Source organism: Acinetobacter sp. YH12236, assembly GCF_013417645.1.
In the GTDB taxonomy this organism is placed as follows: Bacteria; Pseudomonadota; Gammaproteobacteria; order Pseudomonadales; family Moraxellaceae; genus Acinetobacter.
In genome coordinates this window covers 57672-115342 of record NZ_VPDM01000006.1, presented here as the reverse complement: position 1 = coordinate 115342, position 57671 = coordinate 57672, and the positions used below count along the sequence as shown (strand labels likewise).

The 57671-nt window shown below is 41.0% G+C and carries 43 protein-coding genes and 6 pseudogenes (2 of these 49 cut by a window edge); 24 read left to right on the top strand and 25 right to left on the bottom strand.

Going from position 1 to position 57671, the window contains the following annotated elements; translation table 11 throughout:
- Positions 1–272 carry the 3' portion of a MipA/OmpV family protein gene (locus FTV14_RS05025; protein ID WP_180053485.1) on the top strand. The gene continues 130 nt to the left of window position 1, outside the view, so the window shows 272 of its 402 coding nt (coding positions 131–402); its start codon lies beyond the left edge, outside the window; the stop codon is at positions 270–272.
- A gap of 173 nt (positions 273–445) precedes the next feature.
- Here FTV14_RS05025 and FTV14_RS05020 read toward each other — a convergent pair whose 3' ends face one another.
- From FTV14_RS05020 to FTV14_RS16135, 4 genes are all read right to left on the bottom strand, one after another.
- A complete protein-coding gene (locus FTV14_RS05020; RefSeq protein WP_180053484.1) occupies positions 446–1627 on the bottom strand; it encodes an HlyD family type I secretion periplasmic adaptor subunit in 1182 nt (393 codons plus the stop codon).
- On the bottom strand, positions 1624–3753 hold the full coding sequence (locus FTV14_RS05015; RefSeq protein WP_180053483.1) for a type I secretion system permease/ATPase: 2130 nt from the start codon (positions 3751–3753) through the stop codon (positions 1624–1626). The genes FTV14_RS05020 and FTV14_RS05015 overlap by 4 nt, the downstream gene beginning before the upstream one ends.
- Positions 3750–5264, bottom strand: a complete 1515-nt coding sequence (locus tag FTV14_RS05010) for a TolC family protein (RefSeq protein WP_180053482.1) — start codon at positions 5262–5264, stop codon at positions 3750–3752. Before FTV14_RS05010 ends, FTV14_RS05015 begins: the two co-directional genes overlap by 4 nt.
- A 266-nt stretch (positions 5265–5530) precedes the next feature.
- Positions 5531–8176 carry a cadherin-like domain-containing protein gene (locus FTV14_RS16135; protein WP_180053481.1) on the bottom strand — a complete coding sequence of 882 codons (2646 nt, stop codon included), beginning with the start codon at positions 8174–8176 and terminating at the stop codon, positions 5531–5533.
- Between the two features lie 621 nt (positions 8177–8797).
- Here FTV14_RS16135 and FTV14_RS05000 point away from each other — a divergent pair.
- Positions 8798–9115, top strand: a complete 318-nt coding sequence (locus tag FTV14_RS05000) for a helix-turn-helix domain-containing protein (RefSeq protein WP_180002657.1) — start codon at positions 8798–8800, stop codon at positions 9113–9115.
- On the top strand, positions 9112–10401 hold the full coding sequence (locus FTV14_RS04995; protein ID WP_180025405.1) for a type II toxin-antitoxin system HipA family toxin: 1290 nt from the start codon (positions 9112–9114) through the stop codon (positions 10399–10401). The genes FTV14_RS05000 and FTV14_RS04995 overlap by 4 nt, the downstream gene beginning before the upstream one ends.
- A gap of 18 nt (positions 10402–10419) precedes the next feature.
- Here the strand turns inward: FTV14_RS04995 and FTV14_RS04990 are convergent, their stop codons facing one another.
- Positions 10420–13767, bottom strand: a complete 3348-nt coding sequence (locus tag FTV14_RS04990; RefSeq protein WP_180053480.1) for a DEAD/DEAH box helicase — start codon at positions 13765–13767, stop codon at positions 10420–10422.
- Positions 13768–14014: 247 nt separating this feature from the next.
- On the opposite strand from FTV14_RS04990, the pseudogene FTV14_RS04985 reads away from it, so the two are divergent.
- A pseudogene (locus tag FTV14_RS04985) lies at positions 14015–14251 on the top strand (hypothetical protein); the annotation flags it as partial.
- 29 nt (positions 14252–14280) lie between these two features.
- Here the strand turns inward: FTV14_RS04985 and FTV14_RS04980 are convergent.
- Positions 14281–15630, bottom strand: a pseudogene (locus FTV14_RS04980) (fructose-specific PTS transporter subunit EIIC); the annotation flags it as partial.
- 12 nt (positions 15631–15642) lie between these two features.
- On the opposite strand from FTV14_RS04980, the pseudogene FTV14_RS04975 reads away from it, so the two are divergent.
- Positions 15643–15786: pseudogene (locus FTV14_RS04975) on the top strand (IS4 family transposase); the annotation flags it as partial.
- A 420-nt stretch (positions 15787–16206) separates the two neighbouring features.
- Here FTV14_RS04975 and FTV14_RS04970 read toward each other — a convergent pair.
- Positions 16207–17826 carry an oleate hydratase gene (locus FTV14_RS04970; protein ID WP_004883953.1) on the bottom strand — a complete coding sequence of 540 codons (1620 nt, stop codon included), beginning with the start codon at positions 17824–17826 and terminating at the stop codon, positions 16207–16209.
- A gap of 383 nt (positions 17827–18209) precedes the next feature.
- Between FTV14_RS04970 and FTV14_RS04965 the strand changes: the two are divergent.
- The 3 pseudogenes from FTV14_RS04965 to FTV14_RS04955 form a co-directional block, all read left to right on the top strand.
- Positions 18210–19190, top strand: a pseudogene (locus FTV14_RS04965) (IS4 family transposase).
- A 120-nt stretch (positions 19191–19310) separates the two neighbouring features.
- Positions 19311–19445: pseudogene (locus FTV14_RS04960) on the top strand (IS3 family transposase); the annotation flags it as partial.
- A 113-nt stretch (positions 19446–19558) separates the two neighbouring features.
- A pseudogene (locus FTV14_RS04955) lies at positions 19559–19681 on the top strand (VF530 family DNA-binding protein); the annotation flags it as partial.
- Positions 19682–20305: 624 nt separating this feature from the next.
- Here FTV14_RS04955 and FTV14_RS04950 read toward each other — a convergent pair.
- Entirely contained in the window at positions 20306–20707 is a 402-nt protein-coding gene (locus FTV14_RS04950) for an NUDIX domain-containing protein (protein WP_034170792.1), read from the bottom strand.
- Positions 20704–21294: a TIGR00730 family Rossman fold protein gene (locus tag FTV14_RS04945; protein ID WP_166135108.1), complete on the bottom strand. Its 591-nt coding sequence runs from the start codon at positions 21292–21294 to the stop codon at positions 20704–20706. Before FTV14_RS04945 ends, FTV14_RS04950 begins: the two co-directional genes overlap by 4 nt.
- Before the next feature lie 519 nt (positions 21295–21813).
- On the opposite strand from FTV14_RS04945, the gene FTV14_RS04940 reads away from it, so the two are divergent.
- From FTV14_RS04940 to glmS, 9 genes are all read left to right on the top strand, one after another.
- On the top strand, positions 21814–22782 hold the full coding sequence (locus FTV14_RS04940; protein WP_180053479.1) for an alpha/beta hydrolase: 969 nt from the start codon (positions 21814–21816) through the stop codon (positions 22780–22782).
- 336 nt (positions 22783–23118) lie between these two features.
- Positions 23119–24630, top strand: a complete 1512-nt coding sequence (locus FTV14_RS04935) for an aldehyde dehydrogenase family protein (RefSeq protein WP_166135102.1) — start codon at positions 23119–23121, stop codon at positions 24628–24630.
- Between the two features lie 411 nt (positions 24631–25041).
- On the top strand, positions 25042–26163 hold the full coding sequence (gene ribBA, locus FTV14_RS04930) for a bifunctional 3,4-dihydroxy-2-butanone-4-phosphate synthase/GTP cyclohydrolase II (protein ID WP_180053478.1): 1122 nt from the start codon (positions 25042–25044) through the stop codon (positions 26161–26163).
- Positions 26164–26174: 11 nt separating this feature from the next.
- On the top strand, positions 26175–26645 hold the full coding sequence (ribE, locus tag FTV14_RS04925) for a 6,7-dimethyl-8-ribityllumazine synthase (protein WP_004280926.1): 471 nt from the start codon (positions 26175–26177) through the stop codon (positions 26643–26645).
- Between the two features lie 4 nt (positions 26646–26649).
- Positions 26650–27099 (top strand): transcription antitermination factor NusB, encoded by a 450-nt coding sequence (gene nusB, locus FTV14_RS04920; RefSeq protein WP_005233270.1) that lies wholly within the window; start codon positions 26650–26652, stop codon positions 27097–27099.
- Positions 27100–27116: 17 nt separating this feature from the next.
- Entirely contained in the window at positions 27117–28034 is a 918-nt protein-coding gene (thiL, locus tag FTV14_RS04915) for a thiamine-phosphate kinase (protein WP_180053477.1), read from the top strand.
- A gap of 22 nt (positions 28035–28056) precedes the next feature.
- A complete protein-coding gene (locus FTV14_RS04910; protein ID WP_180032255.1) occupies positions 28057–28533 on the top strand; it encodes a phosphatidylglycerophosphatase A in 477 nt (158 codons plus the stop codon).
- A 20-nt stretch (positions 28534–28553) separates the two neighbouring features.
- The gene (gene glmU / locus FTV14_RS04905; RefSeq protein WP_180053476.1) at positions 28554–29918 is read left to right on the top strand and encodes a bifunctional UDP-N-acetylglucosamine diphosphorylase/glucosamine-1-phosphate N-acetyltransferase GlmU; all 1365 of its coding nucleotides are present in this window, start codon (positions 28554–28556) and stop codon (positions 29916–29918) included.
- A 12-nt stretch (positions 29919–29930) separates the two neighbouring features.
- On the top strand, positions 29931–31769 hold the full coding sequence (gene glmS / locus FTV14_RS04900) for a glutamine--fructose-6-phosphate transaminase (isomerizing) (protein WP_180053475.1): 1839 nt from the start codon (positions 29931–29933) through the stop codon (positions 31767–31769).
- A 602-nt stretch (positions 31770–32371) separates the two neighbouring features.
- Here the strand turns inward: glmS and FTV14_RS04895 are convergent.
- Positions 32372–33123, bottom strand: a protein-coding gene (locus FTV14_RS04895; protein WP_373688476.1) for an IS5 family transposase whose coding sequence is annotated in 2 segments (ribosomal slippage) — positions 32372–32889 and positions 32889–33123 — 753 coding nt in all. Because the reading frame shifts where the segments join, the coding sequence is not laid out codon by codon here.
- Between FTV14_RS04895 and FTV14_RS04890 the strand changes: the two genes are divergently transcribed.
- Positions 33117–33344 (top strand): hypothetical protein, encoded by a 228-nt coding sequence (locus tag FTV14_RS04890; protein WP_180053474.1) that lies wholly within the window; start codon positions 33117–33119, stop codon positions 33342–33344. The two genes, FTV14_RS04895 and FTV14_RS04890, sit on opposite strands and share 7 nt — an antisense overlap.
- On the opposite strand, the gene FTV14_RS04885 is transcribed toward FTV14_RS04890, so the two are convergent.
- Positions 33332–33820 carry a GNAT family N-acetyltransferase gene (locus tag FTV14_RS04885; protein ID WP_104426883.1) on the bottom strand — a complete coding sequence of 163 codons (489 nt, stop codon included), beginning with the start codon at positions 33818–33820 and terminating at the stop codon, positions 33332–33334. The two genes, FTV14_RS04890 and FTV14_RS04885, sit on opposite strands and share 13 nt — an antisense overlap.
- Positions 33810–34076: a DUF1778 domain-containing protein gene (locus FTV14_RS04880; protein ID WP_039890759.1), complete on the bottom strand. Its 267-nt coding sequence runs from the start codon at positions 34074–34076 to the stop codon at positions 33810–33812. Before FTV14_RS04880 ends, FTV14_RS04885 begins: the two co-directional genes overlap by 11 nt.
- Before the next feature lie 428 nt (positions 34077–34504).
- Here FTV14_RS04880 and FTV14_RS04875 point away from each other — a divergent pair, with 428 nt between their 5' ends.
- The 6 genes from FTV14_RS04875 (at position 34505) to FTV14_RS04850 (ending at position 43723) form a co-directional block, all read left to right on the top strand.
- On the top strand, positions 34505–35308 hold the full coding sequence (locus FTV14_RS04875; protein WP_044112950.1) for a heteromeric transposase endonuclease subunit TnsA: 804 nt from the start codon (positions 34505–34507) through the stop codon (positions 35306–35308).
- On the top strand, positions 35295–37415 hold the full coding sequence (locus FTV14_RS04870) for a Mu transposase C-terminal domain-containing protein (protein WP_180053473.1): 2121 nt from the start codon (positions 35295–35297) through the stop codon (positions 37413–37415). Before FTV14_RS04875 ends, FTV14_RS04870 begins: the two co-directional genes overlap by 14 nt.
- Complete coding sequence (locus tag FTV14_RS04865) at positions 37412–39094, top strand: AAA family ATPase (protein ID WP_180053472.1); 1683 nt, start codon at positions 37412–37414, stop codon at positions 39092–39094. The genes FTV14_RS04870 and FTV14_RS04865 overlap by 4 nt, the downstream gene beginning before the upstream one ends.
- A 73-nt stretch (positions 39095–39167) precedes the next feature.
- Positions 39168–40673 carry a TnsD family Tn7-like transposition protein gene (locus FTV14_RS04860; RefSeq protein WP_253167499.1) on the top strand — a complete coding sequence of 502 codons (1506 nt, stop codon included), beginning with the start codon at positions 39168–39170 and terminating at the stop codon, positions 40671–40673.
- A complete protein-coding gene (locus FTV14_RS04855) occupies positions 40670–42268 on the top strand; it encodes a Tn7-like element transposition protein TnsE (RefSeq protein ID WP_180053471.1) in 1599 nt (532 codons plus the stop codon). The genes FTV14_RS04860 and FTV14_RS04855 overlap by 4 nt, the downstream gene beginning before the upstream one ends.
- 84 nt (positions 42269–42352) lie before the next feature.
- Positions 42353–43723 carry a phosphomannomutase CpsG gene (locus FTV14_RS04850; protein ID WP_180053470.1) on the top strand — a complete coding sequence of 457 codons (1371 nt, stop codon included), beginning with the start codon at positions 42353–42355 and terminating at the stop codon, positions 43721–43723.
- A 162-nt stretch (positions 43724–43885) separates the two neighbouring features.
- On the opposite strand, the gene FTV14_RS04845 is transcribed toward FTV14_RS04850, so the two are convergent.
- The 13 genes from FTV14_RS04845 to FTV14_RS04785 all read right to left on the bottom strand — a co-directional run.
- Positions 43886–44776, bottom strand: coding sequence for a beta-1,6-N-acetylglucosaminyltransferase (locus FTV14_RS04845; RefSeq protein WP_180053469.1), 891 nt, complete (start codon positions 44774–44776; stop codon positions 43886–43888).
- A gap of 1 nt (position 44777) precedes the next feature.
- Positions 44778–45794 (bottom strand): UDP-glucose 4-epimerase GalE, encoded by a 1017-nt coding sequence (galE, locus tag FTV14_RS04840; RefSeq protein ID WP_180053468.1) that lies wholly within the window; start codon positions 45792–45794, stop codon positions 44778–44780.
- On the bottom strand, positions 45787–47451 hold the full coding sequence (gene pgi, locus FTV14_RS04835) for a glucose-6-phosphate isomerase (protein WP_180053467.1): 1665 nt from the start codon (positions 47449–47451) through the stop codon (positions 45787–45789). The genes galE and pgi overlap by 8 nt, the downstream gene beginning before the upstream one ends.
- Complete coding sequence (locus tag FTV14_RS04830; RefSeq protein ID WP_180053466.1) at positions 47451–48707, bottom strand: nucleotide sugar dehydrogenase; 1257 nt, start codon at positions 48705–48707, stop codon at positions 47451–47453. The genes pgi and FTV14_RS04830 overlap by 1 nt, the downstream gene beginning before the upstream one ends.
- 18 nt (positions 48708–48725) lie before the next feature.
- The gene (gene galU / locus FTV14_RS04825; protein WP_104489058.1) at positions 48726–49601 is read right to left on the bottom strand and encodes a UTP--glucose-1-phosphate uridylyltransferase GalU; all 876 of its coding nucleotides are present in this window, start codon (positions 49599–49601) and stop codon (positions 48726–48728) included.
- Between the two features lie 24 nt (positions 49602–49625).
- The gene (locus FTV14_RS04820) at positions 49626–51500 is read right to left on the bottom strand and encodes a nucleoside-diphosphate sugar epimerase/dehydratase (RefSeq protein WP_180053465.1); all 1875 of its coding nucleotides are present in this window, start codon (positions 51498–51500) and stop codon (positions 49626–49628) included.
- A 140-nt stretch (positions 51501–51640) separates the two neighbouring features.
- On the bottom strand, positions 51641–52810 hold the full coding sequence (locus tag FTV14_RS04815; protein WP_180053464.1) for a DegT/DnrJ/EryC1/StrS aminotransferase family protein: 1170 nt from the start codon (positions 52808–52810) through the stop codon (positions 51641–51643).
- 12 nt (positions 52811–52822) lie between these two features.
- The gene (locus FTV14_RS04810) at positions 52823–53488 is read right to left on the bottom strand and encodes an HAD family hydrolase (protein ID WP_180053463.1); all 666 of its coding nucleotides are present in this window, start codon (positions 53486–53488) and stop codon (positions 52823–52825) included.
- The gene (locus FTV14_RS04805; RefSeq protein ID WP_180053462.1) at positions 53472–54437 is read right to left on the bottom strand and encodes an ATP-grasp domain-containing protein; all 966 of its coding nucleotides are present in this window, start codon (positions 54435–54437) and stop codon (positions 53472–53474) included. Before FTV14_RS04805 ends, FTV14_RS04810 begins: the two co-directional genes overlap by 17 nt.
- Positions 54438–55037 (bottom strand): sugar transferase, encoded by a 600-nt coding sequence (locus tag FTV14_RS04800; protein WP_180053461.1) that lies wholly within the window; start codon positions 55035–55037, stop codon positions 54438–54440. It abuts the gene before it with no gap.
- Positions 55038–56171, bottom strand: a complete 1134-nt coding sequence (locus FTV14_RS04795; protein WP_180053460.1) for a glycosyltransferase family 4 protein — start codon at positions 56169–56171, stop codon at positions 55038–55040.
- Positions 56172–56181: 10 nt separating this feature from the next.
- Complete coding sequence (locus FTV14_RS04790; RefSeq protein ID WP_180053459.1) at positions 56182–57060, bottom strand: glycosyltransferase family 2 protein; 879 nt, start codon at positions 57058–57060, stop codon at positions 56182–56184.
- On the bottom strand, positions 57053–57671 hold the 3' portion of the coding sequence (locus FTV14_RS04785) for an EpsG family protein (RefSeq protein ID WP_180053458.1). Its footprint extends 482 nt past the window's final position; 619 of the gene's 1101 nt are visible here — the last part of the coding sequence; the start codon falls outside the window, past its right edge — the gene reads right to left on this strand; the stop codon is at positions 57053–57055. The genes FTV14_RS04790 and FTV14_RS04785 overlap by 8 nt, the downstream gene beginning before the upstream one ends.

Below are 57671 nucleotides of genomic sequence, written 5' to 3'. Positions count from 1 at the left end.
CGAATATTGGCGCAACGTGGTTATCGGATGATCGAGCGAATTATTATTATGGTACCTTAGATACTGAAGTGGCCAAAGGTGTCACTCAATATCGTCCAGAGAGCGTGGTGATTCCTCACGTTTCGCTTGGCGCGAGTTATAACATCAATGCCAACTGGCGTAGCAGTGCGGTGGTGACCCATAAGATTTTGCCATCCAAAGTTTCAAACAGCCCTTTAATTGATCAAGCGCATCAGACCTCATTGTTCTTCGGTCTCTCCCGCAGCCTTTAAAGGCAGAAACAGCCATAAAAATGAGCGCCTGTGGCGCTCATTGTTTATTTCTATTACAGACTGTGCTTGCACTTTAATGCAATTCCGAACACTCGGGTAAAAAACCAAGCAACCCGCAAAGTTTAAATAAATATTACTAAAAACCTGATTTAAACCAAAATCTTAACGCTATATTATCGCTCTCTTAACGCCTCTTGCGCTTTATTAAACGGTTTAATCAGATAATCTAACACGCTTTTCTGACCCGTTTTAATATCCACTGTGGCCACCATACCTGGGGTGATACTAAACTGCTGCCCTGCTTTATTCTTCAGTTTATCGCTATTGGTTTGAATATAGACCCGATAATAAAACTGATCTTGCTTAACCTCATCCCGAATGGTGTCGGGTGAAATCACCGCGACTTTGCCTTTGAGTCCGCCATAAATGGAATAGTCATAGGCGGTGACTTTAACCAAAGCTTCCTGACCTGGGTGAATAAAGGCAATATCTCGTGGTGAAATCCGCGCTTCAATCAGCAGTTTTTCATCCAGCGGTACCAAGGTCATCAGCTTGCCATTTTGTGCCACCACCCCACCTAAAGTCATGACATTAATTTCTTTGACAATCCCGCGTACAGGTGACTTAAAGACGGTACGGCTCAGGCTGTCCGACTTACCCTTTACAATTTGTCCTTGCGTTTCAATATCAGTATTGGCTTTGGCCAATTCTTCACGGGCTTTGACCAAATATTGGTTACGGACATCATTCATTTGATTCCGCAGTTCGTTGGCTTGACGTTTTAAGCGTAACACCTCCACTTCACTCGCCGCGCCTTTAGCCACCAAAGGTTCGGTCATGCTCAGCTCTTGCTGTACCAATAGCAAAGCCTGCTGCAAACCCGCCAAAGACTCCTCTAAATTAAAACGACGAGATTGATACAATGCAGTTTCTTCACGCACCAAGGCGGGGTCTTTTAAGACTTCGGCAGGGAAATGCAGTGTTGTACCATTCACTTCGGCACGCAACCGTGCAGCCGTGGCTTGCGAGGCCAATAATAACGATGCCGACTCACCCACATTGGAAGCCAAACGGGTCGGATCAAGCTGTGCCAACACCTGCCCCTGTTGCACGATTTGTCCTTCTTGTACATTGAGCTTGGTTAAAATCCCACCTTCAAGTGATTGAATGGTTTGTTCTTTAGAGGAAGGCACCACTTTTCCCGTGCCTGTGGACACTTCTTCGAGCTGGAATAACCACGCCCATGCCAACAACACCAACAAACCTATACCAATAATCCAAATAAATAAGCTGGCACTTGGCAAAGGTGGTTCAATGTGTGTCACTTTGTTCGGTTGCGAGGATTGCTGGCTCATGCTGTTGCCTCCGCCTGATTGGAAACTGACTGCTGCAAGATCTGTTGTTTACTGCCATCCATCACAATTTTTCCGTCTTGTAACACAATAATACGATCCACCAATTCCAGCACTGCACGACGGTGGGTGGCAATCACCAAGGTTTTTTGCCCCAGCCACGTGTGTAAATGATCAATCAATTGTTTTTCAGTGACATCATCCAAGGCTGCGGTCGGTTCATCGAGGAGCACAATATTCGGCTGACGTAATAACAGCCGTGACAAGAGTAAAGCCTGACGTTGTCCGCCCGAAAAACCTGCTCCACCTTCCAAGACCTGATGATCTAAACCTTCTTTTTTCGCCAACACAAAATCCAAAGCCCCTGTCATTTTCAAGACCGTTAAAATGTCTTGATCTGTGGCCAAAGGTGCGCCCAATTTAAGGTTTTCCCGCACCGTTCCAAAAAATAAATGGGCATTTTGATTGAGCAAGCCCATATCACGACGCACATCGGCAGGGTCAATTAAACCCAAATCCACCCCATCCAGTTTAATTTTGCCTTGTACAGGTTCTTGCATGCCTGCCAACAGTTGTAACAGGGTCGATTTCCCTGCGCCATTGCGACCTAAGATTGCAATTTTTTCCCCTGCACGAATCTCGAGTTTTTGAATTGCCAAAGTCGCTTGCGCATCATCTTCGGCATATTTAAATAGGGTTTGGCTGAGCTCATACTGACCGTGCAAAGCTGTACGATGAATCAGATGGGCATGTTCCGCCTGATCGACAGGTTTTTTCATCAATTCATCCAAACTGGTTTTGGCCACTTTGGCTTGTTGCAAACGTCCCAGCACCCCCGAAATTTGGGCAATCGGCCCCAGCATCCGAGAGGATAAAATCGAACAGGCCACCAAGGCTCCCGTGGTCATATCGCCTTTCATGACTGCAAAACAGCCCACCAAAACCACAATGGCAAAGGTTAGGCCTTGGACTTTTTGCGTCCATGCGCCAACCACGCCCACCAATTTGCGCTGACGCATCGAAATCTCTGCCGAGACTTCATTCATATGGTTCCATTGGTTTTGAAAGCGTGCTTCGGCACGTAATAATTTAATATCTTCAATGCCCTGTACCGCTTCGACCAAGGTGGCATTACGAATTGCCCCTTCGCGCATACCTTCAGCAGCCAATTTGGCCAACGGTTTTTGAATCAAAATCCCTGGTAAAATCATCAACGGCACCACAGCCAACATCACCCAAAATAAATCGCCGCCAATTAACCAAAAAATGCCCAAGAACAATAAGAAAAACGGTAAATCGGCCACCGCTGAAATGGTGGTCGAAGTCACCAATTCCCGTACGCCTTCCAGTTCTCGAATTTGGGAAATAAAGGTGCCTGTGGACTTGGGACGTTCTTTATTTTTAATGCGTAGCGCATGACCAAAGACCCGATCTGAAATTTTCAAATCGGCCCGTTTGCCAATAATATCCGACAAATAAATACGGGCGACACGGATGCTAAATTCAAAGATCGCCGCCAACAATACCCCACCTGCCAACACCCACAAGGTCGGAATCGATTGGGCTGGAATCACCCGATCATAGACGTTCATGGAAAATAAAACCGTCGCCAAAGCCAAAATATTGGCCATTAAAGAGGCAAACATGACATCGATATAGCGTTTCCAATCCCGCAGGACAATTGACCAAAACCAGCTCGACTCGTAGGGTTTGACATATTCATCAATCCGCACATCGGGGATCGATTTTTCAGGGCGTAAAATATAGACCTGTTGTATGCTGTGTTGCAGTTGTTGCAGCGTGAGCACTTGTGCCAAGCCTTGGTCACCGCTAAATTGTACGCTGGCATTGCCTGCGGCATCGAGTTTATCTAACACCCCGACCTGCCCATCGTGCATGGCAATGAGCACAGGTAAACGCCAAGGGTTTAAGATTTCGGGACTAAAGGCACTGGCTCTGACCTGTAGGCCAATTTGCCGCCCCATCAGAGTCACCAACTCATCGCTAGATGGGTTCGGGTTCCAGTCCAGTTGTAAACGTAAACGCTCTTCCGAAGCTTCAATGCGATAATGTTTGGCAATTGTTAAAACGGCTTGTAGCCAAGGCTGGTAGTGTATAGCGGTACTCATGGCTGAATCTCCACCCCTTGAATTTTAGTGTTATTGAGTTGGTAAAGATCACGGGAGCGCCCTGTGACATGAATATATTGAATTAAGCCTGCATAAATATCGTAACGGGCGGTTTCAATTTCTTGCGCTGCACTGTGAATTGCCTGCTCGGAATTTAACAAGTCCACCACGGTACGGGTGCCCAGTTTATATTGTTCTTGATACAGTTCTTTGGTACGGGCAGTGGTGTTTTTTCGCAATGCTAAAACCTCCATTTGCTTTTGTTTATTATCAATTTGCTCTCGAATCAAGCGAATTTGATCTAAAACATCTAAGTACACGCTTTGCACCTCGGCTTTGGCTGCCTGCTCGGCATACGCCGCTGAGCGTTGTTTGGCACGTAAAGCACCGCCTTGGAAAAAATTGCTGTTGGCTTCTAGCATGACTGAACTATACATGCCATCATCTTCATTATTATTGGGATTTTTCCCGTTGAGTGCCTGATTTAAACTGCCTTTGACATAAATACTAGGGTAAACACTGCGTTTGGTTTCTTGGCTTTGGTATTGTGCCACTTGTACCGCAGCCTGTGCCGCCATCATTTTCGGAATTTGGCTAAAGCTGGGTTCTTCATATAACTCTGCATGACGAATCACAGTATCAGGCAAGCTCAGTTGTATATTGGACACGTCATAGCCCAAAAGGGTTCTTAGCGTTTGTTGATATTGCTTGAGTTGACTTTCTTGAATCAGTAAATTGGACTGCGCGGCTTCTAAATTGGACTGCGCCTGAATAGGGTCGGCCTGACTGCTAATGCCTGCTTGGGCCCGTAAATTGGCAATTTCGGCAATCCGAGCAACCCCTTGAATTTGCTGCTGGGCAATTTTAACAATTTCCCGATAACGGTTGATATTGACGATAGCATTGGCGGTTTGATAGGCAATATCATCAATACTCACGAGCACATTGGCCTGTTCTTCTAATAATTTGGCTTGTTCAATATTGACCGCACTTTTAATTTTGCCAAAGTCATACAGGACTTGGGTTGCCGATAAGCTGTAAAGTTGTCTGCCCCGTTCACCTGTGGTTAAGTCAGCGGTGCTGATACCACCTGAAATTTGTGGATAATACTGCGCCTTAGCTGCATCGATATTTGCGGCTTGCCCTGCCAAAGTGGCAATACTGCGGGTAATTTCAGGGCGGCGTTGTAGCGCTTGTTGAATGGCATCTTGTAAGCCTAGTTCGGCTACATATCCGACCGTTGCGGCATTTGTTGTGGAATGTCCAGTATTTTGAGCCGTGCTAGTCACTACAGGCAACCGTTCTTGTAGCGACTGAATATCTAATGGAAATTGCTTAAACTGCTGCAAGTTGACTTGGTTTGCAGTTGCAGATTGCGGTGCGAATAGCTGCTGAATTCTATTTTTACTGGCATCAAAATAAGATGAGGAAGGCGCTGCATAAGCAGTGCTAAACGTGCTAGATATGGGTAAAAACAAGCATAACCATATCTTGGATTGGGTTAATTTCATGGTCTAAGTGTCGAATTTCTATTATGTTTACAAATCAAAAAAGGTATTGTACTGCTGTTGTTTATAGCAGCATTCCTGTCTATTTTAAAGCCATGTGTGCCACATCGATCATGATAAATTTACAATAAAAATCAACGATACAATTGATTCGCTAATGCCACATTTCAAGCTGCATTTAAAAACAAAGAAAAGCAGCATGCACCGCACACTGCTTTTCTTTAGCTTAGGACTAAATCAAGCCGTAGCTCAATCCAACCCTATGGATATTAACCAATAATAATCTGTTGATTATCTAATAAAGTTTGTAAATTTACATCGGCAGCTTTATGCCCTTCAAGTACCAATAGGTTTGCCCAATCATGCGTACCTGCAGCACCATCACGATCCACTTTCACTGTCGCTGTGCCATTTACATCTTCGACTTTAATGTACTGCCCGATATCGTCTTGATTGACATCCAGTAATCCTTGGAAGAATCCTTGGCTAAACTCAAGCTTGTCTGCCTCTGGATTACTAATCGTAGAGCCAAGAGTGAAGTCTTTCCATGTATCAGTCCCATTACCCGCAGTCGCGTCGGCAGCAACTAAAACATCATAAAGTGCTGTATCACTACCTAGCCCACCAATCAAGATATCATTGCCCTCACCGCCTACTAGCAAGTCATTACCTAAGCCACCAAGTAGCGTGTCATCACCCTGTCCGCCGTGCAATTGGTCATCACCAGCACCACCAAGCAGATAGTCCTTGCCGTCGCCACCTTCGATGTAGTCATCGCCTGCGCCGCCGACCAGATAGTCGTCACCACCTGAGCCGTAAATGGTATCGTCACCATCGCCGCCGTTGAGGTAAGCACCTGCTGCCCAGTTAGCTTCATGCTCGGCACCTGCTTTGCTTGAAGCACCACTGCCACTTAATTGCTCGTAGGTCATGGTTTGACTGCTACCATCGCTGAAATAAACCGTGATGGTAGAGCCAGCCATCTGATCGGCATAGCTATTGTTAGGAGAGCGTGTCGTATCCGTATCAGCGACAAAACTAAACTCTTTACCCGAAGTAAATTGCCCCGAATTAAAGTTGATAGTTAAGGTTTGTGGTTTACGGTTACCCGTGATACCACTATGCCCACCAATGCTGTAACTGTTCACCATACCACCGGTGAGGCTTGCGTGACTTGGTGAGTCACTACCCCCTATAAGCGGTTTCTTTTCAAAGTAGTCTTGATTTTTTGTTTTGAAATCTCCGCTACCACCTGATGCATTAAAATGTACATCTGAATTAACAGAAGTATTCAAATCAATCACTACCTGGGTAATGCTCAAGCCGGGTTTGCTTCCCTCAAACTGTATCGTCCATGGATTATCTGGATGTTTTGATCCCGTTTCACCATTGACACCCACAGTGACTTTTCTTACATCCTCAGCGACTGTTGGAGCAGTGAGCGTATCGTTACTATCAGTGCCATGGGTAAACAGGTTATCGGTGTTTTTAATCGCTGGGTCTAAATCTGCGGTACTGGCGTCAAAGTCTAACACCGTCACAAGCAAATCTTTCACCACGGTTTTCTCATCGCCGTTACTTGCTTCCTTGGTGGTGGCTTCAATTTTCAAGTCAATGCTGAGTTGACCACCGGGCAAATCTTCTGCCGTTAGATTTGGATTAGAGATAAATACTAATTGGTCTAAATCCCAAATAATATTATCCATCAGATTTAACTCAGCACCGTCTGCATCAGCAACAAAGGTATTGGCGCCATCGGTAATGGTGCTACCCTCTGGAATGTTGGTGATCTTCAACACAGTCAGTGTTTCTGAACCATCATTATCAATCAGCGTAACATCAATACCTGAAAGCTTAATCGGGTTACCGATAATCCCTTCATCAACCACACCAGCAGCAAAGTAACCGCCAAACTTCCCTTGGTGATCGCCGCTGCCACTTTCAACAAAAGTACCAACTTCAGCGCCAAGTGTAATCAGCTCTTCGGCACTGCCATAAAGATGATAGTTATCGGAAGTTAGCTCTTTAGAAGTGGCGGTGGTCCAATCTGCGCCGACATCTTTCTCAAGCACACTGATATCAAACTTACCTGTGCGATTTAAGTTAGCGAAATAGGCTTCTATAGTGTAGTAACCCGTAGCAGGTGGTATGAAACTGTTCACATAAATTGAGCCATCACCAACACCTCCTACAAATGTTGGACCATAATCCCCGTAAGCATTCCCCGTTGTTTCAGAAAGAACTGTGCCACCAATTTCAATAAACATTGAATCGTCTGCATAGCCCTCAAAACTGTATTCACGTCCTGCTTCTAGGTAGATCAAACCGGTATAAGACACTGCATCGAATTTTCCACGGGCCACCTCACTTCCTGTAAAGTTACCAGTGAATACGTTGGCGCGTCCCGTTGAGTTAGCAGTGTTACCTTCCAATATTTGCTCAAGACGGCTTGAATCAAAAGTCGCCTTTTGGCTTTGAGTAATGGATATACCGTTATACGTCTTGAAGATTAAACCCGTTGATGGCGGCGCAGCAGGTAGATCAACTGGCGCTGACGTACCACCTGTGCCGCCTTCACCACCTGTGCCACCGTCATTAAAGATATTGGCTTTCAAGTCAATATTCACGCCATCAGCGACTGCTTCAACATGAACCTCTGCCGAGGCTGGAATATTCCACTCGCCATCGGTCACGTCAAAGGTGATTTCAACCGATTCCTCTGCCGAGGCGTTGGCAAAGTTTTCCTTTGGTTTAAAGGTCCAAGTGCCATTGCCATTATCGGTAATAGTACCCAACGCAGGATCCACCTGAACATTAGTCACCGATAAGGTATCGCCGTCCACGTCAGCCGCATTTACGCCAGCCAAAAGCTCGGCTTCGGTAAAGGTGATTTCACCATCCTCTTGCATCCTCATGAGAATTAAGAATCATTATATTAAATTATATATTGTTATTGTTTCTCATGAAATTTAGTATCAAAATATAGGTGACTTTTATAAACTAAAACGTCTAAAATAAAGTGACCAAAACAACATTAAATGATCTAAATTGATCTAAATTTTAGCCCACCAAAAACCATATCTTACTAATTAAATCATATACTTACAAATAATGTCATTTAATGGGATAAATCTCGGTGACCTTGCCAAGGTTGGGGTCGCGAGTTCGAGTCTCGTTTCCCGCTCCAGATTCTAAAAGCCTCAGTTGAATGACTGGGGCTTTTTTATTGTTGTTTTATTCAATATTTTACTTCATAAGAAATTTTTATACTTAAAAAAGTAAGTTTACAAAAGTGCTCTTTCAAAACTGTGAACAAAAAACCGTGTAGATGATGCTCCAGAGTATCAATCATACAAGATAAAAAAAACTCCAAAACAAAAGATAGTATTAGCTACTACTAAGTGGCTTATGTTAAACAAGATCAGCTTGCCTAGATCCTAAATATTGATGCCGCGGAGCCTGTTAATAATTTCTGTCATTGCTTCTTAATAAAAAAGCAACTAATATGCTTCTTATACCACCAAAAAGCAATAAATATGTCTACATTAAATAAGTCTTTACTACAGCAAATCAAAAAAAGACGAACCCAATTGGGCTTAAAGCAAGTTGATATGCAATCCCGTACAGGCATTTCAAGACAGCAGTACCAAAAACTGGAAAGTCAGGGCAACCCTCGATTAGAGACCTTAGAAATTATAGCGGCAGGATTAAATGCTCAACTGATGCTCATCCCTGATGATAAGGTTCATTTGATTAGACAATTATTGAATGATGAAATTAAAGTCACTATTGAAGATCAGGATGACTTAATGACTAACCCATGGAAGGGTCTTCTCGGAGGAGAGGAACCATGAATACTGTTGCCGTCCTGAAATTAACATTACATCACGGTATCGTTGGATACTTGGCAGGATTTCAGAGCGGAAAAAATATTCTGGTTTTTACAGATTCTTTCCGCTCTGATCAGCAACGCCCGACCTTGAGCCTGCTGACTTCCCCCTTGTATCCTCAAGTGGATAAGATTTTAGAAAAGACCTATGTTACACATCAGCGTTTACATCCCTTGCTATCAAACTTGCTACCAGAAGGTGCATTACGCGAACTGATTGCACAAAGCCTCAAAGTACATATAGACAATGAATTTCAGTTATTGGCAGCTTTAGGTCATGATTTACCTGGGGCACTAATTGCAACCCCAGTAGATCCAGAAGAAATCCCAGATGGAATAAAATTTAAGCTTCAGATCTCGAATCCAGATCAGATATTAAAACAAGAGATTCGGACAAATAATAAGTTTTCCTTGGCCGGCGTCCAAATGAAGTTTTCCATGAAAGCCAAAGATGGGCGTTTTACATTAGCACAGGCAACGGAAACGACTCTACTCGGGGACTGGATTATCAAAACTCCTTCTTCCAGACATGCCTTTGTTCCGCTGAATGAATACTCTATGATGATCCTTGCCAAAATGGTCGGAATAGATATCCCAGAGATTCGTTTGGTAGATATGGCACTCTTACAAGACCTTCCACCATTAAATCTACCCCAAGAGCAATATGCTTTTGCAATTAAGAGATTCGATAGGCAGAGTACTGCTAATACTACAGAGCTTATTCATATTGAAGATTTTGCTCAGATCTTTGGTTCATATCCACAGCAGAAATACAGCACCACAAATTATGAGCAGATCGGTAAGATCATTTATCACTATTCAGATAACAAAATTTTTGATATTCAGCAATTTGCCAGCCGTTTACTCGTCAATATTTTACTCGCCAATGGAGATGCACACTTAAAGAACTGGAGTATGATTTATCACGATAAAACAACGCCAAGATTATCCCCTGCATACGATATATTGATGACAAGTGTATATATTGAAAATGAGCGTCATTTCGCCTTAAATCTTGCCAAAAATAAAGATTGGTATTTAGCTGAGATGAAACACTTTGAACAATGGGCTGAAAAAGTCGGTGTTCCATGGCGTGTTATTGAAAAACAACTTCACGCCATTATGGACAAAGCACGGTCAGTATGGCCAGCGCTATTACTAGACTTACCTATGATTTCTGTTCATAAAGAAAAATTAAGAGAACATTGGAAAAAATTGCATCCAGACTTTCAGATACTTACAGATGATTAGAGGAAACCTGTAACCAAGCTAAAATTTCTCAAACAATTTCATCACATCATTTTCCGTCAGTTTCGCTTCTCCCTCATGATCTGTGCTTAGAATAGACTGTGCCAGTTCTGCTTTATTCTGCTGCAAGGCAATAATTTTTTCTTCTATGCTTTTATTGGTAATCAGCTTATACACAAATACCGGCTTGTCCTGTCCAATCCGCCATGCACGATCTGAAGCTTGATCTTCAGCAGCAGGGTTCCACCATGGATCATAGTGAATGACCGTATCTGCGGCAGTTAGATTCAGACCAACCCCTCCTGCTTTCAGACTGATTAAAAATACCGGCACTTGTCCAGACTGAAATGCTGTAATGACTTCATCTCGCTTTTTGGTCTTTCCAGTCAGCTTCACATAGCCAATTTCTGCGTGATAGAGCTGTTGTTCAATCAGTTCCAACATTGAGGTAAACTGAGAGAAAATAAGAATTTTTCGTCCCTCTTCCACCATTGGAACAACCATATCCATCAACTGTTCAAGTTTGGCAGAATACGCCTGCCCGGTTTTAACTGAATCCAGTTTCAGCAAGCTAGGATGACAACAGACCTGACGCAGCTTCAGCAAGGCATCTAAAATTTGGATTTGACTACGCTTAAAGCCTTTTTCTGCCACAATTTTCTGAATATTTGCCTGCATCGTGGCGCGAACAGCCTCGTATAGCTTGGATTGCTGCTCATTCATGTCAATATTGACTTCAATCGTGGTTTTTTCAGGCAATTCCTTGGCAACGTCAGTTTTCAAACGACGTAAAATAAAGGGTTTAATGCGGTTTACCAACTTTTGCCTTAACTGCTGATCACCGCGTTTTTCAATCGGATGACGGTACTTTTTATTAAAAATTTCTTGTGAATATAAAAATCCTGGCATCAGGAAATAAAATAGTGCCCACAGCTCACCCAAATGATTTTCCATAGGTGTACCAGTTAGACATAGACGATGTCGCGCTGTTAATTGCCGTACTACCTGTGCAGCTTTGGCACGCGGATTTTTGATATTCTGCGCCTCATCCAAAATGAGTTGATGATATTCATATTGCTTTAGTTGCTCTTCATCTCTCGCCAGAAGCGGATATGTGGTTAACACAATATCATAGTGCGGAATCTGCTCAAAATACTGATGGCGATCGGGCCCCTGTAGCAGCAGTACCTTCAGCTGAGGGGTAAATTTCTCCGCTTCTTTGAACCAGTTATGCATCAGCGATGTAGGTGCAACAATTAAGGCGGGTCTGTCCTGCAAATGACCAGCCTGCTTTTCCATGAGTAAATGGGCTAAAGTTTGTGCTGTTTTCCCCAAGCCCATATCATCTGCCAGAATCCCGCCATGCTGGGTTTCCCTTAAAAACTGTAACCAGCCTAAGCCCTGCTGCTGGTATGGACGCAACTCTCCCTGAAAACCTTGTGGTGTCGGCAGTTGTTGCTGATAGCCTTGTTTGAATTTCTGCGCAAATTGCTGCAGGCGATTACTGACCTGCCACACCATCCCCAGATGATGCTGCAATTCTAATAATTGACTCGCATCATAGCGATCTATGCTACGCTCTTCTTGCTGTAAAATGCTCTGCAGATGCAACAATACCGGCTTAATGTCCTTTGCGGATAAAGCCAAATCTGGTTGATCCGCTGCAGTTTTCAGGGTGAAAATGTGACTGGCATTCAGATGACCAAAAATCCGTGGATCAAGTAAATCAGGCTGTTCTTTCACCAAAGCCACAAGTGCATCGAGTAAATCATAGCTATTGCCTGCACTGTCCTGAACGGTCGCCCCGATATTGAACCAGTCTTGTTGGCTTTCAGATTCAGTGATGGAAATATTTAAATTTTCAACATATTGCAGCTTAAATGGGCTGTGTTCCAGATGCTCTATCTGCCATCCAATCAATTCAATTTGATTGATGGGCATCAGCTGTTTGATCCAGTCTCCATAGAACGCAAAAACCATAGAATCAAGACGTTGTTTATCCAGTTTTAATTGCTGGTAATAATTAAGATCTTTTACCCACTTCAGTGATTCGACCAATAGCTGTAAACGCTGGATTGACTGTTGTTCCTGAACTAAGTCCCGAAGCTGTCGCACCATTTTGCCATGCTGCTCACCAATAAAACTGTCACCTGATGTACCTGCTTTTATTCGCCCGCCTGCATAGGAGAATTCAATTTCGGCACAAACAGACTCTTCCCATTTCCAATCAAATTTATCTAAAACACCGAAGCGTAAAATTGGCTGGGGACTACCCTCAAGGACATCAATATGCTGAATAGACTCGGGCCGAGGCAGATTTTTCACGTCTGAATATTGATGAGTCAGTTGCTCAAACTCTGGCAAGAGCATAGATGGAAGATCAGGCATCTGTAAAAAATGGTACAGAAGATTTGCCGTATATTCACCATATAACTGGCCCACCGTGTTGTGTTGAATATCCACATAACACGGTGGCTGGCTCGCGAGAATCTGAATATGAGGATTTGATTTTAAATCGAGTCGAATATCACCATTGACCAATTCAATATTTAAATGCTCAGTCTGTTGTTTAGCCCCTTGTTCCCATCTAAATTCGATGTTGTAGCCTTGTTCTGACCATTGAAGTGCAGCATGGCTCTTTTTTTTCCAATAAACATCGCCACTTTGAATAAAAAATTTGAAATGCTCCAATAAAATTCTGGAGATATCAAGATTGCTTTGATAAAAGCGTTCGTCACTGTTTATTTTGGCATAATAATAAATCTGGTTAAATAATTGTCGTTTTTGTTCAGGTAAAGTCAGATGCTTTCTGGTGATATTTTCATATTGGGTATAATAACTTTCCCCCGCAATTGAGCCGTTTTTATTGCGTCTGGCCTTCTGAACATCAACTGTCAATTTCTTTAAGCTGACAGACTGATCTAGCAGGTAAATTAAATAATTGTTTGTTTTGACAGATTGCTCTGGTTCAGTCTGTTGTAAATACCGTTTAAAATCATTCAACCAGCGCTGCGCCTGATCATCCCCCCGTTGGCGTTTTGCGATTCCCTGCGGGGATTGAGAGTCAGCATAACGCTGCTGAAATTCCTGGCGATATTCCTGAAAGAATAACCGCGCTAAAGCAGCAGCATGTTTACAGTTATATCCAACCGGACAAGTGCAGTCGTCATCGATTAAACGGTCTTTTTGGGGATTATAGGTAATTGCGGTATCGTAATAATCTGTTCCTTCAATTTGGGCATACATCGTAACCCCGTCTTTTTCCTCAAAGAACTCAATCGTTTCCCTATCAATGTGTTTAGCATAGCTCAGACTGCGCTGAAGAGTTGCAGTACTAAAGCGAGATAGAAAATTGATCAATGAGGACATAATTACCAGAAACCAAAAATGTTTATACAATTATAACGGACAAAGCTGTCATTTCAGAACAGTACTGCTCGCCAACGTATCAAAAGGAAATAAATCCATGCTCAAAAACTTAATGTTTACTACAATGGATGGGGTGAATATTGGCTTTGGGGTACATTGGTTTCCTCAACCGCAATCACAGGTCGGCCATTAATCGCCTTTGAATACAGTGCAGAAGCGATCAGTAAAGGTTTAGAACTTTCCTCCACATCAAATGGATATCATGGGTGAGGCACTGAATATTCCTCGACAAGCTCTTGTGAAACTTGGTACTCAGGAAGCAGAACTTTGTGTCCAAGAAGTTGATGAAATTATTGGCTCGATTTGTAAGGTTACAATCTGATTCAGCAATATCGCTCATGACCTATTACCTGGACAAATTCAAGCAGAGACTCTCCAACTGATCCAAAATAGGATTGAGCATAATATTCATTTATTGCACTAAATAGCTTTCACAAAGCTTCTATGAAGGGCTTATTCTAACCGTTGTTTTATTACGGCATAAGCTACACCAGTCACCACACTTCCAATCGCAATCGCCAATAAATATTTTAATGGATAATTCATCGCATTCGGAATGATCAGTACCATTACACCGCCATGAGGAGTGACTAGTTCACATTTAAATAATGCAACCAAAGCCCCAGTTACAGCACCACCTGCGATCGCACATGGAAGCACTCGAATCGGGTCTTTGGCAGCAAACGGAATAGCCCCTTCCGAAATGAAACATAGGCCCAGAACTACAGCAGCCTTCCCTGCATCTTGCTCAGGTTTGGCAAATTTATGCTTTGCTAGAAAAGTTGCAATTGCCATACCCAATGGCGGTACCATACCCGCAGCCATGGTAATCGCCATCGGTCCGTATGTTTGTGACGTAAGTAAGCCCACCGTAAAGGCATAAGCCGCTTTGTTTATTGGGCCCCCAACATCAATACACATCATACTCCCAAGGATAACCCCCATGATCATGGCATTGGTCGTCCCCATATTGGCAAGGAAGTGTGTGAGTAATTCAAACAATTGTGCAACAGGCTGTCCAACCACATAAATCATGATTAAACCAACAGCTAAACTGGCCAATAGTGGAATAATCAATATTGGTTTTAATGCTTCTAGGCTACTCGGGAGTTTAAGCTGTTTCGATAAAAATAACGCAATATAACCTGCAATAAAACCTGCAACTAATCCACCGAGAAAGCCTGCCTCTAATTGTGTGGCAAGTAAACCGCCAATCAAACCTGGAGTTAAACCCGGACGATCCGCAATAGAATAAGCAATGTAACCTGCCAGCATAGGTACCATAAGAGTAAATGCTGCAGCACCTATTTGCTTTAAGGATGCGGCAAAGCTTCCTTCAACAGGATTGAGGCCAAACATAAACGAGATGGCAATGATCAAACCGCCCGCCACCACCATCGGCAGCATGAAAGACACCCCTGTTAAAAGGTGTTTATAAATTCCTGTTTTTTCTTTGTTTTCATTTCCTGTCTTAGTGGCTATTTGCTTACCCGTTTCAAGCACTTTGGCCTCAGCAATTGCATTTGCAAAAGTCTTATCCGTTTGCTTAAGGGCAAATCCTGTACTGCAGCGATATACACATTTGCCTACAAAGCGATCTGTATTGACCTCAATATCCGTTGCTAAGATCACCACATCTGCTTTGGCAATACTTTCTGCCGATAAAATATTTTTAGCCCCAACCGATCCTTGGGTTTCAACATCAATCTGATAACCGTGCTTTACTGCACCTTGTTGTAAGGCTTCGGCCGCCATAAACGTATGCGCAACACCAGTTGGACATGCTGTAATGGCGACAAACCGTGTAACCCCTACATTTCAGTAAGTTTATTTCGCTACGGTTTGGACTATGTTCAAATGGCTATTCTACGTTTGATTGGTTTTGGAAAAAAAGAAGAATTTAAGAAAGTGCTAGCAATTTTAAGAAAGAAAAAGCCTGATAGGGCAAGGATCCTATGAAATTTGTCGTGTACAGAGGTAATTTTTATGAAATCTAAAATCATGAGAAAAAGATAGAAAAGCACTTAGTCAGTTTCGGAGTATTATTTAAAACGTGGAGATGTTTTTCCTATGTTGATTAGTCAATTTATTTACGAATGAGGTATAAAGTTTTATCTAATTTTTCTTTTTATCCAATTTAAAATTAAGTGCGTACACGGCCTCAACTTTCAATAAAGTATAAAAGGTGTTTGTGTAGGCAATACCCTTACTTTTGATAAGCCAAAAGAAAGCAAAAGCCTTTGTTACCCATACATAACATCCCTATTATGATGGATAACGTGTGGCATCCCTGCCACACTCGTGTATCCAAACGTTGCTTAAATTAAACTATGTAATAGTGGCGACATAAAGGTGCTCTTATCGCTATATATTAAAAACTTAGTGGAACACTGTTTCTAAAGCTTTTAAACCCACTTTGGGATCAAGTAGACCGTTGTAAATTTCAGGGATTTCACGTTCCACCCCAAAAAATTCATAAATGGCAAGCATCGCCCCACGAACTGAATATTCCACAGTAAAGACCACGTCATCTTCAATTTCCACAAACTGTCCAAGGAAAGCAAAGTTTTGTGAGCCTTGTGGAATTACCTGTGGACGGTCCCCCGGTTTACGGCAGGCGAATAGGGCAGAGGCGTATGGCATCATGGCGGTAGTAACATCAGTCGTTGCCAAAACATGATCTAAAATGTCGTCAAAACCGAGCTGTTTAATCAGTTCTGTTAGGATTTCTTGCCCCGTGGCTTCGGACATTGGTTTTTTGATGTAATCGCCTATATGGTCAATTTGGAAACCGTAGCCCCATAAGGTATATAAACCTTCAGGTAAGTCGGCAAAGTGTGGCTGTGCAGGAACCACGATGGATAAATGCCAACCCGACTCATACCAAGTCATGAGTGCGCCTGTGCCTGGTTCGTTGCCTGTATAGTCAATAATACGTTTAAGTAGCACGTCATCTTTCATGGTCAGAGTGAAAGACTCCCACTTATGTTCATCGACATTGCCATAAAAAGTCATTGGACGGCCAAAGTCTGGGGCTTTTTGTGCCAGCGTTTCCCAAAGCGTCCAGCCATGATCTTCTCGATGACGAATAAGGGCAGGCACGTCATGATTACCGCCATAACGTGAGTCTGCTGTAATAGAGCCTAAAGTGAAAATAGCTAAATCATTGGCTTTCAGATTAATTTGCTCTGAGCCTTCAGGCAATTGTACATATAGACGTGAAGCGTAGCGTTCTTGAGTTTCAGCATTGGTAATGAAGTCTGCATCTGTGACATAGTGTCCAAAACGCACATCGACGCCTTGTGCGACTAACCAACGCTGTAGGGGCAGAATCATCGAGTCATATTGGTTGTACTTGGTACGTTTCACACCCGCTAAGGTATGAATGCGTGGCAATTCTTGAATAAAACGCAAGAAATAGCGTCTTAACTCTGCTGCACTGTGCCATTTTTGAAAAGCGAAAGTCGTGCGCCACATGCGCCAGAAATTGGTTTCAAAAAAGGTTTCATCAAAAAACTCATCAATGCGGCGACTGCCAATTTTTTCTTCTTTTGAAGCTAATAGGCGCAGCATCTGTGCACGATGTAGCGTATTCAGACCAAGCTTTGCTGCATCCGCAATGACATGTTCGGCATCAATCAACCGTGCATTGGCGTGGGTTTTCACTTTTTCATTAAACTCACGACATTCTTCACGCACCGAAATGTCTGGATTTTCCAAAGATGGAATACTGGAAAATAAGTCCCATAGGCACAAATAAGTTTCATCGGTCAGCATTCGCCCACCACGTGTTACCCAAGCTTGCGCGGCATGCGGTGTATGTCCACCATCCATCGAACCACCTGAAATATCGAGTTCTTCTAAAATATGGATATTTTTAGCAGGGACTTTGGCATCACGGATTGCAAATGCAGCAGCAGCCATACCTGCGATACCACCACCAATAATCCAAAGATGGGACTGTTGCGCGTCTAATGGGGTGCGCTTCTTATTTTGCATGGTTCACCTTTAATTATGATGTTAAAAATTATGAAGTAAAAAAATTGGTTTAGAAAAACCTTAAAAATAGTATGTCTTTTTATATATGAAAAATGTATGAAATGGGAAGCAATCCCCTCATTATATTTTGTAATCAAAAATAGACGTATGATGGCTATTTTTAATACACATTTGTCTTTTTATTAAAATTGAATATGATCTAAATAATTGATGTTAATGTTTATTGTTGAGTAATTGCTCTATTGTTGTTTTCACTATGCCGTATGCTAAATTTCTTTAAAAATAGGCTTTTTATTTATCATTAAAAAATATCTTTGTACACGACAAAAAAAGATAACTCATTGAAATAATGGCATAATACTTGTTTTCTGACGACGAATATGATGACACATTTCAATGAGTTACATCTCATCTTAAACAAATATCTAAAGTGGAACAAGTCACATGCAAAATGTTTTACACTGATTATGCTTGCATTAATTGTAAAACAGACATGTAATCTTTCTTCTGCATCTAAAGCCTTACCCATCAAGTGCTTACCACAATCATTTTATCGACGTATACAACAACGCTTCTTTGCAGATCAGTATTTCGATTATCGTCAAATTTCTCAGTTAATTTTCAATATATTTTCATTCGATAAAGTCCAATTAACTTTGGATAGAACTAATTGGAAATGGGGAAAACGAGATATTAATATCTTGATGTTAGCCATCGTCTATCGTGGAATAGCGATACCTATTGTTTGGACATTGCTCAATAAACGTGGAAATTCAGATACAAAAGAGCGTATTGCTTTGATTCAACGCTTTATCTCCATTTTTGGTAAAGATCGTATTGTGAATGTGTTTGCAGACAGAGAATTTATCGGTGAGAAATGGTTTACATGGTTAATTGAAAATGACATTAACTTCTGTATACGTGTTAAAAAAACTTTATTGTGACCAATCACTTAGCCAAGAATCATAAAATTAGTGATTTATTTCGTCATCTTCAAGTTGGTCAAACTGAATGTCGTAAACGACGTATTTGGGTTGGTCGAGTGAAACTGTATATTAGTGCGCTACGATTAGAAGATGGAGAACTTTTACTTGTTGTTTCTCCTATGTTTAATGCTTCTGCTATTCGTGATTATGCATTACGCTGGGAAATCGAAACGTTATTTAGTTGTCTCAAAGGACGTGGATTCAATCTTGAAAATACTCGTTTAACAGACCCTAGACGAGTCAAGAAATTGATAGCACGGTTTGGACTATGTTCAAATGGCTATTCTACGTTTGATTGGTTTTGGAAAAAAAGAAGAATTTAAGAAAGTGCTAGCAATTTTAAGAAAGAAAAAGCCTGATAGGACAAGGATCCTATGAAATTTGTCGTGTACAGAGATCTGTGTTATAGCGTTTTAAAACATCAGACTGCCTATCAAAGAGATTATTTATTAGCCGAATAATCTCAAAACCTGATTGACTACCAAGACGGTATCTCAGGTCGCTGACTTCACATATATTAAAACTCATTCAGATTGGGTCTAAACCACATTTATTATTGATGTTTTTTCATGTGCAATTGTTGGCTGGAAAGTATCAACACGTAAGAATACAGATATGGTGCTTGATGCGCTGAGTTATGTATCGTCTTTTGAGCTTGAAGCAATGTACGATTATAAGATTAACCCGTTAGGTCAGGTGGCCTAACTTAAATAAAAAAGTCTCCGACAAACCCGGTACGGTTCAGTTTTTGCATAGACCCAAGTGTTAAATCATCATTACGATTCTTGCGTACCACACCATGGACACGTGAAAAAGTAGAAAGCTTATATTTGTACGTCTTACGCCAAAAGGCCAAACAGAAACCGTAGCCTCAGGCAACACCCCTCTCATCATAAAATTATACCAGTCAGTAAAACACTCTTAGATTAAGCATATGAATGTTGGTTATTATTGTTGATTATCACAATAAATTAGTGACCAAAAATCAAAGTACCCTACCCCACCTTAAATTACGTCACACAAAATTAAAACTCTATATAACTGTTATATATAGAGTTTATTAACATACCAATTATGTAATTTAGTGTATTTTATGTCGGTGACTCTTGCCAAGGTTGGGGTCGCGAGTTCGAGTCTCGTTTCCCGCTCCAGATTCAAAAAGCCCTGATCGAAAGATTGGGGCTTTTTTTATTGTCGTTCTCAATGACTAAATATTCTGCCTAACCCTGCTTTTTTCTCAAATTAAGAAAATTTTCTTTAAATCTTGAATCTCTAGAACTCTGGTTCGATTTATCTTTTTAGGGAACTCCTGCTAAAAGGATTGCACTTCATACAGGTTTAAGCATCTAATTCATCCAAGCAATTAATGATAAAAAACCATAAAAAAAGCCCATTTGAGGGGAAATGGGCTTTTGTAAACATCAATGTTAACGCTCTAATATGACAATCTGGTTAAATTTCATATCTATAGATTAAAATTTTTTGAGATCCCATTAGATTCCCAATAGTTGCTTACACCATGGAATTGAAATATCCCGAGTTAAAGGGGCTAAAGGCAGGTCTGGATGATTAAGATCAACCCATTGCATTTCCGCAAGTTCAGCCTGAACCTGAGGCTGACTTTTTAACTTAACCTGATACAAATAACTGACCAGCGAATGATTCAATTCGTTCGCAGCCACGGTTTCATATTTGCCAATATAAGACAGTATTTCCATCTCACAGCCTGTCTCTTCCAGAACTTCCCTAGAAAGTGCAGCTTCAGGCAATTCATTGGGTTCCAGCTTTCCGCCCACATGCATAAAGAAATCGGTATCTTTTTTACGAACCAACAAAATCTGATTCTGTTCATTCAGAATGATAGCCGCAGCAATCGTAATCACTTTATTACTCATACCGATTCTACTGCCTTTACACTTTTATTCCATTTCGGTTCAGGCGCATGATAATGCTCCAAAGCATCCAAAACTTCCTCAATTGAACTTGAGGAAATCAAGGCATCGGTAAAACGTGACTGGGTAAATCCAGCCTCAGTCGTTTTCATCAAGAAATTCAGCAATTCATCATAAAATCCATGGATATTTAAAAATGCACAAGGCTTCTGATGAAGGCCCAACTGCCCCCAGGTCAACTGCTCAAAAATTTCTTCTAAAGTCCCCACCCCGCCCGGCAAAGCAATAAATGCATCCGCCAGATCAGACATTTTTGTTTTACGTTCATGCATATTTTTCACCACATGCAGCTCTGTTAACAGCGGATGGGCCAATTCTGCATCGACTAGATTTTGTGGAATTACTCCAATGACTGTTCCACCAGCATGTAATGCACTATCAGCCACAACACCCATCAGTCCAGCTCGGCCGCCACCATAAACCAGCGTGATTCCCCGTTTCGCAATAGACTCACCCAAAGCTTGGGCCTGCTCTTTAAAATTTTCGCTATTCCCCATAGCTGAACCACAAAAGACTGCAATAGATTTCATTTTTTATCCCCTCATCGATCAACATATTCTAACTGCATTAAAATAAAAAAATTGTCTTAAAAACAAGCAAAATAACCATAATCGGCTAATTTATCGAAGCGCATGATTCAGAATAAATCCTCACTTCTACAGAAAAATACGGATAATTTTCAGTCAGACTTGTACGCATTGACTTACATCGATTCCGGTTCTTTACGGCTATCCCGAATAGTGGAATTTTCCTATGATACTTACATCAGGAACAGGAAGTTCCATATAACAATGACAATAGATAAGCACAAGGATTGTAAGGTACGACAGGAGTTATACCGAGCTAACCAATACGAAAAACCCCGGCAGGATGCCGGGGTTTTTTATTAATTTTTATTTAGTCAATCAGGCTGCCAATGACCTGAGATTTTATATTTGGCTATTTTTTGAATAGGACTACTGATCTCAAATGGATCAGACAGCAGGATTTGACAAATGCAAGCCAATCCACAAGGATAAGTGAATAAAAATAATCATGAGTAGAACAATATGTCCCATCCGCTTTCCAGCCTTGAATATCAACCTGATATTCTGGGTGAAGGTTATGAACAGGCCACTTTAGAATTCCCGCCAGATACTGAAGGTACAGTAGTTGCCACACTGATCCGCAAAAAGGCAGACCAGCCCACCCCTAAAGCTGTCCTTTATATTCACGGCTTTATTGATTATTTTTTCCAGACTGAAATGGCAGAGCGTTTTAATCAGCAAGGTTTTGATTTTTATGCACTGGATTTACGTAAATACGGCCGATCCTATCTGTCCCATCAGAAACTTTATAATGTCTATCATCTATCAGAATACGATGCAGAAATCAGCCAGGCTCTTGAAATTATTGGACAGGAAGGCCATGACACGGTTTTACTCAGTGGCCATTCTACTGGCGGGCTAATTACTACCCTGTATGCGGCACATCATCCGGATCATCCCTTAATTAAAGGCTTATGGCTCAATAGCCCTTTTTATGACTTTAATATGACGCCTTTTGAGAAAAAGTTTCTGGTGCCTAAATTAAGCCGTCTGGGAAAACGTTTTCCGGAAATGCTATTTCCCAGCCGCTTAAATCGTCATTATGTGCCTAGTCTGCATATCAGCTATCAGGGTGAATGGCATTTTGATCTGGAATGGAAAAAACCTAGCTATCACTGGGTGCGTCTGAGTTTTGTACATGCCATTCACGAAGCACAAAAAGAAATTCATCAGGGTGTGCGTTTAAATATTCCAACTTTGCTGATGCATGCCCACAAAACCACTTATCCCCTACGTTTTAACCGTAATGCTCAAACCAGTGATGTGATTCTTCAGGTACGCGATATGATTGAACATGCGCAGAAAATCCAGGGCGATGTGCAACTCTGTTCGATTCAAAATGGGATACATGATCTGGTTCTTTCAGAAAAACCGGTTCGTGAGCAGGTCTATCAGCAGCTATTTCAATGGCTGGAAAATAAAGCCCTATAAGCCAGATGAATAAGATAGGTAGCAAGCTCTGCCTGTCTTATTTTTCAATAATTTTATTTATCTATTTCGCTTGGATATGAAATAAAAATATCAAGCTGATCAGTAATGCTTTTTACATATTAAAATCATGTCATTATAAAAATAAAATATTGAAATTTATAAAAATAATAAATTCCATTTTTATCCAAATGTTGCCTTTTGTAGCAAGCTTGTAAGTATTTATCCTGCGATTTTTTTCCCTCTCTATAGTAGAGCTGAGATGTTGAATCTGAGGGCTTTTGCAGAGCAGAAGTGGTTCGGCATTCATCAATAATAATCATATCAAGGAATAGAATTATGCGTTATGCAGATCCCAATACTGACGGTTCAAAAGTGCAATTTAAATCCCAATACGAAAACTTTATTGGCGGCAAATGGGTTCCACCCGTCAAAGGTGAATATTTTGATAATGTCTCGCCCGTAGATGGTAAAGCCTTTACCAAAGTTCCGCGCTCATCAGTGGAAGATATTGAACTGGCGCTGGATGCGGCTCATGCCGCCAAACAGCAATGGAATAACAGCTCCCCTACTACCCGTTCCAATATTTTATTAAAAATTGCCGACCGACTTGAAGAAAATCTTGAGTTACTAGCAGTTGCAGAGACTTGGGATAATGGCAAGCCGATCCGAGAAACCCTGGCAGCCGATATTCCTTTAGCCATTGACCATTTCCGCTATTTTGCCGGCTGTATTCGCGCCCAAGAAGGCGGAATTTCTGAAATTGATGAAGATACCATTGCCTACCATTTTCATGAGCCATTGGGCGTGGTCGGGCAGATTATCCCGTGGAACTTCCCGATTCTGATGGCTGCCTGGAAACTGGCGCCTGCCCTTGCAGCCGGAAACTGTATTGTGCTGAAACCCGCTGAACAGACACCGGTGAGTATTTTGGTGCTGGTCGAACTGATTCAGGACCTGTTACCTGAAGGGGTGTTAAATATCGTAAATGGCTACGGCGTTGAAGTCGGCCGTCCACTGGCGACTAATCCACGCATTGCCAAGATTGCCTTTACCGGTTCGACCGCTGTGGGTCAGCTGATCATGCAATATGCGACTGAGAATATTATTCCCGTCACGTTAGAACTTGGAGGGAAATCTCCGAACCTGTTCTTTGCTGACATCATGGATCAGAAAGATGACTTCCTGGAAAAAGCCCTGGAAGGCTTTACCATGTTTGCTTTAAACCAGGGTGAAATCTGTACCTGTCCTTCACGTGCGCTGATTCAGGAAAGTATTGCCGACCAATTCCTGGAACTCGCAGTAGAGCGAGTGAAAAAGATCAAGACCGGCCATCCGCTGGATACCGAGACCATGATCGGGGCTCAGGCTTCACAGGAACAGCAGGACAAGATTCTCGGCTGTATTGCAACAGGTCGTGAAGAAGGTGCGGAAATCTTGTTAGGCGGCAATGAGCGTCAGGAAGTAGGACAAGGTTTTTATATCGAGCCAACAATTTTTAAAGGTTCCAATGACATGCGAACCTTTCAGGAGGAAATTTTTGGACCGGTATTGGCAGTGACCACGTTCAAAGACTTTGATGAAGCCATCAAGATTGCCAATGATACCATTTATGGACTCGGTGCCGGTGTCTGGTCACGTTCAGCACATACCTCTTACCGCGCTGGTCGTGCGATTCAGGCCGGTCGGGTCTGGACCAACTGCTATCACATCTACCCGGCTCATGCAGCCTTTGGGGGATATAAAAAATCCGGGATTGGCCGCGAAAACCATCGCATGATGCTGGATCATTATCAGCAAACTAAAAACCTGTTAGTGAGTTATTCAACCAAACCAGCAGGCTTCTTCTAAACTGATCTGAATTCGGGTGGACTTCGGTCCGCCTGATTCATTCATTATTTCAAACAGAATTTTAAACTGATTGGTAAAAATTTATAAAGAGAGTCATGAGGATATATTTGTATTTTTAAGGGCTGTATTAAACGAATAAATAAAACTGCATAAAAAATAAGAGATTATTTATAATTATGTTGATTTTAAATAAGTTTGTCATTTTTTATGCTTTCTGATCGTTTAAAAATCCAGCATAAAGCCTGTGCTTTCATTTAAAGTCGACTTTTCATGCTACGCAAGACTGTGTATAACAATGAACCCCTGAGGGAAAGCAATAAGCATAGGCAAAATTGCTTAAAAAGCGTTAGACTATGCAGTAATAATGTCATGATTCGGTCTGGTATAGATCAAAAAAGAAGGTGAAGGTTGATGCCGCTCAATACAGTTGAAGAGCTTGTAGCAGATATCCGTGCAGGAAAAATGGTTATCCTGATGGATGACGAAGACCGTGAGAATGAAGGCGATCTGGTGATTGCTGCGACCCACGTGCGTCCTGAAGACATCAACTTTATGATCACCCATGCGCGTGGTCTGGTTTGCCTGACTTTAAGCAAAGAACGTTGCCAGCAGTTAAGTCTACCCTTGATGGTGGATGCCAACGGCGCTCAGCACGGAACCAACTTCACCCTTTCAATTGAAGCAGCCAACGGCATTACTACTGGTATTTCTGCAGCTGAACGTGCGCACACCATTCAAACTGCGGTGGCTGCACATGCCAAACCAAGTGACATCGTACAACCTGGTCATATCTTCCCATTGATGGCACAGCCAGGTGGCGTATTGCACCGTGCTGGTCATACCGAAGCCGGTTGTGACTTGTCTCGTCTTGCGGGTCTTGAGCCAGCTTCTGTGATCTGCGAGATCATTAAAGAAGACGGCACCATGGCACGTCGTCCAGATCTAGAAATTTTTGCGGAAAAGCATGGTCTGAAAATTGGTACCATTGCTGATCTGATCCATTACCGTATGACCAATGAACAAACGGTTGAGCGTATCGATCAGCAAAGTATTGATACTGAATACGGCAGCTTTGACCTGTACCGCTATCGTGAACTGGGTAATCCGGATATCCATCTGGCCTTGGTCAAAGGTGAGCCTAAAGAGGGCGTGACCACAGTGCGTGTACATGGTTTTAACCCGACCCGCGACTTGCTCAAACTGAACAAGCAGGATGGCGAACCAGCTTGGAACCTGGACCGTGCACTAAAAGAAATTTCCAAGAGTGAACGCGGTGTTCTGGTCTGGATTGGCCAGCGCCATTTACAGGACTTAGGCCCTGCCTTAGATGCACTTACAGCACCCAAAAATGTAAAATCTAATGCTGCCCTGTCTCAGCAGTATCAGACCATTGGGGTCGGCGCACAAATTTTACGTGACCTCGGCGTGGAAAAAATGAAGCTGCTCAGCTCTCCATTACGTTTCAATGCCCTGTCCGGCTTTAACTTAGAAGTGGTGGAATACATCACCGCACAACAAACATCAGAGAAATAATCGAGGTTCCTATGGCAGTTCGCCGTATTGAAGGTATGTTGCATCTCGCGAACGAAGACCGTTATGCGATTTTAGTTGGTCGTTTTAATAGCTTTGTTGTTGAACATCTGTTAGAAGGTGCCATTGATACATTGAAACGCCATGGCGTATCAGAGGATAATATCACTGTTGTTCATGCACCTGGTGCCTGGGAACTTCCTGTGGTTGCGAAAAAACTGGCAGCTTCAGATCGTTTCGATGCCATCATCGCGTTGGGCGCTGTGATTCGTGGCAGCACGCCTCACTTCGATTTTGTAGCTGGTGAATGTGCCAAAGGTTTGGGCGTGGTTGGCCTGGACACTGGCTTACCAGTGATTAATGGTGTATTGACTACGGATAGTATCGAACAGGCGATTGAACGCTCGGGTACAAAAGCAGGTAATAAAGGTAGTGAAGCTGCCTTGACTGCTATTGAAATGGTTAACTTGTTAAAGGCTATTTAACGCTATGTCGCAAACACTTCAAGCAACTTATGCAGCAAAACGTAAAGCACGTCGCTTTGCTGTACAAGGAATTTATGAATGGCAGATGAGCCACAATCCGGTGCATGAGATTGAAGCACGTACTCGTGTGGACAATGCCATGCACAAAGTGGATCTCAGCTATTATCATGAATTGTTGACTCAAGTGGTTGCCAATCATGAAGCATTGGATGCTTTGCTTATCCCTGTGCTGGATCGTGAACTTTCTGCACTTGATGGTGTAGAACTCGCTACACTTCGCCTAGGCGCCTATGAACTCAAAGAACATCTTGAGATTCCATACCGCGTGGTTCTGGATGAAGCAATTGAGTTAGCTAAACACTTTGGCGGTGCAGACAGCCATAAATACATCAATGGTGTATTGGACCGTTTAGCAACAACTTTACGTGCAGCAGAAAAACAGCAAGCCAACTAATCTAGTCGAATTGTTATATGGCTGAGTTTTCGATTATCGATACCTATTTCAATCGTCAGAATAAAAATTCTGTCGATTTAGGCATTGGCGATGACTCAGCCTTGCTCACCCCTCCTCCACAGCAACAACTGGTCATCTGTGCCGACACCCTCGTTGCTGGACGTCATTTTCCTTTAGACACCGATCCTCATGCGATTGGCTGGAAATCTGTCGCTGTTAATCTTTCTGATATTGCAGCCATGGGCGCGACCCCGCATAGTATTTTACTCGCCTTGAGCCTACCCCAAATTGATCATGACTGGTTAAAAGCCTTTAGTCAGGGTCTCTATGATTGTTGCGATCAATTTGGTGTGAGCTTAATTGGTGGTGATACCACACAAAGTCCTCATTTGACCTTATCTGTGACTGCCCTGGGCTGGGTAGAGATTGGTAAAGCTGTACCCCGTTCAGGTGCCAAGCCTGGTGATCTGATTTGTGTATCCGGTACAGTGGGTGATGCTGCTTTTGCTTTAAATCATCTCGGTCACCCATTACAGCAACGTTTGGATTATCCAACCCCACGCTGTCAGTTGGGTACTGCCTTAAAAGGCCTAGCTAATAGCATGATTGATGTTTCAGACGGTCTGGCACAAGATTTAGGACATATTCTTAAGGCATCAGGTATAGGTGCAAAGCTAGCGCTTGAAAACTTACCCATCAGTCCTGCCCTGCAGGCATTAAATGATGAACAGCGTTGGCAATACGCCCTCGCGGGTGGTGATGACTACGAGTTATGCTTTACAATAAACCCGCAAAATTATGAAAAATTATTGCAAAAACATCTGGATGTTTCGATTAGTATAATTGGCTCCATTCAGCAGCAACACGGTTTAACTTTTGAAAAAGATGGCGTAGATCATTCACTTCAATTTAACGGATATCAACATTTTGCATAAATCTGCGATCAATTTTAAAAGCATGTCATGGACCAACCGGCTCATTGTCTTTAGTGGGGTAGGATTTGGTTCTGGTCTGGCGCCTAAAGCCCCCGGAACTTTTGGTTCAGCTTTTGCACTTTTATTTGTACCCATCTGGCTCTACTTAGGTTTTGTAAATAGTCTTTTTGCCATTGTCATCATGTCCCTGGTTGGCATATATATCTGTGGCCAAACTGCCAAAGTCATGGGTGTGCATGATGATGGACGTATTGTCTGGGATGAGTTTGCAGGACAATCCATCACCTTTTTGCCACTGATCTATTTAGGTCAGATGAACTGGTTATGGCTACTCATTGGCTTTGCCCTGTTCCGATTATTTGATGTCTGGAAACCTTGGCCGATTCGAGTCATTGACCGTCAGGTTGGGGGTGGTTTTGGCATCATGCTGGATGACATTATCGCTGGCCTCTGGGCAGCACTTTGTATTTGGATTTATTTTTACTTCACGATGGCTTAAGCCATATCTAGGATTAGAACATGTCTACGACTGTGATTATTCTTGCTGCAGGTAAAGGAACCCGTATGCGTTCCAACTTACCGAAAGTATTACAACCGCTTGCAGGACGACCTTTACTCGGCCATGTGGTCGACACAGCAAAAAAACTCAATGCAGACAATATTATTACCATTTATGGTCATGGCGGTGAGCAGGTTCAGTCCGCATTTGCAGACCAGAATATCCAGTGGGTAGAACAGGCTGAACAGCTTGGTACCGGTCATGCCGTACAAATGACACTACCTGTTTTGCCTAAAGATGGTATTTCACTAATCCTGTCGGGTGATGTCCCTTGTATTAGCCAGCAGACACTTCAGAATCTGCTTGATGCTACTCAAGAGCAAGGTATTGGCCTGGTGACATTAACGCTTGCAGATGCCAGTGGTTATGGTCGTATCGTACGTAAAGATGGTCAGATTCAAGCCATTGTTGAACATAAAGATGCTTCTGAAGAACAGCGTCAAATTAAAGAAATTAATACCGGTATTTATGCGGTCAGTAATGCCAAGTTACATGAATGGCTTCCACGTTTAAGCAATGACAATGCACAAGGTGAATATTACCTGACCGATATCGTGGCAATGGCCTTAGCAGATGGTATGAGTGTTGCATCTGTAGAACCTGAGCTGGCTTTTGAAGTGGAAGGCGTCAATGACCGTGTACAACTGGCTGCTTTAGAGCGTCAGTTCCAGGCTTATCAGGCAAAACAGCTGATGCAGCAAGGTGTACATCTGATTGACCCAAGCCGTTTTGACTTACGTGGTCAACTCACTGTTGGTAAAGATGTGCGGATCGATATCAATGTCATTATCGAAGGTGAGTGCGAACTCGGTGATAATGTTGAAATTGGTACAGGCTGCGTAATTAAAAATACCAAGATTGCTGCAGGTACTAAAGTTCAGCCATATAGCATCTTTGATCAGGCAATTGTGGGTGAAGAAGCACAGATTGGTCCATTTGCACGCTTGCGTCCAGGGGCAAAACTGGCAGCTGAAGTCCATATTGGTAACTTTGTTGAAGTGAAAAATTCTAGTATTGGTCTAGGTTCCAAAGCGAATCACTTCACTTACTTAGGTGATGCTGAAGTTGGTAGCGGTTCCAATATTGGTGCAGGGACGATTACCTGCAACTATGACGGTGCCAACAAATTTAAGACCATCATTGGGGATCATGCTTTTATTGGTTCTAACAGCTCTCTGGTTGCACCGGTCCAGATCGGTAATGGCGCGACAGTGGGAGCGGGTTCAACGATTACCCGTGATGTGGCAGAGAACAGTTTAGCGGTAGAACGTTCTAAGCAATTTGCCAAAGAAAACTATCAGCGTCCGCAAAAAATCAAGAAATAAGAGGAAGTTAGTATGTGTGGTATCGTCGGTGGCATCGCGGAACGTAATATCAGCAATATCTTAATTGAAGGCCTAAAACGTCTTGAATACCGTGGCTATGACTCTGCGGGTCTGGCCTTAATCAATAATAGCCAGGTGCTACGTGAGCGCCGTGTGGGTAAAGTCGCGAACCTTGAACAAGCTGTGAATGAATCACAGATTAATGGTTCATTAGGCATCGCGCATACACGCTGGGCAACTCATGGTAAACCGACTGAAAACAATGCTCATCCCCATATTTCGGGTAATGTTGTTGTGGTTCATAACGGGATTATTGAAAACTACCAGGAGCTAAAAGATGATCTTGAAGCTTTAGGCTATGTGTTCACTTCACAAACTGATACTGAAGTGGTTGCCCATCTAGTCAACGATGCACTGAAATCTACCCCTAGCCTGCTTGAAGCTGTTCGTCAGGTTGTACCACAGCTGAAAGGCGCTTATGCACTCGGGATCGTACATACAGATCATCCAGATGAATTGATTACTGTTCGTGAAGGTTCACCATTAGTGATTGGTGTGGGTATCGGCGAGAACTTTATCAGTTCTGATCAGTTGGCTTTATTACCGATCACGAATCGTTTCATCTATCTGGAAGAAGGTGATATTGCCCGTCTGACCCGTACTACCATTGAAGTATTTGTGGATGGTCAACTGGTAGATCGCCCAGTCAAAGAACTGGATGCCACCGTGAGCAATGCTTCTAAGGGTGAATATAAGCACTACATGCTCAAAGAAATCTATGAGCAACCTGAAGCGCTAAAACAGACTATTTCACAAGCCTTGAATGACAATACCTTGCGTGAAGATTTTCTGGTAAATGCTGAACAGGATTTTTCAACAATCCAGCAAATCCAGATTATTGCCTGTGGTACCAGCTATCATGCCGGTATGATTGCCAAATACTGGTTTGAACAGCTGATTGATCTGCCTTGTCAGGTCGAGATTGCCAGTGAATTCCGCTACCGTACGCCAGTGATTGTCAATAATACACTCTATGTGTGTATTTCTCAGTCAGGTGAAACAGCCGATACCTTAGCTGCTCTGCGTGATACCCAAAAACGTGCTACATCAAAAGGTGTAAACATTACGACGATGACGATTTGTAATGTGGCTACATCTTCAATGGTACGTGAAACTGATTACAGCCTGCTGACCTTAGCAGGTCCTGAAATTGGTGTGGCTTCGACCAAAGCCTTTACCACCCAGCTCGCAGCTTTGATGTTACTGGTACTGAAAATCGGTACAGTGAAAAATGCCATTTCAGCTGAACAGATGACTGAGATCACGACTGGACTATGGCATATGCCTAAGGTACTGCTAGATACTTTAAGTCATGATGATGAAATTCTGCGTCTCTCTGAACTCTTTGTAGAGAAACAGCATTGTCTGTTCCTAGGCCGTGGTACACACTTCCCGATCGCACTGGAAGGTGCACTAAAGTTGAAAGAAATTTCTTATATTCATGCAGAAGGTTATGCGGCGGGTGAGCTGAAGCACGGCCCATTGGCTTTAGTGGATAATGATATGCCAGTAGTGATTCTGGCACCGCAAGATGACATGCTGGATAAACTGAAATCCAATATGGAAGAAGTTCAGGCACGTGGTGGTGAATTATTTGTCTTCGCTGATGAAAATAGTGGCATTAAAGCCAAAGAGCGCCAGCATGTCGTGCATATTCCTGAAGTAAACGCTGTTTTAGCGCCAATTGTTTATTGTATTCCAGTACAGCTACTGTCTTACCATGTGGCAGTCCTGCGTGGTACTGATGTTGACCAGCCACGTAATCTGGCAAAATCAGTAACAGTTGAATAATTCATAAAATTAGCCTGTTATTGTTGTGTTCGTATAATTAAGTTTGTATCAAATAATTAAGTTTAGATTTAATTATTTAAGTTTGGATATTAATGAAGTAAACGAACAAAACTCTACCCTGTAGACCCAGTGATTCTTCACCAAGTCTACAGGGTTTTTAATATAATTAAATTCAAATTAGAATCACACCAGAAATATAAAATTATTACTAATATATTCAATGATATAGATATATAAAAATCTCACCCTAGATTCAAAAAGCATCCCTTTTTGACCTCACCTTGAAAATATTTCATTTTTATTTAAAGTATGCTTCACCCTTCTGAGCAAGAATTCGTATTTTAAAAGTGGAAGAATCCAATACTTAATACAAACTTAATTTCACCTAAAATTCAGGATACCAAATCTTAATACAAACTTAGTTTTAAAATTGAAAAAAAATGAATAATATATATCAAAAACTTATGATAAAAAATAAAACAAACTTAATTAAATTACCATAATTAGACGCAGTATTTGGTCATAAAGCAAAATAAGGGATAAGGAACTATGTGCAAACTCTGAATAAGTCTATTAGCTATTCCTGTTACTAGGGTGTGTCCTCATTTGGCTTTACACCAAATAAACATGCAAGCAATGTAAATCATAGACTGGTAATTTCGTGCAAGCTTATCAAATCGGGTTGCAATCGCTCGGAAATGCTTCAATCTCGCAAACACATTTTCAACTAAATGTCTTAATTTATATAGATATTTATCAAACTCCTTATTCGATCTTTTATTATTTGATCTCATTGGAATGATGGGAATCATATCCTTGTTCTGGGCATATATTCTAATGTGCTCAGCATCATACCCCTTATCAGCAATGAGATAAGTTGCCTCGCCTACAGTATCAATCAGTTGTTTTGCAACTTGACTGTCGTGGACGCCACCCCCAGTGATTTTAAAATCGATCGGTAATCCATTCGCGTCGGTTGCAAGATGTATTTTTGTTGTTCGTCCACTGCGTGATTGTCCAATTGCTCTTTCGAAACCATGCCGAGCTCCACTTGCATGTTGATGCACGCGTATGTAGCTTCCGTCAATGAATACCCATTCTTGATCCAAGATGCCTCGTAATCTAAAAAAAATTTATCCCACAATCCCTTGCTTGCCCAACGATTAAAGCGATTGTAAGCAATTTGCAAAGGACAAAATTCCTGGGGAATATCACGCCATGTGGCGCCTGTACGCAGTTTCCATAAGATCGCTTCCATGATATTTCTACTATTCTTTGAACAGTAACAACCGTGTAATCGCATAGTATCTTGAATTTGCTGCCAGATATCATCAGTGAGAAGAGTGCGTGCAATTGGAAAAATATAGAAATGAAAAGAGCTTAAAGGAGGATTTTAAGGATTTTAAGGATTTTAAGGATTTTAAGGATTTTAAGGATTTTAAGGATTTTAAGGATTTTAAGGATTTTAAGGATTTTAAGGATTTTAAGGATTTTAAGGATTTTAAGGATTTTAAGTATTTAAAACCAATTCTTCAAATGAGGACACGCCCTAGCAGCCTACCTTATTTAAAATGAGGTATTTCATTCACTGGATATATTAATGTTAATGGATTTGATGTTAATGAGATAAAGCCAAACCGCTGATAAAACTCCATAGCTTTTTGATCCTTAGCATGTATTACAACAAAATTAACACCAATAATTTGAGCAACTTTTGAAACTTGTTTAAGAGCATGTGCTAAAAGTACTTTTCCAACTCCTTGCCCCTGTGCTGCTTGATCAACGGCAAAGCGCCCCACAACCACACAAGGTAAGGGATAACGAGGTAATCGTTTAGTGAGAACAGCATCAACCCCATCAAATCCTATAGAGGTACTTGATAGACAATAAAACCCCCTCACCTGTGCATCATCATCAATAGCAACATAGGTTTTACTTGTTCCTGATTTCTGATGTTGGGATGCGTATTGTTTTATGAACTTATTTAAATCATCTTGCCCACAATTAAATGATTTTTTCTGATGATGGGCTTGTAAAACCTCAATTTTCATCCAATAAACTCATTAAATTTTTCATCTCATCATTTGCAGGGCGCGGATTTTCAAGCAAATTCATTAACATATCACGATCAGCATTATTTACTTTTAACTCGTGATTAGATTTAAGTAATTCTTTTGCTCGTTCAAATGAGGATTGGATCATAAAGGAACTCACACTAAGACCCAATAAATTCGCAGCTTGCTCAATTACATTCTTTGCATCTACGGTTGAACGAACATTGATTCGTTCTGTTGCTAAGTTAGCCATATTTTCCACCGATTTGTACATCATAATGATGTACAAATTATAGCAGATTAAGGTAGTACTTTAAGATCCAAATTTACATATTTTGTTCTAAAATATTTGGAATAGAAAATAAGCATTTTACTATGAACCAGAATGGATGGTCGGGTTTGAATCTGAATATGCAGTTGGTTTACATAAGAATATGCAACGATGTTTACTAAGATGTAATTTGAATACTTTTGCCTATCATCAACGTTTTTTAAACTCATCAATTGAGCATTAAAATACTAGGTTAATTATTAAATCACTGAATTAAATAAATAATTAAATAAAAATTATAAAATTTTGTTTGTATATAAATATATTTAAGTTTGTATGTTTTTGCCAAATACAAAATTACCCCCCTTCAGATATGATTAATTATCCACCAAAATCCACAGGTCTTCTGTATGGCAAAAATTATAAAAAACTATGAAGAACTAGTAACAGAAGGGTATGGCCAGGGCCATGGACGCGATTATAAACCTTGTAAAACTGTTCAAAACTTCAGTTCAATTGGTCGCTCTCACAGAGTACAAGGCCGTGTCAGTAAACGTCTTCATCACTTATTTTCTGATCTAGAGCTATCTACCTTTTTACTGCTTGACTGGAATCAGAACGTTACAGATATTCGCGAACATTATCCTTTGGATATCTATGATCTTAACTCCATCTGTTCTCGTTTCCGAATGAAAAAAGTATCGGTTGACTATATACCTTTTACCTTATCTTCAGATTTTTTAGTTGATTTTGGTAAGTTTTCTATAGCCCTTGACACTCTTTACAGCAAGGATCTGAATAAAGCTCATGTTATTGAGTCATTAGAAATTAAACGTCGTTACTGGGAAGAAGAGCACAATACGCCGTTCAAACTGATTACTGAAAAAGACATTCCTGCTACGGTACTAGAGAACATTAAATGGCTGTATGTAGAAAAAAATGACCTTGAAATAACAAATCACATGATTGATCAAGCAGTTTATTTTATGGAAGAAATTAGCCAGTACCCTCAAAGCTCATTAATCCAATTTTGTAAGCATTCTGACCAAACTCAAAAAATGGGTATCGGATCGACGCTCGCATTGTTTAGAAAATTATTCGCACTGCGAATACTTCAATTTAATCTAGAAATTTCGTACTTGGAGCTTAAACTCTCTGATATTCATGCAAGTAATTTGCTCCAGAATGAGAATACAGTCCATGCAACTAATTAATTCAGTTTACATCTTGAATTCAACACAATACCGAATACTCAAATTCTTACCGCAGTATACGGTATGGATTGCGATTGATAATAAAAATGCTTTTCCTGAACTCATTTTGTCTAAGGAACTTCAAACTCTCTCAGATGATCAAAGCCTAATACCAGCACAAGATCCTTATGAACACTTAAAACGATTAAACTTGAGTGAGGATTCTATTCAACTCAAAAAAAGAGATGAAAACTTTTTTATTATTCAAGATTTAATTAATGATGAACAAGTTCTTATCAATGCAAAAATCAGGACTGCAAAAATTAAAACTATACATCTAGAAAAAGAAGTATCAATTAATAAAATCCTACGACTCCTAAGACGCTACTGGCAACGTGGTCAAACTATAAATGCTTTGGTACCGGACTATGAAAACTCAGGTGGAAAAGGCCAAAAAAGAGCTATAGGTGATAAAAAAATTGGCAGACCACGCATTTATGAATCGAATGAAGGTAAGAATGTCACTGAACAGGTTGAATTATATTTTAAGCAAGCCATCGAAGAGTATTTAGTTCCTGTCAAAAAACAATCCATTAACGAAACTTATCTTCGGTTTAAAAATTTATTTTCCAAGCACTTTCATCAAGTGCAAGCTGCAGATATTCCAACGTATGCTCAATTCTATTACTTTTATAATACGCGATACAGAAATCAGAACAATTCCAAGGAAATTCTGACGAATCAGAAAACCCTGAAAGATCACAAACCTCTGACTTCAACAGCGACCAAGCAAGCAAATGGTCCTGGTGCACGTTATGAGATAGATTCAACAATCGCTGACATCTACCTTGTATCATCACGGGATCCATCACAGATTATTGGCCGACCTACCGTATATATTGTTATCGATGTATTCAGCCGGATGATTACTGGGCTTTATGTCGGCATGGAAAACAGTTCCTTTAATACAGCCATACAATGCCTCAGCGTTGCAATCCAAGATAAAGTGACATTTTGTCAGAGTTATGGCTTGCAAATACAACCAGAAGACTGGCCTATTTATGGTTTACCTGGTTCCATACTTGCAGACCGCGGTGAACTAATTGGCTATCAAATTGAACTTCTTGAAAAAAACTTTTCTGTTCGTATTGAAAATGCGCCACCGTATCGAAGCGATGCCAAAGGTATTGTGGAGAGGGCTTTTGGCATCATTCAGTCACGCTTTAAATCCTACGAGAATATTGGTGTTGTTTCTGGATTCAAGGAAAAAAAGAAAGGTGGACATGATTATCGGCTAGAAGCTTGTCTTACTTTGGAAGAGTTCAGAAAAATCATATTAAGCTGCGTCTTATTACGCAATAATTTTGACGTTTTGACAAAATATGACCGCAGTGCCGATATGCCGACTAACCTGCCTTCTATCCCTCTTAAGCTCTGGCAGTGGGGCCTACAGCACCGTACTGGGATGTTGAGACAAGTGGATAACAAATCACTATATGTTGGCTTGCTACCTAGGATCGATGCCTCATTAAGTGATAAAGGACTTAAAGTTAAAGGATTAGTCTATCAATGTTTAGAAATGCATCAACAAGGCTGGTTTATTCGTAACACGACCAAATCCCGCCCGAAAAAGTTGCGCATTGGTTTTGACCCATACTCAGTTAATACTATTTATGTTTTCTTTGATGAAAATAAATTGGAATACTGGGAAGCCCATTTAAGTGATGCCTCACGTCAATATCAGCATCTGACCTGGTGGGAAGCTGAACAGATTCAAAAAGCGATCAAAACTGTTGAAAAACAGCATTCACAACTAAAGTCTGTGGCCATCAGTGAATTGCAGGATTTTACTGACAAAATCATCCACACAGCACAGAGCCGGCAGGCTCAAGCAGGAGTTCACCAACTTTCTAAAGCACAACGTACTCGGGATATTCGTCAGAACAAACAAGAAGCGATTCAGGTGGAACGTGAGGAACATCTCCAAAATAGGTCCGTCAATTCTATCCGGACTATCCATCCCAACCAAGACAATCCTCCAACACCCCCATCTCACAGCAGCAATCTGGATTTGACCAGTCAACCAGACTTAATGAGACAATTATTTGAAGAGGATGATGAAGAATGAATAATAATGAACTCGCGGTCAACACATCGATAGAAGACATCTATGGGGATAATCCTCTCATTACTCAATTACCGCCCATTCTTGACACGAAGTCGGTTATTAAACACTTACGAGGGAAACTAAAATTTATTCCAGAGCAGCGTTTTTTGCCTCAACCAGAAAGAATTCATCTAATTGCTCAACTGCCTAATGATTTTTTCCAACCACTCACCAAACATCTATCCCTTGAACAAAAAATTTCTATCATGATCCGGCAAGGTTATGTGAGTAGAAACATCAATAATGGTGATCGACACAGGCATTTGCACGCGGCTTTTCAACAACTAGAACCTTCAAACGAAAGCTCTTACCGCTACGCTCCTCCAGAATCGACAGCCACTAGTATGTCTATTATAGGATGTTCTGGGAGTGGGAAAACGACCACGATGAACAAGATTTTGCGTTATTATCCGCAAGTGATTGAGCATAAAGAACTGGGGTTAAAGCAAATTGTTTATCTTAAAATTGATTGCCCGCATGACAGCTCTTTAAAAAACTTATGCTCAAACTTTTTTAGAGCAGTAGATTTAGCATTAGGAGATACAAACTTCGAGCATCGTTTCACCAGAAGTCGCTTAAATGTGAATGCCATGCTGCAGCAGATGAAAATTATCGCAAATAATTATTCAATTGGACTTTTAATCATTGATGAAATCCAGCATTTGAATACAAAAAAATCTGGCGGGGCTGAAATCATTCTTAATTTCTTTGTCACCCTTGTGAATGTGGCATCCATTCCAATTGTGATGATTGGGACACCCAAAGCCAATGAAATTCTGCAAGAAGACTTAAGATCAGCTAGACGCAGTGCAGGATTAGGCTCTTTAATCTGGGAACCTATGCGCAATGAAGCACCCACTCCCGATCCTAGCACCCCTGATCAAATGATCATTTCTGAATGGTATGCTTTCACCAACAAGCTGTGGCAATATCAATGGGTTCAACAACCAGCTGAACTGACCGATGAATTAAGAAACACTTGGTATTATTATACGCAGGGCATTCCAGATTTAGTGGTTAAACTGTTCTGCTTGGTGCAGATTCATGCAATCACCATTGGTCTGGAAAAAATTACATCTGAACTTTTTAAAAAAGTCTACGAAGAACAATTACAGCCAGTCCACGATATTTTGGATGCACTCCGCTCAGGCAACCCCACACGTATTGCACGGTATTCTGACTTAACTATCCCTCAAGTTCAAATTGAGGAATATGTTGAACAACACCGTTTAAAAGCTGCATTAAAAACGGAAATACAGCGTAAAGATCTAGGACCACATTATTCCACACTTATAGGTATGCTAACGGCCTTAGGTCACCCCGCTGCTACAATAGATCTGCATGTCACTTCTGCATTAAAAAAATATCCAAACGAGAACTTACAGGTACTACTCCAGCATATTCTGGAAGTATTAGACGGCTCTGTAGCAAAAGATAAATTGGACCAGCCTCAGACCACAACTTCGGTAAGAAAACCAAGAACATCACGCAAAGTCATGAAAGCAGAAGAATGGAAGAGCACTGAAGCCAATGACTTACGGAATTTTTTCAGTCAAGCACAAGAAAAGGAAGTAGATGTTTATGAGCTATTAAAATCATCTCACTATTTGTTTGATCCCACCTCTCCTGTGTTGCATTAAACAAAAAATAGAGAGTAAGTGTATTATGATTTCAAATTTTCCAATACCATATCCAGATGAGTTAATTTACAGTGTGATTGCACGTTATGCTATTCACAATGGAATTTTAAGTCCCAAATACCTTACTGAAGAATTATTCAATAATAGAAATTTGACGCCAACTTACGATTTACCGTCTTACATAGACAAATTGGCCAGTTATCTACCAGATTGCTATGATGCACTCCATTTAATCAACCACCACACCTTATTGCCAATTTATCAACCGTTTCAACCTGATACAGTGATGCGTTATGCTGTACATGTATTACAGGGTGAACAGTATCAATCATTACATACCAAGTTGGGAAAAAATGCGTCGCGAATCAAATCTGTGAATTTTTTTCGGTTCTGTCCGCATTGTTGGCAAGAACAGATGGAACAATATGGTGAAGTGTATTGGAAACGTAGCTGGCAGATTACAGGATATGAATATTGTATAAAGCATGAATCTGCCCTTTTTGTCAGCTCTGTTCCTTGCAATGGGCTAGACCGAAGATTTTATAATGCTCATTTAAATGTCCTTATTGACTCCTCACAACTTTTTATTAATTCACAAGACTTAAAGCGTCATCTTGAGTTAGCAAAAATAATCGAGGATCTACTTATTCAATCTAGCCATATTGCAGTACAAGATGTTTCGATTTTATCAAATGCCTACTTCAATCTATTGAAAGACAGAGGCTTACTATCAGGTCAAAAAAATATCAACTACGAAAAAATTCGTCACCTTGTCTTAGATTACTGGGGCGAAAGCTTTCTTAAATACTATCATTTAGATGATCTTCTTTCTGAGAACTGCTGGCTCAAAAATATGTGCAGGAAACATCGTAAAGCATTTTCTTATCTTGAGCATTGCATTGTATTAAAATCGCTGGTTCCAGAGCAAAAACCAATTGAAACATATAAGCAATATGTTAGCTTAGCATCAATAGAAAAAACAAACTTAGATCGGCAGCACGAAGCTCCCCCTGTATGGGTTAATAATAAAGTTGATAAGATTTTATCTAAAGATCAAAAACAATGGACAAAATTAATTCAGAAAAATTCTGTTAAGCAGGCACGTCAATGTGATCCTGCACTTTACGCTCGGTTATATCGTAATCATAAGAACTGGCTATTACTGACAAATAAATCTGCTGTGATATTACCTTCAGCCATTCCCAAGCCACGTGTCGATTGGAAAAAGCGAGATCAACAATTGATTAAACAACTCATCAAAATCCGGGATCAATTATTAGAAGATCTCGACTCTCCACAATGGACAAAAAAGTTTTTTATTAAGCAACTTGGCTCGGTAAGTATGATTGAAAAAAACTGGAGGTTTTTACCACTCACCACCGCCTTTCTAGAGCGTTACGCAGAATCTGTAGATTGTTATCAAATACGCCGTCTTACACGAACATTTATTCGTCAACACACTGACAATCAGTTCTATCCACCGAGTGTTTTTCTTCGACTATCCGGATTAAGTCCTGAGCGATTAACGCCAGAAGCTCGTAGATTTTTTAATAATATTGAGAGAGAAATAAAACAATGAGCGATTGCCCAATCGAAGAGTTACCGAAGAATTTGATTTATTATACTGCAACAGAAATTAGTCGACGTGGTCAAACTCGGTTTGATATTAATACTCACTTTTTTAATCCAACTATTAATCGTTCTATTCAGCTTAAATTACCAATTGAGAGTATTATTCTTTATGATTACCTCACCCCAATTGCAGATTCTGAGCCAAAGGAATTATTTTTCCATACACTTGAACGTGTAAATTTCACAGCATTCAAAACAATCACTCTATTGGGGGATGAGCATAAAAAAAGAGATCAAGGCCGGATCTGTTTTGAGTTTGATTACTACTCAAAAGTATTAAATAAAAATCTTATTATTCAAATACCGAAACTCATTCTTGCTCGGGATCTATTCTTTTCACATCCTTATCTTTTACGTGCAGCACTGTTTGCGGAAAACTATTCAACAGATATTCTAGTGGATACGAATGATGAAAAAGCTATTCATATTACTATTGCGCAAAACAAAAAAATTCTGAGCGCAGATATCTCTGATCCTCATTTTTTGAAAAAATTGGCCTTAATTCTTTTACAACCTGATTTAAATAAAGCCTTCCTTAGTATTTATCAAAAAACAATTATTGATCAAAACAATGCTAAAAATTTTAATTTCGATATGAATACTCCTGAGATCAAAAATATTGATCTAACAGTAGATGGAATTTATGATAAAGAAACTGGTATTTACAGAATTGAACGCATCACATCTTTCAAAAATTTGGAGACTGGGATTGATAGACCTGTACAATTTCATTTTACTACAAGAAAAATGATACAACAGGTCAAAAATCCTCAAGTTCAAAGTTCAAATAAACCAAAACTAACAAATTCCTCTAAAGAGAAATTGAATCAAAATGCTGATGCAGATATCGATCAGCGGTTGATCAAGCTAAGAAACCTACCTGCAGAAATTTATACAATAGAAGACTTAAAAATTTCTTTAGAAACGCCGCCTACTAAAACTACAGTACGGAAGAAAATACTAAAGAAAATGGATGAAAATAAAAATCAAGATGAAGGATTTGCAGGAGGAGAAGGAGATATCGAGGGCACAATACCTGGATTTACAAACGAATCAGACACTCAACTAGAGCGAATCACGCATAAAGACTTGATTAAGGTGTTGGACCAAATTGAAAAAAAAGGATATGACGTTAAAGAAATCAAGAACTCTCCATTTAAAAAATATAAACTTTTTAGAGGGCATAAGTTTTCTAACGGCAATCAACTACGATACTTTTATGTCTATAGAATCATCAATACAAAAAATGATGAACAATTTTATCTATGTGAAATTGATACATCAGATGGAAAAAAGAACATTTCTACATTATTACTCCGATATGAAGAAAAAACTCAATTATTAATTGAGACCGATTTGGAAAAATTGAACAATTCAATACTTTCTCAATCGCTCAGTTGGCCTAAAAAGTTTCTATCTGAGATAAGAGGTATTACTGCCTTTACTACGATTAATCATCCTTCTAAACAGAAACAACTAGAAGATGTAAATTATTACGCTGACTGGGCTCAACGGATCTTAGCAAAGGTAAAATCGATATAAAAGTTAAACGGCAACTTGGCATATAGGAGCTATTTTCCTTCTATAATCATACCTTACTTCGCAGGAATTATTTCGAGAATTTAGATGACCCAACTGACTTGCTTTAAAGCTTACGATATTCGCGGCAAACTGGGCAGCGAACTGAATGAAGAGATTGCCTATAAAATAGGCCGTGCCTATGGCCAGATTTACCAGCCAAAAACTGTGGCGATTGGCTGCGATATCCGTTTAAGCAGTGAAGACTTAAAACAGGCCACCATCCAAGGCCTGAATGATGCAGGTGTAAATGTCCTTGATCTGGGTATGACTGGCACCGAAGAAGTCTATTTTGCCGCTTTCCATCTGGATGTCCAAGGCGGGATTGAAATCACTGCCAGTCACAACCCGATGGACTATAACGGCATGAAACTGGTGCGCGAGAATGCCCGTCCAATCAGTGCCGATACTGGCTTAAAAGAAATTCAGGCCTTAGCAGAAGCTGGTACATTTACCGAAGTTACAGCCAAAGGAACCACACAGTCCTACAATATTTTGCCGGCGTTTGTAGATCATCTGATGACCTATATTGATCCAGCCAAGATTCGCCCAATGAAGCTGGTGGTCAATGCCGGCAATGGTGCTGCAGGTCATGTCATTGATGCGATTGAAGACAAATTCAAGGCCCTGAATGTTCCGGTTGAGTTTGTCAAAATTCACCATGAAGCCGATGGTACTTTCCCGAACGGGATTCCGAATCCGATTCTGGTAGAAAACCGCGACAGCACCCGCGAGGCAGTACTGGCGCATGGCGCAGATCTGGGCATTGCCTGGGATGGTGACTTTGACCGCTGCTTCCTGTTTGATGAAAAAGGCCAGTTTATTGAAGGCTATTACATTGTGGGGCTGTTAGCACAGGCTTTCTTGTTGAAACAGTCCGGTGAAAAAATTGTGCATGATCCGCGTCTGGTCTGGAACACTTTTGATGTGGTGGAACAGTATCAGGGTGAAGCAATTCAGTCCAAATCTGGGCATGCCTTTATTAAAGATGTGATGCGTGAGCATAATGCGGTTTATGGTGGGGAGATGAGTGCTCACCACTATTTCCGTGACTTTGCCTATTGTGATAGCGGCATGATTCCATGGTTACTGGCGATTGCGGTGCTGTCTGAAACCGGTCAATCCTTATCGAGTCTGGTTGAAGAGATGATTGCCAAGTTCCCATGCTCAGGTGAAATTAATTTTAAAGTGGCAGACACCCAAGCCACTATTCAAAAGATCTTTGAGCACTATGCCGATCAGAACCCGGCCATTGACCAGACTGATGGCGTCAGTCTGGATTTTGGCGCCTGGCGTTTTAATGTGCGTGCCTCCAATACCGAACCGTTATTGCGCTTGAATATTGAAAGCCGCCGTGACCAGCAACCAAAAGCAATGCAGGACTATATAAATGAGCTAACTCTATTGATTGAGACTTAATATTATAAAGGCTTTGTTGCACAAAGATTTCATAACTATATGATTTTAAAAGTTCTGATTATTTTTTGATCCAAAATTAAATTTATTTAAATCAGATGCTTACATATTTATGCAACAAAGCCTATTATAAATAGAAAGAGTCCTTTAAAGGACTCTTTCTATTTATAATAAAAAAAATTCAAATTCTTTTTGATCTATATTTGACTTTACTTTTCGTGCAAATAGCATTCCTGATTGCTTCATTTTAATAAAATCTGAATTATCTAATTCTCTTGGAAAACTTGGGCCACTGACCCAATCTATATAACGCATTCCTCTTTCGCAATCAGGAATATTATTTTCTATATTATAAACCTTATAGCGAAATAGTGAATTAAAAATTATTGTCTGGAAAAAAACCTCATCACCACACAAAGAGTATTTAAATGAATTCAAATATTTAGGATTCTTTTCAACATAATCTAAAATATAATCTACAGCCTCATGTGTTAAGGTGAACCATGTTGAGCCCTTATATAAAGTAGGTAAATGAGAGATATCCAATGTCCTAAAATATTTTGCATATAAAATAAATATTTTTCGACATAATTTCCCCATAATAGAATGATCTTTATTATAAAAGTACGAAGGATATTTTATAGCTAAACGTTGTTGAGCATTATGAACTGGGTTATAGCCAATAAATTCAATTCTATTAGAATATGCTATATTTAAAAAACTCTCACGTGATTTATTCGAAGAGAGAGGGATATCATCACCAGAGATTAAAGAAAAATACTTATAATTATATCTTTGGGCTAATCTTAACAGCAAAAGCATAACTTCAATTTGACTCACTCCCCCCCATCGGACATCTATACGTTTTTTCTCTGGGACATACAATAAGTTTGGATGGTCACCTAATTTTTTTTTAATCCGAATCACTTCATTATTTGGAGTCTTATTGTCTATATGTAAAATTATTATGCTCAAAGGACTTTTTAAGAGAGTGTGTATAGTAAAAATTAATGGTTCTGTCAATTTATGACATATTACAGCATAAATATAATTCATTCTATTTATATCCTTTTGGATTCTGTTTTTGCCAGTTCCAGCTATCGGCCAGCATATCTTCCAGACCATACTGCGGTTGCCAGCCTAGCTCGGCAATAGCACGCCGATTGTCTGCAAAAGAGGTCGCCACATCGCCCGCCCGGCGCGGTGCCAGTTCAAATGGAATCTCGACCCCATTGACCTGTTCAAAGGTATTTTTCACCTGCAACACAGAAATCCCGTTTCCGGTTCCAATATTCCAAGCACGACAGCCCTGTGCATTTAAACGGTTATTCAGTGCACATAAGTGTGCATTGGCCAAGTCCACCACATGGATATAATCGCGGACCCCTGTGCCATCGACGGTATCATAATCACTGCCAAAGATTGAAAGTTTTTCACGACGACCGACAGCCACTTGGGTCACATAAGGCATCAGGTTGTTTGGAATCCCTTGCGGATCTTCACCAATCTGGCCACTTTTATGCGCACCGACCGGGTTAAAATAGCGCAATAAGGCAATTGACCAGCGCTCATCAGCAATCGCCAGTTTTTCCAATAACTGTTCAATAATCAGTTTGGTATAGCCATAATTGTTGCTTGGCATCCCAGTGGGCATTTCTTCATTTAAAGGAGAGGTATTGGCTTCATCATACACTGTTGCAGAGGAACTAAAGACCAGTTTAAACACCCCTGCACGTTGCATCGCCTGCGCCAGACTGATAGAACCCGCAATATTATGCTCAAAATAAGCCAGTGGAATTTGCTGACTTTCCCCCACCGCTTTAAGACCTGCAAAATGAATTACCGCATCAATCTGGTGCTGCTGGAACAGCTGATCCAGACCGGCACCATCCCGGATATCACCTTCAATAAAATGAAGACTTTTCTGGGTCAGCTCTTGTACCCGTTGTAATGATTCTGCCGAACTGTTCGACAAGTTATCCAGTACCACCACCTGATGCCCGGCATTGAGCAGTTCCAGACAGGTATGCGAACCAATATAACCGGCGCCACCGGTGACCAGAATATTAGCCATCTGCTTTTCCTAATAAAATGTGTAATAAACCTTGTGTCGAAGCGTCCAGTGCCGATACATCCTGCTGCTGGCCATTTAAAATTGGCAACAGCTGATTGGCAATTTCCTTGCCCTTTTCCACGCCCCACTGATCAAAGGGGTTAATATTCCAGATCACCGACTGGACAAAAACCTTATGCTCATACAAGGCAATCAGCATCCCCAAGCTATACGGATTCAGCTCCTGAATCAGGAAGGTTGAACTCGGCTGATTACCGGCATATTGCTTATAAGCCGGCAGACTGGCTAGCTCGGCCTGATCCAGTGCCTGATTGCCAAAAGCCAGTAAGCGCGATTGCGCCAGACAGTTAGACAGCGCCAGATGGTGCTGTTCGACCAGCGCCTCTGCACTTTCTGCGTAGGTAAACTGGTTGGCATTGTAGCGTTTAACTGGTGCAATAAAATCACAGCTGACCGCCTGTGTGCCCTGATGCAGCAACTGATAAAACGCATGCTGGGCATTCGGTCCTACTTCACCCCAGACAATTGGACAGGTATCCAGTTCGACTGCTTCGCCACTGCGCTGAATCGATTTACCATTCGATTCCATTTCCAGCTGCTGCAGATAAGAGGCAAAATATTTTAAGCGGCCATCATAGGGCAAAACCGCATGGGTCTGAATATCCAGAAAATTATTGTTCCAGATACCCAATAAGCCCATTAACACCGGAATATTCTGTGCAAATGGCGCCGTCTGGAAATGCTGATCCACTGCGTAGGCCCCGGCCAGAAAGGCTTTAAAGCCTTCCACCCCAATAATGAGCGCAATTGGCAAGCCGATACAGGACCAGAGTGAATAACGGCCACCGACCCAATCCCACAGCAGGAACTGGTTTTCTGGCGCAATGCCCCATGCGGTCATTTTATCGGGCTTGGTCGAGACCCCAACAAAATGATGCTGTAATACGCGTGCCTGTTTGCCCAAGGCTTTTTCCAGCCATAAACGGACGGTTTGTGCATTGGACAAGGTATCAATGGTGCCAAAAGACTTGGAGGAAATAATAAACAGCGTGGTTTCCGGACGCAGCTTGTGCAGCAGATCCGAGAGCTGGCTGCCATCCATGGTCGAAACGAAATGTACGCTCAGCGGCTTGGCACTTGAATGTTTAAAATCGGACAGCGCCTGAGTCGCCATCAAAGGCCCCAAATCTGAACCGCCGACGCCAATATTGACCACATCCTGAATTACTTCACCGGTGGCACCGCGGCATTGTCCGGCATGAATTTTTTCCACCAGCTGATACATACGCTGTAGCTGGGTCTGTACCTGCTGTGCCAGTTCCGGATGAGTACTGTCCTGTTCCGGCAAACGCAGCGCCCAATGCATGGCTGCACGCTGTTCGGTATAGTTAATCGGGTCGGAGGAAAACAGGGTGTTGATCCAGCCCGATAAGTCATGTGCCTCAGCAAAGCGAATCAGCTGCGCCAGTACTTCGGCATCGATCCGCTGCTTGCTATAATCGAAAACCAGCGATTTTAAACGTACGGAGAAGTGCTCGAAACGCTGCGCATCCTGTGCAAATAAATCGGTTAAATGACGCTGTTCAAACTGGTTTTTTAAAGTCTGTAACTGTAATAACAGTGAATCACGCGTATGTAGCGCTGCTGAACTGCTCATTAACGTCCTACTCCCATATAGGCAAAGCCTTGCGCTTTGACAAATTGCGGATCATAGATATTACGGCCATCTAAAATTAACGGATGCTGCATACTGTTGAGCAGGGTTTTATAGTCCGGACTCCAGTAATGTTTCCAGGCGGTTAACAGACACAGCGCATGACTGCCTTTGACAGCTTCATACTGGTCCTGACACAAGATCAAATCATCGCGTTCGCCATACAGTGCCTGAATTTCCGGCAAGGCCTGCGGATCGTGTAATTTGACCGTGAGTCCTTGCGCCCAGAGTGCCTTGAGCATGGCGTGAATCGGTGAATGGTGCACACGTGAAGTATTTTCCTTAAACGCAGCGCCCCAGATGACAATGGTTTTGCCTTTTAAATCACCCTGATAATAGTTCCACAGTTTGCGAAACAGCAGTTCTTTTTGCTGCTCGTTAATTTCCCAGACCTGGGCCAAAAGCTGGCTTTTCACCCCGGTGGTTGACACGGTATTGGCTAGGGTTAAAACATCATGCGAGAAGTTTTCTCCGCCAAAACCGGCGCCCGGATACATATAGGACGCGCCAATCCGGCTATCCGCCGCCATGCCCTGGCGCACATGTTCAATATCAATGCCGAGTTTTTCTGCCACCACAGCCAAGTCATTGATGTAACTGATCCGGGTTGCCAGCATGCCGGAAATACTCAGCTTGGTAAATTCCGCATCCAGCACCGGCATAAACAGGTATTGCTGCTTACGCGGGAATAAAGGACGTAAAAATTCCTGCACTTTACTCTGCACCTGCGGGTTCATACAGCCCACGGTCAGCTGTTCCGCTTGGGTGATACTGGCCAGTGCATTGCCTTCCTGGCTCATATCCGGCAAATACACCCAGTCATCTTCAGGCAGTAGCTGTTTCAGTCGTGCCGTACCCTGCAAGCCAAGGGTTGAAGCATTGATCATCAGTTTCGGATGAATGATCGGACGCTGCTGGAGCTGCTGCAACAATTCAATCAGTAGCGGCTCTTCTGCTGGCGTCAGGCTAAACAGATAGACATCCATCTCTAGCCCCAGCTCTTTCAGGCTACAGTAATGCAGAAAGCCTTGGGCATGTTGCTGCTGCAACAGACGATTGACCGCCTCATCCTGAAAATCAGGCGCTTCCGGGCTATCTTGCTCGAAAATGTCACACCAGTAGACCTTGTGCCCACATTCTGCCAATAGCGCCGCCATCACCCCGGCATAAAGCGTTCGACCAAAAACTGCAACCTTCATGCTGACCTCTGCCCCGTATTAGTCTTTTAGTTCTTGAATCAACTGTTTAAATGCTGCACCTAAACTTGGGTGATCCACCCCGTAGTGCAAGACTGCCTTTAAATAGCCAAGTTTGCTGCCACAATCAAAGGTCTGGCCTTTCATCCTGTAAGCTTCGACGGTTTCCAGCTGCTGTAATGCGGCAATGGCATCGGTCAGCTGGATTTCATTCCCGGCCCCTTTCGGTGTGGTGGCCAACAGCTGCATAATTTTGGCCGGTAATACATAACGCCCGATCACGGAAAGATTAGAAGGTGCGGTACCGACCGCCGGTTTCTCGACAATACCCTGCATTGCCGCACTCTGGCCCTCGGCAGGGGCAGCGGCAACATCCACAATGCCATATTGATCGACCAGATGCTCCGGCACAGCCTCGACCATAATCTGCGCTGCTTGTGTGGCATTAAAACGTTCAATCATCAAAGCCAGATCGTTTTTTTCTGCCTGATCTTTGACCAGCACATCTGGCAGTAACACCGCAAAAGCCTCATCACCGACAATATCTTTGGCACACAGTACCGCATGACCCAGGCCCAGCGGCTGTGGCTGACGCACACTGACCACGCTGACCTGCGGCGGTAAAATTTCGGTAATTTCTTTTAGCAAATCCCACTTCTGCTTCTGCTCTAATGTGGTTTCCAGCTCAAAGTTACGGTCAAAGTAGTTTTCAATTGACGCTTTGGAAGAATGCGTGACCAGAATAATCTGTTCAATACCGGCAGCAACCGCTTCACGCACCACATATTCAATCGCTGGACGATCGACCACCGTCACCATTTCTTTGGGAATAGATTTACTTGCAGGTAAAAAACGGGTACCCAAACCTGCAACAGGTAAAATCGCCTTCTTAATCATATACTTTAACCTAATCTCAATATTTTAATTTACTTTGACTTCTTTACCACGTTGATAGCCATCAACATAGTGCTCCAGCTGGCTTAATGCCCAATCAATATCCGATTGCACTGCAGTTAAATCATTGAAGCGCTCAAAGACCTGCAATAACTCATCCAGAGGATACATTTTTTCATAAGAACGCAAAATCCGGCTGTGTTGTGTCACTTCGGTATTATCAGCATCAATCAGTAATTCTTCGTAAAGTTTTTCACCAGGACGTAAACCAGAGTACTGGATTTCAATATCGCCATCCTGACTGTCGGCTTCACGTACTTTCAGACCGCTGAGGGCAATCATCTGACGGGCCAGATCCTGAATCCGTACCGGCTCGCCCATATCCAGCAGGAACACATCGCCACCATGGCCCAAGGCACCGGCCTGAATCACCAGCTGTGAGGCTTCGGGAATGGTCATAAAGAAACGGGTCACATCCGGATGGGTCACGGTAATCGGGCCACCCTTGGCAATCTGCTGTTTAAATAGCGGCACTACAGACCCCGATGAACCGAGCACGTTACCAAAACGCACAATACTGATCTGGGTCTGATCCTGCGCCTCGGCCATGGCCTGACAATACAGCTCAGCCATCCGTTTTGATGCGCCCATCACATTGGTCGGACGCACCGCTTTGTCGGTTGAAATCAGCACAAAGGTTTCAACGCCATTTTTCACCGCAGCATTCAGGCTAAAGGCGGTGCCAATCGCATTATTTTTCAAACCAGCAATCGGGTTACATTCTACCAGCGGCACATGCTTATACGCCGCCGCATGATAGACGGTTTGCACTGCGTATTGTTCAATAATCCGTTCCAGTTTGGCCTGATCCAAGACCGTACCCAGAATCGGAACAATTTCGACATTGGATGCCAGTCGTAGTTCTTTATCAATACTGTACAGGGCAAATTCGGTCAGCTCATAAATCACCAGTTTCTGCGGCTGGTTTTTAATAATCTGACGGCATAGCTCGGAACCAATTGAACCACCAGCACCCGTGACCATCACCACTTTGTCTTTAATATTTTTTTCTAGCAGCTCTGCCACCGGCGGCACCGGATCACGGCCCAGCAAGTCAATAATATCGACTTCCTGAATATCGGAGACGCGGATTTCACCATCCACCAGTTTGGTCAGACCCGGAATTTCAGTAATTTTTAAATGGGCAGGTTCCAGAAATTTAACGATTTCACTTTTGCGGCTACGCCCCACAGAGGGTAAGGCAATTAAAATTTCATCAATCCGCAATTTGGCAAAACATTTAAGCGCTGTTTCCGGCAAATAGACATCAATACCGCCAATATTCTGTCCACTTAAAGATGGATTATCATCAATAAAGAAAATCGGTAAATGTTCATTGGAACGGTTTAAGGTTGCAGCGACCTGTTGACCGGCATTGCCTGCCCCATAAATTGCGATGCGTTTTTTTGGGATACCCGCCTGTACATAAGAACGGACAATAAAACGGATGATTCCTCGGCTAAACCACACCCAGGCGAACATCATAAAGCCGAACATCAGTGGAATTGAGGTTGGAATAAAAGCATCTGTTAAATAGGCCAAGGCATAGAGTCCCGCCACCGCCAGAAAGGTCGCCAGGCCCAACTTGACCATAAACACTTCATTGTAGGTACGTACAATAAAGCGATACACCCCGAACACAAACAGCAGGATAACCGCAATTGCACTGACCCACAGTGAACCAAACGGAATATTCGGCACCACCTCTGCACCAAGGTCAAACTGACGAATGGCATAACACAGCCAGATTAGGACTGGAAATACACAGAAATCCAGAATGACCAGAAAAGCCAATTTGGCAGCTCGGGGGGATTCGACAAGAGGTAGGATGACGGATTTCACTTGATGTGTCTTCTCAATAGGAATAGTACAGCTCAGTTCAATTGTTAATATTGGAATGATTAAACTACAAATTAAACTCAGTTTGTAAAATGTATCAGTTGATGCATTTTTTATATGACATTATTGTAGCGCATATTAAATTATATACGCTGAATCACCTGGGCAATTGCCTGTTCGGTTGTGCGAATATTATCTTCCGATAAGGTTGGATGCACCAGGAACATCAGGCTGCTTTCACCCAACTGCTGGGCATTGGCTAGACGCTGTGCAGGTCGCCATGGTGTACCATCAAATGCATGTTCTAAATACACTTCTGAACAGGAACCACTAAAGCAAGGCACGCCCAGTGCATTGATTTCCGCCATAATCCGGTCACGTGACCAACCTTCTGGCAACTGTGCCGTATTGACCTGTACATAGCACTTATAGTTGGCATGGACATAATCACTGTTCGGATAATGCACACTAAAATAAGGACTGTCCTGAAATGCCTTCAAAATACGTTGAGCATACTCGGTGCGTTTTTGCGTCCATTCTGGCATCCGCTGTAACTGCAGTCGACCAATCACGGCTTGCATTTCCATCATGCGCCAGTTGGTGCCAAAAGAGTCGTGTAACCAGCGAAACCCTGGTGGGTGCTGTTTGTGATAAATGCTGTCGTAGTTTTTACCATGGTCTTTATACGACCACATTTTTTTCCAGAGCTGTTCATCATTGGTGGTGACCATACCACCTTCGCCACCAGTAGTCATAATTTTGTCCTGACAGAATGACCAGGCACCAATATGTCCAATTGATCCGGCAGGCTTGCCTTTGTACATGGCACCATGTGCCTGTGCACAGTCTTCAATAACATACAGGCCTTTGTCCTGCGCCAGTTGCATAATCGGGTCCATATCACACATCCAGCCCGCCAAATGCACGCAAATAATCGCTTTGGTATTTGGAGTCAGTGCTGCTTCTATGGTACGGGCAGAAATATTTTGTGAGTCGAGTTCTACATCTGCAAACACCGGATTGGCCCCAGCAGTCACAATCGAGCTGGCAGATGCCAAAAAGGTCCGCGAGGTGACAATGACATCATCACCTGCACCAATATTCAGAGCTTTTAAGGCCACATCCAGTGCAACTGTACCATTGGCCAGTGCCACGGCATATTGAGTCCCTGCAAAGCGGGCAAATTCTTTTTCAAACTCACGGCATTCTTGTCCGGTCCAGTAATTTACTTTGTTCGAGAGCAATACTTGAGATACGGCATCTGCTTCCTGTTGAGTAAAGCTTGGCCATGGTTCAAAGGCAGTATTTAACATGTACTACTAATCCTAATGAGTTTTATTTCTATCCAACGATAAGAAGCTTCTAATTTCTTGCCAAGAATTTAAGCAATGGTCTGCTTGATATTCCGCAGCAATTGAAAAATTCTGTTTATGAATATTCTGACCTTGATCTTTCAAGCAGATGGTTGTCCAGCCTAATAATTTTGCTGTTACAAAATCTTTTTTCAAGTTATCGCCTATATAAATATATTCTTTACACTGTAATTCGTTCATCACTTTCTCATAGTTGGCTATAGATGGCTTTTCTGAGCCAATTTCCTCAGAAATTACTATACTATTCAAAAGATTTGTTAATCCTAACGCTTGTAATTTATTACGTTGAGTTTTTGAACGCCCGTCAGTAATAACTGCATATTTATATTCCGTAGCAAAATAGGTTAATGTTTCTGCAACATCTTGGAATAGGGTAATATCCGGTTTATGAAAGCGATACCAATCTAAAAGCTCTTTTTTATCCAGTTGATATTTTTTGGAAATATTTTCAAAAACGTTTTCACCAGCATGATATTCTGCCAACATTTTCGCGTACAACTGTTGTGGCTGAGTACTAATTTTTGCCGCAATGAAGCGGTATGCAGATTGCAAATAACTTATTTCAGCATAAAGTGTATCATCTAAATCTAAAACTAAAGCTTTAATCTTGGTAGTCATTTACCAAAACCTCAGCATCATAACGCAGCATAAGTAAATTATCACACCATGCTGAAAATTCTTCAATATCCTGATTTAACAGATATTCTTGAATAACCCACTGACTATAATTAGCACCTGCTAAATAACTTAAAGGATAGCCACCACCAAAACGTGGGTTTATTTCAATCCCTAAAATTTTATCTTCAGTTTTATGCATAAATACCTGAATCGTTAAACAGCCACGCGCACCAGCTATATATTTTAACTTTTGATTAAATTCTCTGACAATAAAGTTCTTTTTTGTTACCCCTTTATTTACTTCACCTGCACGCACAAAAATACGTTTACGCGGTACTACACATTTTAATTCTGAGGATTTATCGTAGTAACAGTCAACGGTAAATTCATCATAATCGTCTGGTTTAATGTATTCCATAAACATAAGTTTTGGATCTGCACGATGTTCCGGTTTAATATCTTCTGCACAATATGCTGTAAAAATACCTTTACTTAAGCTTCCATCATACGGCTTTACAAAAACAGGAAACGTTAAACTCTCTAAGGTATATTGCTGCGGAATATGAATTCCTTTTTCTTCAAAAAAATGATTGATTTGACGTTTGTCGCGACATTGGTGTACCAACTCAGGATCACTTACCAATAAATGGATTCCTTGTTGCTTAAAATAAGCAATATTTTCACTTAAAACTAATAACTCTGTATCAATCGTTGGCACGATTAATTTAACTTGATTACTCAAGCAAAGGTGTAATAAATAATCAATATATTCAGGGCTTGTAACGCGCGGTGCTGTAAAACTTTGGTCAGAAACATGACATGCAGGAGCTAGAATAGGATTTAAATCAGTAGTAAAAACCTGACCATTTTCAAAATTTTTTTTCAGTTCTGTTTGGAAAGAGCGTACCAATGAAACTCTTTGTCCTGCTGAGGTAATTAAAATATTCATTTATTTCTTCTCATTACCATTAAATTTTGGCATTGTTGCATCATTTTCCGCGTTAATATCATCTTTGGCGAGCACTTTTTTCACCGTTTTTAGCATAATTTTAAAATCTAACCAGACCGATTGATTTTCGACATACCAAGTATCAAGTTTAAATTTTTCTTCCCAGCTTATGGCATTACGTCCATTCACTTGTGCATGACCAGTCATACCTGGACGTACCAGATGACGCTTGGCTTGTTCTTCGTTATAAAGAGGTAAATATTCCATCAGCAATGGACGTGGCCCGACAATGCTCATATCGCCTTTAATCACATTCCATAATTCTGGCATTTCATCTAGACTGCTAGAACGCAGCATTTTGCCAAACGGGGTTAATCGCTCACTGTCTGGTAAAGGGTTGCCTTGCGCATCTACTGCATCTTTCATACTACGAAATTTAATCATTTCAAAAGGTTTGCCATGTAAACCGGGGCGTACCTGACGGAATAAAACGGGTGAGCCCAGATTTTTTTTCACCTTATGTGCCACATAAAAATACAGCGGTGACAGTAATATGAGAGCAATGGAAGCAATAATAATATCGAGGAGGCGTTTTAACATTTAAATACCTAATATTTTAAGTAATTTTTGATTTACTTTTTCTGCATCGAACTTTTCAATTGCTATTTTATGACTTTCATTACCCATAATACAAATCTGTTCCGGATGCTCTATAAAATAAATCATTTTCTCAGCCAGTGCCTCAGGATTCCATTTCGGTACTAAAAAACCATTTTCACCATCTACTATAGTTTCTCTACAGCCTGGCACATCCGTAGTTATAATAGCACGTCCAATTGCCATCGCTTCTTGCGTACTACGTGGCACACCTTCTCTATAAGAGGGTAATACAAAAACATGACTATCCGCGATCCAATCTTTCACATTATTCACATAACCAGGATAATGAATAATTTTAGATTCAATTAAGAGATCTAATTCAGATTGTTTCAAAGCACCTAGGTTATGATGATCTATAGCACCTAGTACTGTAAATTGTACATCAGTATAGATTTTTTTTACTAATTTCGCCGCTTGCACAAACTCATGTATACCTTTTTCTTTAAGCAAACGACCAATAAATAGAAATTTTATTGGGGAGTGAATATTATCCAAAGCCTGGAATGGATAATCTTTTAAATTTAGGCCAATACCTCCAAGAACTTCTACCTTTTTCACTTTGATCGCATGTTGTTGTAGTAAGTCTTTTGGATCATCAGGATTTAAAAAAATAAGCTGATCAAGTTGTGGCAAAGCTACTTTATATAAAAAGACCTGTATTTTTTTTATAAGTTGCGTTTTTCTACTCAAGCCTTCAGGCTGTTCCGTAAAGGTATATCCCAATCCTTCAAGCATACCGGTAATACAAGGGACTTTAGCTAATTTTGCAGCTAAAGTTCCAAAAATCACAGGTTTAGAAAAATAAGAAAATACTATATTAGGACTTATTTCTTTAATTTTTTTTGAAAGTTTATAGGTTGCGATAATATCTGCCAAGGGGTTTAGCCCCCCCCTGTTTAAAGTATAGGTAATGGGGATCGCACCAAGCTGTTCTATTTTTCTTAAACCTTCAATAGAATATTCAGAAGTAAAAGCATACACGTGATGACCTCTTTCTACTAATGTACGAATTAAATCTGCACGAAAACCATAGAAGCTTGAGGCAACAGTACCTATAAAAACAATTTTACTCATATATTTAAATCTATTTCTTTACAACTTTATTTAGGTTTTTTTGGTAAAATTCTAATTCAGAATGATTAAATTTCATATTCCTACGTTGAGATAACTTTTGTAAATTTCCTGTATATTGAAAAAATTTACTGATTAATATCTTTAAGTATAGCTTTAGAACTTCAGCACTTAAAAAATTTGTCGCGTAATAATCTGAATATATTCTTAAAGTATCTTTGTAAGAGTTGATCATTTTATCAATAGATAGATTACCTTCTTCACGATAAAATAAAAGCAATTCAGGTAAAACAGCCATTTTAAAATCATTATTGATTATTGATCTAGTCCATAATTCAAAATCTTCTGCTCTAGGATATTTTTCAGAATATTGATTTCTTAAATACCATGCTTTACGTGCCATTACAGAGGGATGTACAATTGGATAGCTTAATTTTGGAACGTTAAAGTCAGAATATAAATCACTAACACATCTGTAACCTTTTACTTGATTAAAATTATTTATTGAAATTAAACCTGAAGAAACTAAATCAAAATTTTTATTATTTTCTAGAAAATCAAGCTGTTTTTCAAGCCTTTCTGGATGCATAATATCATCTGCATCCATACGAGCAATAAACTTTCCTTTTGACTCTTTTATTAACTGGTTAAGACGATAAGGTAGTTGTCTATTCTTCCCATCACAAATTACTCTAATTCTTATATCTTTATGCGCAAATTCCTGAGCAATCTTAAGGGAATTATCTATTGAGCCATCATCAACAAGAATTAATTCCCAATTTTGAAATGATTGACTAAGCACGGATTGAATCGCATATGCTAAGTAATTTTCAGCATTATAAAATGGAATACCTATACTTATTACAGGGTTATGATTAACTTCATTAAGCATAAAAATTAAAACCTACATAAATAGCAATAAACATTAAAATGTAATGAATCTTAATGTTACCCTTAACAAAGGGAGAGTAAAATAGAGGAATAACTAAAAACGGGATAACAATCCAAGAAAACAACCCCCAGCGATCTGAAAATGGCAATTGAAATGCCATAAATAACATAATGCTTGAGAGTATATAATAACAAACTAATTGGGTATATTTTTTTTCTAAAAAATCATTTTTTAATCTATTTTTTACATACAAAGACAGCAACAAAAAGAATGTATTAAATATCACAAATTGAGATTTAAAGCCAACCTGATAGCCGTAGTCATCATCTGTAAAATAGCTTGCGCGCTTATCTTCACCTAAAAAATCTAGAAATAAAGGAGATATATTTAAAAACCCATAATTCAAATAAGATACTAAAATCATAAAAAAATAGATTAAAACTAAAAAATTAAAATACTTATATTTAGAAAAGAAAGTCGAAACAATAAAAATTAAAATTGGAATAATAGATGTTAAATGAAAAGCTAATGCTAAAAAAACAAAAAATAAAATCCAAAGATTACTTTTTCTTTCAGCCCATAACGTATAAGAAAATAATAAAATAGATAAG

Coding starts and splice junctions, on each gene's coding strand:
- FTV14_RS05020 (WP_180053484.1), bottom strand. CDS start 1,627: ATGAGCCAGCAATCCTCGCAACCGAACAAAGTGACACACATTGAACCA.
- FTV14_RS05015 (WP_180053483.1), bottom strand. CDS start 3,753: ATGAGTACCGCTATACACTACCAGCCTTGGCTACAAGCCGTTTTAACA.
- FTV14_RS05010 (WP_180053482.1), bottom strand. CDS start 5,264: ATGAAATTAACCCAATCCAAGATATGGTTATGCTTGTTTTTACCCATA.
- FTV14_RS16135 (WP_180053481.1), bottom strand. CDS start 8,176: ATGAGGATGCAAGAGGATGGTGAAATCACCTTTACCGAAGCCGAGCTT.
- FTV14_RS05000 (WP_180002657.1), top strand. CDS start 8,798: ATGTCTACATTAAATAAGTCTTTACTACAGCAAATCAAAAAAAGACGA.
- FTV14_RS04995 (WP_180025405.1), top strand. CDS start 9,112: ATGAATACTGTTGCCGTCCTGAAATTAACATTACATCACGGTATCGTT.
- FTV14_RS04990 (WP_180053480.1), bottom strand. CDS start 13,767: ATGTCCTCATTGATCAATTTTCTATCTCGCTTTAGTACTGCAACTCTT.
- FTV14_RS04970 (WP_004883953.1), bottom strand. CDS start 17,826: ATGCAAAATAAGAAGCGCACCCCATTAGACGCGCAACAGTCCCATCTT.
- FTV14_RS04950 (WP_034170792.1), bottom strand. CDS start 20,707: ATGAGTAATAAAGTGATTACGATTGCTGCGGCTATCATTCTGAATGAA.
- FTV14_RS04945 (WP_166135108.1), bottom strand. CDS start 21,294: ATGAAATCTATTGCAGTCTTTTGTGGTTCAGCTATGGGGAATAGCGAA.
- FTV14_RS04940 (WP_180053479.1), top strand. CDS start 21,814: ATGTCCCATCCGCTTTCCAGCCTTGAATATCAACCTGATATTCTGGGT.
- FTV14_RS04935 (WP_166135102.1), top strand. CDS start 23,119: ATGCGTTATGCAGATCCCAATACTGACGGTTCAAAAGTGCAATTTAAA.
- ribBA (WP_180053478.1), top strand. CDS start 25,042: ATGCCGCTCAATACAGTTGAAGAGCTTGTAGCAGATATCCGTGCAGGA.
- ribE (WP_004280926.1), top strand. CDS start 26,175: ATGGCAGTTCGCCGTATTGAAGGTATGTTGCATCTCGCGAACGAAGAC.
- nusB (WP_005233270.1), top strand. CDS start 26,650: ATGTCGCAAACACTTCAAGCAACTTATGCAGCAAAACGTAAAGCACGT.
- thiL (WP_180053477.1), top strand. CDS start 27,117: ATGGCTGAGTTTTCGATTATCGATACCTATTTCAATCGTCAGAATAAA.
- FTV14_RS04910 (WP_180032255.1), top strand. CDS start 28,057: ATGTCATGGACCAACCGGCTCATTGTCTTTAGTGGGGTAGGATTTGGT.
- glmU (WP_180053476.1), top strand. CDS start 28,554: ATGTCTACGACTGTGATTATTCTTGCTGCAGGTAAAGGAACCCGTATG.
- glmS (WP_180053475.1), top strand. CDS start 29,931: ATGTGTGGTATCGTCGGTGGCATCGCGGAACGTAATATCAGCAATATC.
- FTV14_RS04885 (WP_104426883.1), bottom strand. CDS start 33,820: ATGAAAATTGAGGTTTTACAAGCCCATCATCAGAAAAAATCATTTAAT.
- FTV14_RS04880 (WP_039890759.1), bottom strand. CDS start 34,076: ATGGCTAACTTAGCAACAGAACGAATCAATGTTCGTTCAACCGTAGAT.
- FTV14_RS04875 (WP_044112950.1), top strand. CDS start 34,505: ATGGCAAAAATTATAAAAAACTATGAAGAACTAGTAACAGAAGGGTAT.
- FTV14_RS04870 (WP_180053473.1), top strand. CDS start 35,295: ATGCAACTAATTAATTCAGTTTACATCTTGAATTCAACACAATACCGA.
- FTV14_RS04865 (WP_180053472.1), top strand. CDS start 37,412: ATGAATAATAATGAACTCGCGGTCAACACATCGATAGAAGACATCTAT.
- FTV14_RS04855 (WP_180053471.1), top strand. CDS start 40,670: ATGAGCGATTGCCCAATCGAAGAGTTACCGAAGAATTTGATTTATTAT.
- FTV14_RS04850 (WP_180053470.1), top strand. CDS start 42,353: ATGACCCAACTGACTTGCTTTAAAGCTTACGATATTCGCGGCAAACTG.
- FTV14_RS04845 (WP_180053469.1), bottom strand. CDS start 44,776: ATGAATTATATTTATGCTGTAATATGTCATAAATTGACAGAACCATTA.
- galE (WP_180053468.1), bottom strand. CDS start 45,794: ATGGCTAATATTCTGGTCACCGGTGGCGCCGGTTATATTGGTTCGCAT.
- pgi (WP_180053467.1), bottom strand. CDS start 47,451: ATGAGCAGTTCAGCAGCGCTACATACGCGTGATTCACTGTTATTACAG.
- FTV14_RS04830 (WP_180053466.1), bottom strand. CDS start 48,707: ATGAAGGTTGCAGTTTTTGGTCGAACGCTTTATGCCGGGGTGATGGCG.
- galU (WP_104489058.1), bottom strand. CDS start 49,601: ATGATTAAGAAGGCGATTTTACCTGTTGCAGGTTTGGGTACCCGTTTT.
- FTV14_RS04815 (WP_180053464.1), bottom strand. CDS start 52,810: ATGTTAAATACTGCCTTTGAACCATGGCCAAGCTTTACTCAACAGGAA.
- FTV14_RS04810 (WP_180053463.1), bottom strand. CDS start 53,488: ATGACTACCAAGATTAAAGCTTTAGTTTTAGATTTAGATGATACACTT.
- FTV14_RS04805 (WP_180053462.1), bottom strand. CDS start 54,437: ATGAATATTTTAATTACCTCAGCAGGACAAAGAGTTTCATTGGTACGC.
- FTV14_RS04800 (WP_180053461.1), bottom strand. CDS start 55,037: ATGTTAAAACGCCTCCTCGATATTATTATTGCTTCCATTGCTCTCATA.
- FTV14_RS04795 (WP_180053460.1), bottom strand. CDS start 56,171: ATGAGTAAAATTGTTTTTATAGGTACTGTTGCCTCAAGCTTCTATGGT.
- FTV14_RS04790 (WP_180053459.1), bottom strand. CDS start 57,060: ATGCTTAATGAAGTTAATCATAACCCTGTAATAAGTATAGGTATTCCA.